Origin of the sequence: Aminobacter sp. P9b (assembly GCF_045345995.1) — a bacterium.
Classification (GTDB): domain Bacteria; phylum Pseudomonadota; class Alphaproteobacteria; order Rhizobiales; family Rhizobiaceae; genus Aminobacter; species Aminobacter niigataensis.
Map to the genome: position 1 here is coordinate 2,271,192 of NZ_CP150082.1, position 56,348 is coordinate 2,327,539.

The following is a 56,348-nucleotide window of genomic DNA, read 5'->3' on the forward strand; positions in this document are numbered from 1 at the left end:
ACTTGAAGAAGTTGTCGTAGATCTGGCCCGGGAAGAAGGCGATGACGATCACCGGAACAAACAATGCGCCGGTCAGCAAGCCCCAGGGCAGGGCTTCGAAGTAGCGTCCGCCTGCCTGCCGCATCGCCAGGCACATGCCGTAGAAGATGCTGACGATGGCGGTGATGTTTGCCAGTCCGACGAACAGCAGCGCGGTCACGCCGACAAAGGCTCCGCCCAGCGGGATCATCCAGGCAGTCGGGTCATGCGATCCCAGGCTCAGGGCGGCAAACAAGCCGACCAGTTCACCGAGAACGGCGGCCGCGAAGATACCGATGAGATTGGGCCACAGCGCGGCGCGCGGCGTGCGGGTGAAGCGCGAAATGTTGCCCAGTACCGGCCACCATCCGAAGCCGGCGGCAAGATTGAACTCGACGGCGATCATGAAATTGAGCCGGCGGTCGTCGAATGGCGCGAGCGGAGCGGCGTTTGCGATGTCGCTCCAGCTCTTATGACTGAAAATGAGGAACAGGATGCCGAAGCAGAGGATGAGCTTGCCCGGCCCGACGAAGCGGTTGAGCCATTTGACGGCAGTTGGCCCTTTCCAGAGCAGAAGCCATGAGATGGTGATCGCCAGGATGGCAAGGAACGTCACGCCGAGATCGTTTTCGCCGATTTGCGTGCCGCCGACCTGGTTCATGACGCCACTGATCGCTCGCCCGAACATGATCGACAGGATTGCCGACCAGCCGACGCCGTAGATGGCAAGGAAAAATCCGACCAGGATCAGGATGCCGACAGGCCCGAAGACGCTGCGCATCAGCGTGAATTGCTCGATACCGAACTTCCCGGTCGAGATGCAGACGCTGACGGCCATGATCGAAACGCCGATGACGTTGCCGATGATGATGGCGTAGATGCCGTCGCGGGCTCCGACGACAAGGGCCGTGCTGCCGCCGAGCAGGAACGCCCATGTGGCGATGGCAAGGCCGATATTGATCCAGGAATGATCTAGGAAGCCGAGTTCCCGCTCTTCCTTGAGCACGGGGAGCGTGCCGAAGGCAGCACTCGCGCCGGTGAATTTTGGTGCGGCGGCCATCAGTTGCCTCCGCTCCACATGGCGAGCGCGACAATCAAGATGGCTGCCGTCGTGGCGAACCAGATTCCGAGATCCCGGCCCGATATATCCGCACGCGCTGGATCCCCGTAACTCGGATCCGCAACGATGTTCAGTCGCCGGTTTAGTTCCCGACGCATTTCATTGTCTGGATTTTCTGAAGCGATAGTCATTTCATCCTCCTCCAAAGATTAAATGAACACCTATCCGGGCGTTGATTGTCCTCCAAAGTCCCGGTTCGGCATCGTCTTGTTGTCCTGGCAGTCCGGAATCGCCGCGGCACCCATGCGAGCGAGGGCGCGCCCGATCGATCTGTTCGTTTGAGGCTGGGTGGCGTGCAAGCGGGGTTCTCCTGTCTGATCGACCCCCAAGGTTCCGTCGGATGCGCGGCGCGCCTCTCACCGTGTTTGAGGCCGCCACCCATCACGCTGTTACGTTGCGGCAGTTTGATTGTTGTGTCAAACAATTTTCCTGACAGGCATGTAAAAACATTAGGGAATTTGCATGTATATGAGCGAAAACAATGTGCCGTCGACCACACTCAGGCGAGCCGACGAAATACAGGAATCAAAATCAACAATGCAATTAAATTAGATATTTCAGTGCGTTAATCGTTGTCGGCAGGTGCTTGTGTTTCTCCCGATGAGGTTGCTGATGACCGCGTATGGCACGAACCAATTTCTCGCGAAGTCGCCAAGGGAGTTCAAAATGCGTGTTGACAGCGGTGTCAAAGCTACGTAGCGTCAAGCTCGAAAGTGCAGTCGAGTACCCAGTGCCCTCGACATCTGAAGCGGCAGCCTGGCCGTACTTCAGGTGCTGAACCGACGCAGTCGCGTCGCGCTTCTCCGGCAATGCTCAAAGTCAGGAAGTCATCGATGGAATCCGCCGCTCTCATTCACCTTGAAGATCGCGTGAAATCGGTCAAACGGGCCAAAAATCGCCTCTACCGCAATCCTGGGGTTCGGGCGGAGTCGTTGTTGGAAGCGGCGCTCGAATGCTTTGCCGAAGAAGATTTTGAGAGTGTAACAATTCCGCTTATTGCCAAGAAGCTTGGCGTCGCTCATTCGCTTATCTATTATTACTTCAAGAACAAAGACTCGCTCTACCAGTCCTCCGTGCTTCACGCGCTTGATCGACTGATGACCAACTATGGCGAGGTGGTCGCGCGGCATGAGAGCCCGACCGCGTTGCTGAGCGCCTATCTGGACCTCAATGTCGAGATGTCGGAGACGCTGCGCAGCCTCGTGCGCATCATGTTCGTCAATGCCGGAGGCGCCAAGGACGCAGGCCCCAAGTTCATCGATAGCTTCGTCGAGGACTTCTACGAGTCCGAAAAGAGGGTTCTCGCCGATTGCATCCGCAAGGGCGTCGAGGTGGGCATGTTTGCCTGCCCGGACCCCGATGAGATGGCGGCATTCATCTCGCGCAACATCGACGGCATCTACTTCGGCAGTTTCATGCCGCATGGCGCGCCGATCCCCGCAGCGATGCGGTACCTCAAGGAGGTGGTCTGGGGACTGCTGCACTATGCCGGCGATCCTTCAGCCAAAAGCCCTTCCACAACCAAGAGCGGGAGATAGCCATGTGCCAGGTATGCGGCTGCGGGCCTGAGAACATTCGTATTGATGGCAAGAGCGGTGGGGATGGCCACGAGCACCTGCATGCCCATCACCATCATGGCGATCATCATCATCACCATGATGGGCACCATCACCACGACCACGATGACGGACATCATCACCGCGGCGCCCACGGTCACGTTCATGGCGACGACGGCATGCATGAGCACCAGCATTCCGTTGCTGGTGGCGCCGGCGGTGATCTGCATTTCGGCAAGGATGCCGCCAAGACCCATGTTCCGGGCATGAGCCAGAAGCGGCTGGTGCAGATCGAGCAGGAGATCCTGGCCAAGAACGGCATGTTTGCCGACGGCGTCCGCGACGAACTGTGCGGGCATGGCGTGCTTGCGCTCAACCTGATCGCCAGCCCCGGGGCGGGCAAGACCACTTTGCTGGTCGAGACCTTGCAGCGGTTGAAGGGCACCTTCCCGACCTGGGTGATCGAGGGCGATCAGGAGACGACCAACGATGCCGATCGCATTCGTGCGACGGACACCCAGGCGGTGCAGATCAATACCGGCAAGGGCTGCCACTTGGACGCAGACATGATCAAGCGTGCGCTTGAATCGCTCTCGCTGCAGCAGGGCGGCGTCCTGTTCATCGAAAACGTCGGCAACCTTGCCTGCCCGGCCGGCTTCGACCTTGGCGAAGCCCACAAGGTGGTCATTCTGTCTGTCACCGAAGGCGACGACAAGCCGGTCAAATATCCCGAGGCGTTCGCCGCGGCCGACCTTCTGGTCATCTCGAAGTCGGACCTGGCACCCTACTGCGATTTCGACATCGAGGCCTGCGTTGCCCGTGCCCGCGAAGTCAACCCGGCGATCGAAAGCATCGTCGTGTCGGCGCGCGATGGCACCGGGATGACGGAATGGCTGAAGTGGATCGTCCGGGCCCGCCAGCAGCAGCTGCAGGACCTCGCGCGAGACCTGCAGGCGCGGGTGGAGTCCATCCGCAACACGCTCCACGCCTGAGGTGGCGCCATGCACGAACTCACCATCGCCTCAAGCCTGATCGACCTCGCCAGCGATCACGCCGCGCGCAACGGCCGCGCCCGGGTCACCGGAATGCATGTGCGTCTCGGCGTCATGTGCGGCATCGCCCGCTCGCTCTATTTCTGCTTCGGCCCGGCAACGCGCGGCACGCTCTGCGAAGGCGCCAAGCTGCACATCGAGGAAGTGCCGCTGACCATATTCTGCGAGCACTGCGCCGAGGCGCGTTCGCCGCTCTCTCTTTCCAATCTTCGCTGCACGGACTGCGGGAGGCCTTCGCGCAAGGTGCTGTCTGGGCGCGAGATGGAACTGACCCACATCGAGCTTGAGGAAGAAGCTCCACATCCGGCGTTGGCCCCGGTTGGGCAAACACTTCAGTAGTTACCTGTTGGGAGGAACAGCATGCTTGATCGAAAAGCAGACATAGCCAAGTGGCAATTCACGCCACATCAACATCGTGGCCCCGCCGAGCAGTTCGGCGAGAATGACCACATCTACTCTCCGAAGCTGCATAACGGCTCGTTCAAATCCAGGGGGCTCGCCACCTTCATGGGCGCGCCCTATTGCCCGCCGGATCGCCACAAGATCCGCGAAATGGGTGCCAAGATCTGCTTCCTGGCCGTTCCATGGGACCAGGGCCAGATCGTGCGCGCCGGCGCCTCGCAAGGCGCTTCGGGGCTGCGCGAAGCGACGACGCAGTATTTTCCCTACATGTTCGAATACGACGTCGACCTGCTGAGTTTTTTCCGTGTCGTCGACTGCGGCGACGTGCCGACGGTGCCGGGCAACAACATCAAGTCGCAGGAATACACCACCGACTACGTCACCGAGTGCCTCGAAGGCGGCGCCAAGGTGATCCTGTTCGGCGGCGATCACTCCCTGCCGATCCCCGGCGCTAAGGCGCTGTCGAAATTTACCGGCAGCGGCAAGATGGGCTACCTGCATGTCGACAGCCACCTCGACGCCGGACCCGACTGGGCCGGCAACCTGATCACCAACTGCTCGGGCACGCCGCGCGCGCTCGACCTGCCCAACTGCAACGCCAGGAACATGGCGCATATGGGCTCGCGCAACGGCCTCAATCCCAAGGACTGGTGGGACTTCTACGTCGACAACGAGATCCGTGTCGTCACCATGCCCGAGATGATCGAGCGCGGACTGGAAGTGTGCGCCAACGAGATCTTCGAACGGGTGAAGAAGGACGCAGATACGCTCTATTTCACCTGGGATACGGACTCGATCGACATGAGCTGCATGCCCGGCTCTACCTCGCCGGAATGCTATGGCCTCAAGGGGCGGGAAGCGATCCAGTTCGCGCGCATCGCCGGCCGCCACGGCTGCGACATTCTCGATGTCGTCGAGCTTTGCCCGTATTTCGACTCCAGCCAGATCAGCGCCAAGATGACGGTCAACATGATCTACCACTATCTCGGCTCGCGTGCCCAAACTCTGCGCCAGCAGGGCAAGCAACCGTAAGAATTCTCAGGGAGGAGATTAAGTCATGAACCCAGCAAAATCCTACGCCCACCTGTTCTCGCCGCTTGGCGGCGATGCCGGAGACAACTACCGCGCGCCAGGCCTGATCACGTTCCTGCGTTCGGCCCACGTGCCGCTGAATGCCGAAGCGCTCAGGGCCTGCGGTGCCAAATACGCCTTTGTCGGCGTGCCTTTCGACGAAGGCAATGTCGGCAAGCCCGGATCGGAAGACGGCCCGCGCGAGTTCCGCCTCGTTTCGCAGGAGTACTTCTCCTACTGGTTCGAATACAATGTCGATCTGCATGGCAAGGCTGTCGATTGCGGCGACGTTTCGATGCCGAAGGTCAGCCCCGAGGTGGCTCATGAGCGCATCTATCGTGCGGTCCGCGAAGTCCTGAAGTCCGGTCTCACGCCAATCATCTGCGGCGGCGACCGCTCGATTTCGATTGCGGCGGCACGCGCTCTTTCCGATCATATCGGTGCCTCCAAGAAGATGGGCTACATGCATTTCAGCGCCCAGCTCGACATGGCCGACAGCTGGGCCGGCGAGCGCAATCTCGCCCCGTGCGCCATGGCTCGCATCACCGAACTGCCCAATCTCGACATCAGGAATGTCGCGCATCTGGGCGCTCGCAATGCCATGAACCCCAAGGACCATGTCGACCTGTCGAAGGAGCGGGGTCTGCAATATGACTCGATGTTCGACCTGTTTGACGGCGGCATCTATCCGCTGGTCGAGCGCTCGATCGAGCGGGTCTGGGGCGATACCGACGCGCAGTATCTCAGCTTCAATTTCAACGTCATGGATTCGTCGGCGGCACCCGGCGTCACCTCGACGGAACCAGGCGGCATCGAGTCGCGTGAGATGATGCGCATCGCTGACATGATCGCAAAGCGCGGCAGTGTCAGCGTCATCGATCTCACCGAGCTATGCCCGATCTTCGACATCAGCGGTACGGCGGCCCGCCTGGCGGCGTGCGTCATCATGCGCCTGATGGCGTCATTGGCGGCGCAAAATGGCGACGTCATCGATGCCAGCTTGCGCCGCACCGATCTGGTCGCCGCAGAGTAAAAGACAACCATTTGGACAGGCCGGCTGCGGCCGGCCACAGGAGTTGATGGTGAACACGACAACGAACACAACAAAGGTCACGCGGTTCGCTGCAGCGGTTGCCGTTGCATATGCCGCGTCGACGATGCCGAGCTACGCGCATTTTCTACCCGAGGCCGGTGGTCTCGGCGCTGGGCTATCTCACCCGCTCTCCGGGCTTGATCACATCCTGGCCATGGCGGGGGTAGGCATCTGGGCCGGGCAGAATGCAGACAATGAGCCGGTGTTTCGCTGGCTGCCGCTCGGCTTCGTCATCGGAATGATCGCCGGCGCGGTCTTTGGCATGACCGGACTGTCGCTTCCCTTTGTCGAACTGGGTATTGCCGGCTCGGTGGTGTTGCTGGGCGCGATCGTTGCGCTGGGCAGCCGCGTGCCATTCGGCGCGGCCTTTGCGATGACGGTTGCCTTCGGCGGCCTGCACGGTTTCGCCCACGGCCAGGAATTGCCGATTGCCAGCAATGCCTTCCTCTATGGGCTGGGGTTTGTCGCTTCGACAGTTGTGCTGCATGCGCTGGGCTTCTCGCTTGCCAGCTTCGTCGCCCGCTTGTCCTGGCGCAACGCGCTCAAGGTGGGCGGTGGCGGCATCGCCGCCGCAGGCGTTGTGCTGGCAGCCGGCCTGGCCGGCTGATCGGGTCGAACCAGGCGATTGGCGGAGTCGGCGCCCAGCCGCCTCCGCCCGGCCTGAGCGTTGGAGGGCGCTCAGGCCCATCGCTTCGGCCACACGGCTGAAACCTCCGTATCCTGATCTGTCGCATTCTCTGCGAAGCGACGAACGAATGAGCTCCCTGGCGCGCGAAGCGACGCCGGCACGAAACCTGTTTGCCAAAATGACCGGAGGAACAAGATGACTTTGAGCTGGCGCTTTACCGCCCTCGGCGACCGCCATCGCGCACTGGGCTCCAATCTCGAGGATTGGAGCGGCATGGGAACTGCCTGGACCTACGACGCCGATCCGTTTGACCAGCACGTCGCGATCCGCACCAAGGCCGGGCTGATGGACGTCTCGGGATTGCGGAAGATGCACCTGATCGGGCCGCACGCAATTGCGATCCTCGAGTACATCACGACGCGCAGCGTGGCCAAGATTCAGCCGGGCCGTTCGGTCTATGCCGCGATCCTCAACGAGCGCGGCCACCTGACCGATGATTGCGTGCTCTATCGCAATGGACCCAATTCCTGGATGCTGGTCAGCGGAACCGGCACCGCGCATGAAGAGATCATCAAGCAGGCGGCCGGGCGCAATTGTGCCGTGCTGTTCGACGATGATCTTCACGATCTATCGCTGCAGGGGCCGGTGGCGGTCGATTTCCTGGCCAAGCATGTGCCCGGAATCCGCGACCTCAATTATTTCCACCACATCCACACGACGCTGTTCGGCGCCCCGGTGACGATCTCACGCACCGGTTACACCGGCGAACGTGGCTACGAGATTTTCGTGCGCGGCCAGGATGCGCGCCTTGTCTGGGATACGATCCTTTCCGAAGGCAAGGATATGGGCATCATCCCATGCTGCTTCAGCACGCTCGACCTGCTGCGCGTCGAGAGCTACCTGCTGTTTTATCCCTACGACAATTCGCAGATGTACCCGATCCCGGGCCAGCCCGTCGGCGACAGCCTGTGGGAACTCGGCCTCGATTTCACTGTTTCGCCTGGCAAGACCGGCTTCCGCGGCGCGGAAGAGCACTACCGCCAGAAGGGCAACGAGCGCTTCAAGATCTTCGGCATGCTGATCGAGGGCGACCAGATGGCCGATCTCGGCGACGAGGTCTGGGCCGACGGCAAGAAGGTCGGCGTCATCACCTGCCCGTCCTATTCGAAGCTGACCAGGCGATCGATGGCGATCGCCCGTCTCGATGTGCCTTATGCCAGGCAAGGCGTGAAGCTGGAAGTCCGCGGCAAGTCGCTGAGGGCCAACGCAGTTGCCCACACGCTGACCTTTGACGATCCGGAAAAGAAAAAGCGGACCGCAAAGGGGTAATATCCGAAGTAGCGGGGGATCGATCAGCCTGATGCCGGCAACGCTGGCAATCTCGGGCGGGTCTCCCCTGCGGACGGAGTGACGGTCCTGATACGTAATGCTGTTCAGGCGCGTTGCCTTTCTTCGGCCGGCAGGATATTTCTATGGCACCGGAAACAGTGGCGTTTCCCAAATCTCCCCAAGCAGAATCTGTCCGGCTCACGCTGATGACCGGAGTACTTTGTTTCGACCTGCTCAATAGGTGGCATAGATCGCATGGCAAATGTCGACTGGCGTATTGGCGTCTTGTTTTCCAGCAGCGGGGTCACTGCTGCGGCCGAGATGGCGGAAGCGAACGCGACACGCCTGGCAACAGAAGAGATCAACGCAGCAGGCGGCGTTCGAGGGCGACTGATCAAGCCTGTTTTTTATGACCCGGAATGTTCTGCCAAGAAGTACCAGGAACTGGCCGTTCGCCTTCTCGCCGAGGATGGCATCAAGATCATTTTCGGATGCTATATGTCATCGGCGAGAAAAGCCGTCCTTCCGGAAATAGAATCCTACCGGGGACTGCTGTTCTACCCAACTTTCTACGAGGGGTTCGAGTACTCGACACGCTGTTTCTATACGGGTTCGTCATCCAACCAGAATGCGGTCCAGCTCGCGCGGTATCTGATAGAGAATTACGGCAAGCGCTTCCTCCTGGTCGGCTCGAATTATGTGTTCCCCTATGAGTACAATCGTGTCGTCATGGATCTCGTGACGAGGGCCAACGGGACCATTCTCGACGAGATCTATGTCCCTGTCGAAGCCAACCGCAAGGATTTCGACCGGGTCATCAAGCAGATCAAGAAGCTGAAGCCGGACATCGTGGTGTCGACGGTCGTCGGCACCGGCGCGGTCATGCTCTACGAGGCCTACAAGGACGCCGGCTTCGACGCCGAAACCATGCCGATCGCCAGCCTGACGACAACCGAAGCCGAAGTTGCCGAGATGGCGCCCGAGGTTGCAGCCGGGCATCTGACTTCGGCGTCGTTCTTCGAAACTCTGGACACGCCACAGGCGCAGCGGTTTGTTTCCGCCTACAAGAAACGTTTTGGCCCCAATGCTCCTGTCACGGCAGGTGCCGAGGCCGCCTATTTCCAGGTACATCTCTACGCCAAGGCTCTGGAACTGGCCGGCACGGATGAGCCGGAGGCTTTGGCCAAACACTTGGCCGGGCTGGAATTCGATGCACCGCAAGGCCGCATACGGATTGACCCCGACAATCATCATACGGAACTCTGGTCGCGGATTGGGCGGGTCAATTCGGAAGGCAAGTTCGACGTCATCTGGCAATCCGAAACGAGAGTCAGGCCGGATCCTTACTTTGTCACCGCGTCATTTGATGATTGGATGAACAAGCCACATCAACTGAAACGCAAAGCATAGCGGATCGTTTTCGGTGCCAACCAGGATACTCCAGGACCTGAAAGGCTTGCGCGTTCAAGTCATCCATCCGCCAGATCCGGAGGGATTGGCGTTGGTCGAGCACCTACGGCGTATTGGCTGCAGCTGTGAAACAACGTGGCCGCTGCCCGATGCGATAAGCCCGACCGCGGTGGTGGTCCTGGTCTCGATCGAGCAGGAGAACCGGGAAAAGATCCTGCGCCTGTTTCGCCCGGTGCAGCCGTCCGACCCCGCCCTGGTGGCGGTGGTCACTTACGAAGACCCAAGTACACTTCAGGTGGTCCTGGAGTGCGGTGCGCTGGCAGTCATCGAGCGGCCGATCCGCCCATTTGGTTTGCTGACCAATCTGACGATCGCGCGCGCTCTTTGGCTCGAACGGCAGAATGCGGGCAAGCGAATCCGCAAGCTCGAGCGAAAGCTGGCCGGAAACAACCGGATCCTGCGGGCCAAGAGTATTCTGATGGAAACACAAGGGCTTACCGAGCATGACGCCTACGAAAACATTCGTCGGCAGGCGATGGCAAAGCGCGTTCCGATGGACGATCTGGCGAGTGCGATCATCAACGCACATGAGCTATTGACCTTCAAAGAGATGCGTGACTAGAATGAAAAATAATTGACGCCGGGTGAAGCCTGAGCGTCGATACGGTGCGGGACAAGGTCGTCAGCACCGACAGGCTGTGTAGCCCGCAAAACTCCTGAACGGAGTTGGCGGGTTTTTTTGTTTTCGGCTGTTCCCGACAGGGCTGTTGGCAGCCGTTGGTCCAGATTGCAGCGATTACCGACGCTCATTGGCTAGCGCGTGCGAACGCGTGCGCGGCATTGCTTTGGCCAAATTTCGGCTGTCCAAAAAGGGGAGGGCATCTGCGTTTTGATCGTAACGTCAAATAATAAAAACGAAGAAGCTAAGTACACTCCTCCAAAGTTTGAGTGAAATTGTTAAATGTATTTTTGCAGAAAAAGGAGAGCGAAAAAGGATACTGAATAAAAGTTTATGATCACATCGTTCTAGTACACGTTCTGCACGGCCGCGAATGGGGCGGCTTCCTAAAAATGAATCGCACATAGAGGCGAACAGGAGGAACAATGAAGAACCAAGATCGACGTACGTTTCTTAAAGCATCGGGTCTTGCGGCTGTCGGACTGGCAGCTCCGGCAATCCTGCGACTCGGGGGCAAAGCCTGGGCGGCAAATGAGATTCCTGTCGGCATCATGTATTCGCTGACGGGCACCACGGCGATCGTCGAGAAATCGATGAACCAGTGCGCCCAGATGGCGATTGCCGAAATCAACGCCAGGGGTGGCGTTCTTGGCCGCCAGCTGCGTGCAATCATCGAAGACCCTGCATCCGAGCCGCGCATATACAGCGAAAAGGCGCGCAAGCTCACGATCGAGGACCAGGTTCCGGTGATCTTCGGCTGTTACACCACAGCCAGCCGCAAGGCTGTGCTGCCGGTGGTGGAGCGGCGCAAGGGACTGCTGGTCTGGCCGACCTGGTACGAGGGCGAGGAGTGTTCCAAAAACGTGCTCTACGCCGGCTCGGCAGTGCCCAACCAGCAGCTGGAAAATTCCCTGCCGTGGCTGAAAAAGAGCCTCGGCAAGAACAAGGTCTTCATCGTCGGCTCCGACTATGCCTTTCCCCGCGGGATGGCAAAGACCTCGAAGACGATCTGCGAAAGAATCGGCATGGAGGTTGTCGGCGACGAGTACCTCCCGCTCGGGCATACCGAATGGGCGTCGATGGTATCAAAGATCGGCTCGAGCGGCGCAGACGTCATCTTCTCCAACGTCGTGGGCGACTCCATCGTTGCCTTCTACCGGGAACTGCGCAACCAGGGCTACGATTTCGACAAGCTCCCCTTGTGTTCTTCGACGACAACCGAAGTCGAGATCAAGGCGATGGGTCCTGAATACGCGCTGGGAAGCTACGTTTCGCTACCCTATTTCCAGACCGTCGACACGCCGCAGAACAAGGTTTTCGTCGAGGCATTCAAGGCCTATGCCGGAGCTGACGCTGTGACCCACGCGGCGATGGAGGCGGTGTATATCGGCGTCAACATGTGGGCAATGGCAGCAGAAAAGGCCGGCGATCTCGCGCCGGAGGCCATTGTTGCCAGTGTTGGTGGCCTGTCCTTCGACGCGCCGCAGGGCAAGGTCACGGTCGATCCCGACAACCTGCACAGCTACCTGACGCCGCGCATCGGCAAGACCCGTGCCGACGGCCTGCTCGACGTTGTCGATCAGTACGCCGAGCCGCTTGTGCCGCTGCCTTACTCGAGCGTCGGCGAGACGGCAGAGAAGCGGGTCTGCGCGACAAGCGGGGCGACGCTCTAGTCCCCGATCAGCCAGCTTTGCCGGCGCGGATGCTCGCGCCGGCACGATCCCTCGACAGACGCGGATGAAAGCGGCATGGAAACATTTGTCATTGGCTTGAGTATCGCATCGATACTTTTCATGGTCGCCCTTGGCCTGGCGATTATCTACGGCACCATGAACGTCATCAATCTGGCCCATGGCGAGATGGTGATGATCGGGGCCTACACCACGGTCCTGGCGACCAAGCACCTTGGCTTCAACATCTATCTCTGCCTGCCGCTGGCGTTTCTGGTGACGGCGACCTTTGGGCTGATCATCGAGCGAACTGTCGTTCGCAGGCTCTACGGGCGGCTGCTCGATACCTTGCTGGCGACATGGGGCATCGCGCTCATACTGCAGCAGCTCATCCGCATTCACTTTGGGCTCGGGCTCTTCGGCATCGAGATCGACGGCCTCGGCTCGGACCTTCAGAACGTCCCGGTTCCCGCGGAACTGCAGCAGGCCATACGTGTTTTCGGCGCCAACATACCGGTCTATCGGGCCTTCGTGTTCGTGGCCGCCCTGGCACTGGGCGCCATCAGTTGGTTGCTGATCTTCAAGACGCGTTTCGGCAGCCAGCTTCGGGCCGTTTCGGTTGCCAGGAATACAGCGGCCGCCTGCGGTATCAACGACAAGCGCGTCAATATGCTGGCGTTTGCCTATGGCTCCGGACTTGCGGGCATTGCGGGCGTGCTGGTGTCGGGTTTCAAGACCGTGTCACCCGACATGGGAACGCCTTATGTCGTCGACGCCTTTCTCGTTGTCGTCGCCGGCGGCGTTGGCCATCTGCTCGGCACCATGGCCTCGGCAGGCATTCTCGGCGAAGTCCAGAGCTTCGTCGCCACCTGGGCAAACGACGTCTACGGGCGAACGGTCCTGTTCACCGTCGTGATCCTTATTCTCCTCTTCAAGCCTCAGGGCCTCTTCGTCACCAAGAGCCGCTGAGCTTGGCTGCAACATGGACGAGCGCATGACATACCGCACCGCTTCCATAGTCGCATACGTAGTGTTCTTCGCCGTTGTGCTTGCGCTTCCGCTCGTGCTCAACAGCTTCTGGACCAACCGCGTCGCGATCTACCTTGTCTATTCGATCTGCGCGATCGGCATCAGCATGTCGTGGGGTTATGCCGGCATCCTCAGCCTCGGCCAGGGACTTTTTTTCGGCATGGGCTCTTACATGCTGGCGATGTCGCTGACCCTGGCCGTGCCGGAAAACAATCCGGTACCGCAACTCATGCTTCTCAACATGGAGCCGGATGCTGTCCGCGATCTGTGTTGCGTCACCACCGGATCGTTCCTGTGGATTCCGTTTCGATCCATCACGGTCGGCATGATTGCTGGGATCGTCGTGCCGTGCATTTTGGCTGCCGCGATCGGCTACGTCATGTTCAAGCGACGGACGACCGGCGTCTACGTCAGCATCATCACGCTGGCCTTCGCCTTGATCGGGCAGTTGCTGATCATCAACAACCAGCCGCTCACCGGCGGCTTCAACGGCCTCGCCAACCTTGCGCTGCTGAATATTGGCGGCTTTGAATTCGACCCTTATGGCCCGAGTGCCTACTACACCGTCGCGCTCACGCTCCTCGCGGTGATCCTCCTGGCACGCTACATGCTGTCAGGGCGGATAGGTCAGATACTCAAGGCCATTCGCGAGGACGAAGCGCGTGCCCGCTACCTCGGCTACGACGTCGAGAACTACAAGCTCTTCATCTTCTGCGTTTCGGCCGGTGTCGCCGGCCTGGCGGGAATGCTGTTCACCCTGACTTCCGAGTTCGCCACGCCGTCACTGATGGCGACGTCATTGAGCATCTCGATGGTGATCTGGGCTGCGACAGGTGGCCGTGCATCGCTGCTCGGTGCTTGTATTGGCGCTCTGATCGTCAATTTCGTCGGCTCCCTGGCCAGCGAAAGCGCGACCTTTCAGCCGGTCTGGCCGATCATATTGGGTCTGCTTTTTGTCTTCGTCGTCCTGTTCATGCCGAACGGGATTGCCGGGATATTCAAGGCTTTGGTCGACCGCTCCGGCAAGGCCGAGCGCTTCGCCGAAGCCGAACTGTCCGCAAGGGAGGCATGATCGATGAATGCCCTTCACAGGCCATCTCAAGCTGCGGCACTGGCATCGGCTGCGCCCATTCTGCGGACGCAGAATCTGACGGTGCGATTCGACGAATTTCCGGCGGTACGCGACGTTGATTTGTCGATCGCCGACGGTGAGCTCAGGGTGATCATCGGCGCCAATGGTGCCGGCAAGTCGACCTTGCTCGACCTCCTGTGCGGCAAGACGCTGCCCTCCGAGGGCGAGATCTGGTTGCATGACCGCAACATCACCGGCATCGGGGAGGCCGCCATTGCCCGCAGCGGCGTTGGCCGCAAGTTCCAGACGCCAACGGTTTTCAAGGACATGACCGTGCTGGAAAACCTGCAGGTTGCCAGCAACCGCAGGGTCGGTGTTTTCCAGAACCTGTTCGACCGGGTGAAGCCCAGGCCAAGCGACAGGGAGATTGCCGTCGCAGAAAGGACCGGCTTGCTCGGTTCGATGAAGCGCAAGGCATCGGAACTGTCGCACGGCCAACTGCAATGGCTCGAACTGGCAATGGTCCTGAGCCAGGACCCCAAGATCATCCTCCTCGACGAGCCCGCTGCAGGGATGACCTCTGCCGAAACCGACAAGACAGCCGAGTTGCTGCTCGACCTTGCAGGCCAACACACCGTGCTGGTCATCGAGCACGACATGGCATTCGTCCGCCGCATCTGCCGGACCATTACCGTGATGCACCAGGGATCAGTGCTTGCCGAGGGAACCGCGGAGGAGATCGAACGCAACCCCGCAGTGATCGAGGCGTATCTTGGATCGGCGACGCTCAGCCATGCTTAAATTCAAAGACCTCAACGTGTTCTACGGAACCAGCCACATCATCCACGATCTCAACCTTGAAATTCGCAAGGGCGAGGTCTTCTGCATCATGGGGCGCAACGGCGTGGGCAAGACGACCCTGTTGCGCAGCCTGCTCGGCATCACCGTGCAGACCAAGGGCGCGATCGAGTTCGAAGGCACCGAGATCAGCCGGGACCTTACTTATGAACGTGCGCGGCGCGGCATCGGTTATGTGCCCCAGGGACGTGAAATCGTGCCAGGGCTCAGCGTGCTCGACAATATCCTGCTTGGCTGCAACGCGCGGACGGATCGCCAGATGTCGGTCCCTCCTTTGGTCTGGACCCTGTTTCCCTTCTTGAAAGATCATCTGAACCGACGTGGCACCAACCTTTCCGGCGGCCAGCAGCAGCAACTGGCGATTGCCCGGGCACTCGCTACGGATCCAAGCATTCTTGTCCTCGATGAACCGACTGAGGGCATCCAGCCGAACATCGTCGAGCACATCGAAAAAGCGATTATTTCGCTCAACCGCGATCATGGGCTGACCATCATCCTCGTGGAGCAGAAGATACGCTTTGCGCGCACTGCTGCGCATCGATTTGCCATCCTCGAAAAGGGACAAGTCGCTGCAGCTGGCGAAACCGCCGACCTCAGCAACGAGCTGATCCACAAGCATATGAGCCTTTAGAGCCGCCGTGGCTTTTTTGGCAGTCGGGATATCCAATGACACCGACGAATGGTCTAGAGCAGAGAGGATTTTGAGATGCTGCGAGTTGAAAGTGTTCTAGGCAGCCGAAGCGATCCGGCCTTGCACGAGGCCATCCACCATCTCGAACATCACCATGCGGTCGAGTTCGTGACGGTCGCGGCCGGCGATCTCGACCGGCGGCGGCTGATGGCGCGGACGGACAAGGGCGAAGAGGTGGCGATCACCCTGCCGCGCGACCAGAAGCTGCACGACGGTGCTGTCCTAGTGCTCGACGATCACCGCGCGGTGATCGTCAGGGCCGGCGAGCAGCGCTGGCTGAGGATCACGCCGCACTCGGCCAGCGATGCGCTGGAACTCGGCTATCACGCCGGCAATCTCCACTGGCGGGTGCGCTTCGACGGCGAGGATCTTCTGGTGGCGCAGGATGGGCCGGCCTCGGCCTATGCCGCGCGCATCGAAGCCCTGGTCTCGGGCGGTCGGGTCAAGCTGACGGAGGAGGCCGAATGAGCCTTTCGGCAACAAATCTGCTCGTCGCCCTGCAGCATGCCGACGGGCAATTCCCGTCAGGCGGCTTTGCCTTTTCGCAAGGGCTCGAGGCATCGTCGTCGCTGGCCGACCGGTTGGGTGCATTCGATTTCGCCGATTTCGTAGACACCCAGATCCGCCACCGCTGGGCCGACGCGGACCGTGTCGCGCTGGTGCGGGCGTTTCGGCTTGCCGGCGATCTCGACGCACTTGCCGAACTGGACCGCGAGGTCGAGGCCTCGACCTTCGTCGAGGGGCTGCGGTCGGGCTCGCGCCGCAACGGCACGGCCCTCCTGACCACCCACGGGCGCCTGGGAACCAAGGGAGCAACTGCCTATCGCGGAATGGTCCGTAATGGCAGCGCCTGCGGCCACCTCGCCGTCGTCCAGGGCCTTGTGTGGCAGGCGCTCGGCCTCGACGAGGCGACGGCCGTTGCGATCGGCGGCTACCAGATGGTCGCCTCGCTGGCGACGGCTGCGGTGCGGCTAGGCCTGATCGGGGCCATCGACGCCCAGGCTTCGATGGCCCGGGCGCTGCCCGCGATCGAAGCCGCGGGCAGCAGGCCGGTCGCCGATGGCGAGGCGTTGCGTTCGTTCACGCCGCTTTGCGAGATCGCGGTCGCCATGCACGGCGTGTCCGGCCAGCGCCTGTTTTCGAATTGATGAGGAGCGCACGCCATGTTGCTGACCCCGACCGAACTTGAACGCCTGACCATCTACACGGCGGCCGAACTTGCGCGCAAACGACGGGCCAAGGGGTTGTTGCTCAACTATCCCGAAGCGGTCGCGCTCATTTCCGACGAGATCCTCGAAGGCGCCAGGGAAGGGCGCTCGGTCGCCGAGATGATGTCGATCGGCTCCGCTATCCTGACCCAGGCTGATGTCATGCCCGGCGTGGCGGCGATGCTGCCGATGCTGCAGATCGAGGCGACGTTCCGCGACGGCACCAAGCTGGTCACCGTGCATGAGCCGCTACGACCGGCCGCCGGTGCCGTTGCCGACGACCTCGAGCCAGGCGCGATCATCACCGAAGAGGGCGAGATCGAGCTGAACGCCGGGCGCCGCAAGCTCACTCTGAAGGTGGTCAACACTGGCGACCGTCCGGTGCAGATCGGCAGCCATTACCATTTGTTCGAGGTCAACAAGGCGCTCGACTTCGACCGCGCGGCTGCCTTCGGCATGCGCCTGGACATTGCCGCCGGCACGGCGGTGCGTTTCGAGCCGGGGCAGGAAAAGGACGTGCCGCTCACCACTTTCGGCGGGCAGCAACAGCTCTCCGGCCTCAACGGGCTGTCGAACGGCTCGGCCGACGATGCGGCGGTGAAGGCCGCTGCCCTTGATAACGCCCGCGCCCGCGGCTTCCGCGGCGCCTGAGGGGAGGAACGACCATGGCGACACTGTCACGCCGCGACTATGCGGCAATGTATGGCCCGACTACCGGCGACGGCTTCCGTCTCGGCGACACCTCGCTCGTCGCTGTCGTCGAGAAGGACTATGCCGTCTATGGCGACGAATGCCTGCATGGCGGCGGCAAGACCTTGCGTGACGGAGCCGGCCTTGCCGCCGGCGTCACCAGTGCCGAGGGCGCGCTCGACTTCCTGTTGTGCAACGTCACCGTGATCGATGCCGTGGTCGGCATCGTCAAGGGCGATCTCGGCATCCGGGACGGCAAGATCGTCGGCATCGGCAAGGCCGGCAATCCGGCAATCATGGACGGTGTCGACCCGCGACTGATCGTGTCGGCGGCAACCACGGTGCGAGACTGCGAGGGCCTGATCGCCACCGCCGGCGCGCTCGACGTACACGTGCATTTCGACAGCGCTCAATTGTGCGATCATGCCATTGCCTCGGGCATCACCACCATGCTCGGCGGTTCGCTCGGGCCGATCACCGTCGGCATCGATTGCGGCGGACCGTTCAATGTCGGCAAGATGCTGCAGGCGGCGGAAGAGTGGCCGATCAATTTTGGCTTCCTCGGCCGCGGCAATTCGCACAAGCCGGCCTCTCTGGTCGAGCAGATCGAGACCGGTTGCCTTGGCCTCAAGCTCCATGAGGACTGGGGCACCATGCCGGCGTCGATCGACACCTGCCTGACAGTGGCCGACCAGCTCGATTTCCCGGTCCAGATCCACACCGATACGCTGAACGAATCCGGCTTCCTCGAAGATACGCTCGCCGCCATCAACGGCCGCACCATCCACATGTACCACACCGAAGGTGCCGGCGGTGGCCACGCGCCGGACATCATCAGTGTCGCCGGCGTGCCGTGGTGCCTGCCGTCCTCGACCAACCCGACCAACCCCTACACCGTCAACACCTTCGACGAACACCTCGACATGACGATGGTGTGCCATCACCTCAACCCGGCGATCCCCGAGGATGTCGCCTTTGCCGAAAGCCGCATCCGCGCCCAGACCATCGCTGCCGAGGATATCCTGCACGATATCGGCGCGATCTCGATGCTCGGCTCCGACAGCCAGGGCATGGGCCGCATCAACGAGGTGATCTGCCGCACTTGGCAACTTGCCGACAAGATGAAGAAGCAGCGTGGCCGCCTGCCTGAGGAGGCGACGCGCTTTGGCGACAACGAACGCATCAAGCGCTACGTCGCCAAATACACCATCAATGCGGCCCGCACCTTCGGCATCGCCGAGCACGTCGGTTCGCTCGAAGACGGCAAGATGGCCGACATCGTGATCTGGCGGCCTGCCTTCTTCGGCATCAAGCCGGAGCTGGTGATCAAGGGCGGTTTCATCGCCTGGGGTGCCATGGGCGACAGCGCCGCGTCGCTGATGACCTGCGAGCCGCTGTTGCTGCGCCCGCAATGGGGCGCCTTCGGACGCGCCAAGCAGGCGCTCTCGGCCTGCTTCGTCAATCCGCTTGCCATCGACCGGGGCCTTGCCGCGACGCTCGACCTGAAGAAGGCGCTGCTGCCGTCGCGCGGCAATCGCGGCCTCACGAAGAAGGACATGCTGCGCAACGATGCCTGTCCCAACATTCGCGTCGATCCGCAGACCTTCGATGTCTTTGTCGACGGCGAACTCGCCACCTGCGAGCCGGCGCATGAGCTGCCGCTGACCCAACGCTATATGCTGAGGTAATATCATGGACGCCAGGACTTCTTCCGCCACATCGTCAGCCTCGCGCGTGGGGGCTGCCCGCATCGGCATCGGCGGGCCCGTAGGTTCGGGCAAGACGGCACTGATCGAACGGCTGATCCCGGCCTTTGCCGCGCGCGGCGTGTCGTTGGCGATCGTCACCAACGATCTGGTGACGGCCGAGGATGCCGAACGCATCCGCCGCTCGGGCCTGATCGACCCGGCTCGCGTCGCAGCCGTCGAGGCGGGCGCCTGCCCGCACACCGTCATCCGCGAGGATCCGACGCTCAACATCGCCGCCGCCGACGATCTGGAAGTGCTGTTTCCCGATGTCGAGCTGATCCTCATCGAGAGCGGCGGCGACAATCTCGCCTCGACCTTCTCGCTCGATCTTGTCGACTGGTGGATGTTCGTCATCGACGTTGCCGGCGGCGACGACATTCCGCGCAAGAAGGGTCCCGGCGTCCTCAAATGCGACCTGCTGGTGGTCAACAAGACCGATCTCGCCCCCTATGTCGGCGTCGATCTCGAGGCGATGGCAGCGCAAGCCGCAACCGCGCGGGCTGGCCGGCCGATGGCGCTCACCAATTGCCGCAGCAATAACGGGATCGACGCGATCGCCGACCGCATCGTTTCGGACGTGTTGTTCAGATGACGAGCCATTGGCCCCAACCGCCTGCTACCTACGCTCTGGTACAGCCGCGCCAGGCCGAGGCACGCTGTGGCCGTTTCGAGCTCGCCTTCTCCCGTCATGGCGCGCGCACCCATCTGGGCCGCCAGTTCGTTTGCTACCCGTTCCACATGACACGGCCGTTCGTGCTCGATAGAGCCATTCCCTCGCTGCTGACGGTCTATCAGCAGTCTTCCTCGGGCGGACTTTATCGTGACGACAGGCTGACGAGCCGCTACGAACTCGGTGCCGGTGCGGCAGCCCATATCACCACCCAGGCGGCAACTGTCGTTCATGACTGCCATGGCCAGCCGGCGCACCAGGTGACCGAGATTGCCCTGGAAGAGAATGCCTTCCTGGCCGTGACGCCCGATCCGCTGGTGCTGTTTCCCGGTGCATCCAGTTCAAGCAGCATCCGGGCCCGGCTCGCGCCCGGCGCCGTGCTGTTATTGTCCGATGCCTTTACCTGCCACGATCCGGAGGGGCGCTTGCGTTCCTTCGACCGGCTTGGCTCCGATGTCTCGATCCGCGACGCGGCAGGCCGGCTGCTCGTGCGCGACAATCTTGAGGTCAGCGGCGCAGATATCGCAGGGTCGGCTTCGCCCATCGGCGGCTGGAAGGTCGTGTCCAACTTCATGCTGTTGGGCGATCCCACCCGGCTTCCGGCAGCCGAAGCACTTGTTGCGCTGAACCATATGGCCTCGGCGATCGTAGGGGTGAGCGCACTTGCCAATGGGGCCGGCTTTGGCCTGCGCTGCCTGGCGGCCGATGCGATCGCTGCCCGCAGCATCGGCGAAAGCCTTTTCGAGCTCGCCGTGGCCGCGGCCTTCGGTATCCAGCCAGTGCCACGACGCAAATGACAACCGCACTCACATCGCAACCGTGAAGGAAAGCCGATCATGAACACCAAGTCTCTCGCCAGGTCCGCCGCGCTGGCCGCCTTCGCCCTGGCGCCAAGCCTCGCCAACGCTCATACCGGTCTCGGTCATGTCGATGGTTTCGCCCACGGCTTTGCCCACCCGCTGGGCGGGCTCGACCACGTCCTTGCCATGGTCATGGTCGGCCTGTTCGCGTCCCAACTTGGCGGCCGGGCCCGCTGGCTGGTGCCGGCGAGTTTCGTTGCGGTGATGGTGCTGGGTGGGGTGCTTGGCCTTGCCGGCATCGCCGTGCCCTTCGTCGAGCTCGGCATCGGCCTGTCCATCGTCGTTCTCGGCGGCGTTGTCGCCTTCAACCTGCGCGCCGGCGTAGCTGCCGCCATGGCGCTGGTCGGTTTCTTTGCGGTCTTCCACGGTTATGCCCACGGCGCCGAGATGCCGGAGAGCGCCAGCGGCCTGGTCTATGGCCTGGGCTTTGTGCTTGCGACCGCAACGCTGCATGCGGCGGGCCTCGGCTTCGGCTTGCTGCTCGATGGCAAGGGCGGGGCGAGGGGCGCGCTGCTTGTCCGTTCGCTCGGCGCAGTGGCGGCTGTCGCTGGTGTCGGCGTGGTGACCGGTCTCGTCTGAGAAGCCATCTGCCGCTGCGCAAGCGCAGCACAACGCGTATGCCCGACAGGAGGTGCCAGGATGAGTATTTCAGTCCCCCTACATCAGGCCCGCCCTGTCGGGTTCCCCCGGGTCGGAGCTGGTGCCGGCAGGAAAGCCGTATCGCTGCCGTTGCAGCAGGACCCGCACGCTGTTCGCGCGCCTGGGGAGAATGAACTGCAGGCGGCGATCGGCCGGGAGGTGCGGGCCTGCCGCAAACGCCACGGCATGACCGCCACCGAGCTCGCCAGCGCCGCAAGCATCTCGGTCGGCATGATGTCGAAGATCGAAAACGGCGTCATCTCGGCGTCGCTGACCACGCTGCAGGCCCTGTCCCAGGCACTCGGCGTGCCGATGACCGCGCTGCTCAGGAGCTTCGAGGAAGAGCGCAGCGCCGTGTTCGTCAAGGCGGGGGCAGGCGTCGGGGTCGAGCGGCGCGGCACGCGGGCGGGCCATCAATACAACCTCCTCGGCTATATCGGGTCCGGCTCCAGCGCAGTGTCGGTCGAGCCCTACCTGATCACCCTGGCCAGCGACACCGACACCTTCCCGCTGTTCCAGCACCCGGGAATGGAGTTCCTCTACCTGCTCGAAGGCGAGATCACCTACCGGCACGGCGCGAACCTCTACCATATGGCTCCCGGCGACAGCCTTTTCTTCGAAGCCGACACCCCGCACGGCCCCGAACAGCTGACCCGGTTGCCGATCCGCTTCCTGTCGATCATTTCTTATCCGCAGGGCGGAGAGGATTGATCGGGGTCTTGGTTGGCGAATACGAGAGCTTGTCAACCGAACTGCAGGCGCCTACCCGCGCTCTGGTAAGGCCCGTCATTCAGCGGCATTGCCTGCGAGGACCACCATCGTAAGGCTGGTAGGAGTTGTCTTCGGATCGATATGAACGATACCTGCTGAAGCAGGACTCTGCATGATCTGCGCTGACGTAATCAGCCTCCTCGTTTACGTAGGCCAGTTCGACTCGCCCTGCCGATGGCCGGTATGTGGTTTCCTCGTAACCGTACCCGTCCGTTGAATCGTTGCCCGCACCGGAATATGGCGAGACGCATTCGCGCCGCCCGCCACTGTAGGCAGTGTAGCTGTTGTCGTCGGCGCGATAAGAACGGTATCGCTCCGAACACCACTCCAAATGGGCTGCAATCGTCTCGGCCTGTAGACCGTCCTGAGATTGGTTGCTGGCCTCGATCGAGGGGGACGCTCCTTCCATATTCGCGACGTCGGCCACAACGCTGGTCGCGTCGACCTGGGTTGGGGCTTTGGCGGGCAATTGTTGCAAGGCAGGCCGGGCTGCCAGGCGATCAAATGCTTGCGCTGCTGGATTCACCTTCACAGGGTGGTCGGTCCAAACGCCGTTTGTGTCCGTGGCCAGGGCGAGTTGTCGTTCCGGCTCGGCCGTGAAGAACGCAGTGGCAGCAATCAGCCCACTCAAGAACATGACCAGCGCCAAACCAAGGCCGCTCACGGCTATCAGCAGGGGTCTCATATCGCGCTCCTGTGGATCTCTCCTGGCACAAATGCGCGACGTCCATGGTGGTTCCGTCGGAATAGATTCGCCGCCAAGACGGAAGGAGGCGGCACCGGTCGCAGTGGAGGGCGGGCAACGGCCCGACCGGGAGCATCTCAACTGGGTCGGGTGCGACGGGGGCGACGTCCTCGGCCCTTGCCGGAGCCGGTCCAGCGACGTCGGAGCTAGTTGTCGATCGAGCCTGCATATCGCGTGGCGCGACCGTTGATTTCGGCGCCTTCAGCAGTGCTGGGCCGCCTCTCAAATAATATCGGCTCCCCGGTGCACTGCGCGATATCCAAGACACAACTCAAGATGTCCTCGAACGCCACGTTCTCGTGCGGGTTCCGGTTTTGGATCTCCTCCGCGATCGCAACGACATTGATAGGTCTCGCGGATCTGGCGGCTGCGACGGCCGCCGATATCTTGTTTCTCAGGTCCTGGGACAGTGCGCGCATCTGGGTGTCTCCTTGATACCGCATCATCGCTCCAGAACGAGGTTTTAGCAACAAAATATTCAAATTAAATAACAAAATCATATAGTTAGTCAAATAATGCAAGTGCTTGGAGAGGCCATAATTAGGCTTGGCCGCCGAATGAAAATGCGACAGCGGTTTAGACCATGACAGTCTTGACTAGGTTTGGGATAAGCTACATATTTTAGCCACTTACTCATTCAGCACATTTATGCCGAAAAAGGTGGTGTCGATGCCTGAGCTTGAGAGAGGCGAACGCCTGCAGATAATGCTCAATGCCGATGAACTGGCGGCTGTCGAGGATTTCCGTTTCCAAAGCAGGATGCCGAGCCGGGCTTCCGCAGTTCGCGAGTTGCTGCGTCGAGGATTGGCAGCGGAAGGTTTCCTGGAAGCGGGCGTGGGGGCGAAGTCGCAAGATTTCGGCGTTCTCAATCCCGATGGAAGCGGCGATCCAGGTTCCGCCTGAAAACGCCCGTAGGTCCTGTCAGGAGGGTCCAACCCAGCGGCAGGGGCGCGCCAGATTGGCGGTGTCGGGTGAAACAGGAAGGCCAAGCTAGACCAGCTGCGAGTTCGTGCAGCAGCTGCCGCATGACACGAGCATTCGGCGAAATCTCATGCGCCCAGGGTCAGTCGTCCGTCGTCCTCGCCGAGAATACTTCTCGGAATCTCGTTTCCACTGCGACAGGGTCTGCCGGCGGGGCAGCCGCAGGCCTTTAAAGCGTCGCTAGCCGGGCATTCGATATGGTCATTCCGTAGGCTCGGCGTAGCGCCAGCTTCTCTTCCAGAACGGCGATGACAGTTGCGGCAAAATCCGCCTTGTACATTGCGGATAGCCTTGTCAGCCCTCCGGGCGTGAAGACATTGATCTCAAGGAGTTTGTCACCGACGATGTCGAGCCCGACGAGGAACATGCCGTCGCTCACCAGCTTCGGGCGCACAATCTCGGCGAGTGCCAGCATCTTGTCCGTTACCTTGACCTTGCGCGCGGTTCCGGCGGCATGGATGTTGGACCGAACGTCACCCTTGGCTGGCACCCGGCGAAAGGCGGCGTAACTACCATCCCGCTCAAGCGGCCGGCCGTTCAGCAGGAATAAGCGCACGTCACCCGCTTTGGCCTCGGGAATGTAGGCCTGCGCGATCAGATAGCCGTCACCGCTCGCCGCCTCGAAGATCTGGTTCAGGTTGGAATCGTCGGGGGTCGCGATATGGAAGACATTCTTGCCGCCCGATCCCTGGAGCGGCTTGACGATACAGCCCTTTGGCTGATTGTCGATGAAGGCGCGGATCTCGGCAATGCTGCGCGATATCAACGTCGCCGGCCTGACCACCTCGGGGAAGGCCTGGAGGTAGAGCTTGTTTTGTGCCTGGGCTAGCCCATCCGGATCGTTGACCACCATCACCCCGCGTTCCGCGGCAAGCCTCCCGAACATGATGCCCGCATTGGCGGCCCATGGTCGGTCGGTCGCGTCGAGCGACGGGTCGTTGCGCAGGAACAATATGTCGATGTCGCTTATCGAAAAGGTCTTTTTCTCATTCTTCGCGTCCTGCAAGGCAATGTGCAGCTTTTCGGCGGTCTTGTAGGGAGTGGCCGGCAGGACCACGCCATTGACAGCCAGGCTGTCATCCGGCCGTAGAATGAAGTCGCCTGGCTCTAGATAGACAACCGAATGTCCGCGCTGAACTGCTGTCAGCGCAAGCGTGGTCGTCGTGTAGCCGGCAGTTTCTTTCTCGACGGAATTGACGAAGAGGGCAATGCGCATCGGGGCTCCAGTCATGTTGCAATCATGTCGATCGGATCCATCCCGGCCATCGCCTTCTTGAGGCGCGGCTTTGCCACCTCGGATGACAGGAACGCAGGTTCGAGCCGCGGCGCCCGCAGCAGACCGCGCGCGCTCAACTCCTCGATGACGCCGAAATGGGCGGCGGAGATCTTGCCGATCCAGAACGGCGTCAGGCTGCCGCCGTTCCTCAGATGATCGAGCACCTGCATCACGCCGCGCAAATAGATGGCGTCTTTGGCAAAACCACCACCCCGGAAGACACGCAACACCACGTTAAAGGCGCTGCGGCGGTCGAGCCCGAGATCCTCGTGGAGGAACCGGAAGGTTTCTTCGAACGCCGCGCCACCGAGCATCGCCTGGCACGCAAGAACCCTTGCCGCGATCAGCCTCAACCGTGCCGGTGTCATGCCGCCGACGAGATATTCCGCCAATACAGCCAACCCCTCTTGCATGCCCTCATAACCGGCGAGGCCGCTGCGCAGGATGGCAAGCCCCTGCATGTCACCGTTGAAGTAGGTCAGCAGGTGAACGCCGATCTCGTGACTGAGCAGCGCCATCAGGCGCTCCGGTGCGAGCTTGGTATCGCGCGACACGAGCAGCCGGTTCCGAGAGACCAGGAGACCGGCTGGCAGGTCCGCGCGGATTTCCACCGACGCTTCGAAGTCGGGATAGGCAGTGCGGTATCGGGAGATCATGTCTCGCGCTGCTGTGGCAACGGTGTCGGCGCCGAGGCATTTCTGCCTGATCGACGGCTTGGGGGCAGGCGCCTTTTCGAGAATGCGTCGCGCCCTTGCGGCCAAGTCCGGCTCGACGCTTCCGTAGAGTGCACGCCCAAGCTCAGCGAAGCGAGGGGTTTCGCGCGCCGCCAGCATCGACAGTTGGAGGTCGAGTTCCTGCTGTTTTTCGGAGAGCAGCCCGGCAAGAAGCGGATCTTCGAGATGATCGAGCGAGACCGAGTAGAGTTTCCGCTTCTCTGCGGTGACCTCGAACTCAAGTGGCCTGTACAGCAGCGTTGGCGCCCGCTTGAATCCACCTGCCTCGAATTCCAGCCAGGCCTGCTCGGCATTGATCGGTGTGACCGCGAGCAGGAAATCGAAAGCCGAAGCAACCTTGTCTATGTCCCGGTCGGCGCGGGCGACCGCGTCAATGAAGACACGCCGCCCCAGTGAACGATGTGTTATCGGCGGATCCAACTTCGACGCCTTGAGGAAAGCGCTGACCGCCTGCAGCGCGGAATCGACCATGTTGGCCACCACAAGATCGCGCAAGGCGGGGTAGATACGCTTGCCGCCAGGCATCCGATAGATCGGCGCAAAGCGCACGGTCAGGCATGCAATGTCGCCGAGAACATCCGAAAGCCGCGGTTCTTCGCATGCGACGGGATTGAGGTCGCCGACGCGTGGGGTCCGATATTTTGCCTCTCGTTCGGAGGCAGCCGCAGTGAAGCGCTTGAGTGCAGCCTTTTCCGCCACGGTGTCGCCGCTGGCCAGCGCAATTTCGAAAGGCGGCAGGAACGGTGCATCGTGGGTGAGGTATCGGTCTTCGGCCAACTCTCCCATGTCGATGACCAGGAACGCGCCGCAGCGGCCACGCATCCTTGTCGCCACCAGCCGGGCTACTTCGCCGGCAAGGCTTGAATCGCCTGTGACCAAGTAGGAGGCGTTGGCGGAGGCGGCATCGAATGCTGCGGTGTGATCGGGTCCTATGTAGACGCAGAGAAAGGGTAGCGGCCGGTCTATGTGCAAACGGCTGCCATCGGCGAAATCATGGCGTATGGGTTTTCCCGCATTCAGCAGCGCGTCCAGGTCAGCTTCGATGTGCGCTAGCACAGATGCCGGTTCGACGAGCTTAGGCTTCATCCCATGCCTCGCAGCACCGCCTCTAGGACCGGCACTGTCGACGCAAGCATGGCGCGCAACTGGTCGATCGCGGCCTGGTCGGGCTCACCGCTCCATTCGTCCATGAAAACCTTCTTGAACTCGACCGCGATGGCGCATCCGGTGTTGGGAAAGTTGGCATGGACGAAGCGCGTTTGTTCACCCTTGCCCTGGAAAGACACATTTTCACGCACGTCGATAGGCTTGCCATTGAAGGGGTGGCTGCGCAGGGTCTCGATGAAGGCGTCGACGACCGGCGCCCAGCGCTCCCGGTCCATGGAAAACGTGCCGATGTTGATATCGGGTGCCTCTCTTTGCGATGCGGCCATTGCCTCCGGACCATCGCGCCGGTGATTGTAGCTGTGGACGTCGACAAGCACGAACCTGCCGTAGCGCTTCTCTATTTCCCCGAGCACACGCTTCAACTCGCCGTAGTAGGCATCGTGGAAGGCGCGGGCCTCCGTCACGATCTCCTCGGACGGCTGCTCTCGCCAGACTCTCAGACCCCAGGATTGTTCCGGCGCCAGATAGACCGCAGCCTCACGCGCACGGTTCAAGTCGACTTGAAAGCGCGATCGATGAACGATGATCTGGGTTGCGAAATCAGCGATGAAGCGCTCGGTAAACGGATCTTCCTCTCGCCGCCGGTCGGCGTCGGCAAGACATATGAGCGGCTGGCAAGCCCGACCCAAATCATTGCCACTATGGATAGCTGTCCCGACAACGGGAGATTCTCCCGGCTTGATGGTCCAGCCTGTCGGCGATCCGTCCGAATCTGTCGTAAGCGTGTCCATGCGATCAAAATGCGCGGAGACGGTGGACGGTTCCGGTTCCTCGCGAGCCAAAAAATGTCAGGGCCGGACCTGGCCTCACCTGATGCGCTGTTTCCCATGTCCCAGCGGTCTTCCAGAGGCGTTTTCGAGTGTCGTTGCGGCAATGTGCGGCGGCCCGGCGCTCGGAGGGTCGCTCGAGGCTGTTTGCTGGCTGCGACCACTCCGGGTAACGGCCAAACTGCTTGGCCAATTGAGGCTCAACTACTCAACGATTTTCCAGTAGGAGTCCTTGCGGAACACCTTGCCGTTGCGAAACGTGTAGAAGTCACAGCCTTGGACCTCTATTCCCGTTCCCCCGCGGGTGGTGCCGGTGAGGGTCCATTTTGAGATGCCGGTATCGGCCGCCGCATCTACAAAATGCTCTACGTTGCCGTAGTGGACATCAGGCAAGCCTTCGAAGCGTGTTGCCAGCGCGTTTCGTACATTCGGCTTGCCCTCGAAACGGGAGCCCCAACGCTTGCTTCCCCTCGGCATCTCCAAGATGCAGTCGTCGGAAAAGAACTCCATGATGCGGTCAAGATCGTGCGCGTTGAAGGCCTCAGATAGCCCCGTCAGTGTCGACCGAATGTCCATCGCCCGTCTCCGTCCAGTGAGAAAAGCCCGAGGATTTGCTCGCGTGGGTTCTGTGCCCAGGCTTTGAGCCTGTGGGTGCTGTCGGGATGCTATCCTACAACTGTCAGGGCACAATGCGAACAGCATGCCTGCTTCGGCTTCGGGGATCCCGATGCGCGCCATGTTTGGCGGGTTGACCGCTATTGGGATTGTGCAGGCCGGAGGCGATTGTCGTGGGGTTCGCTATCAAACGTGCATCGCCCGGCGCCTCAGTTTCGTGCACCTTCTCAAACGAACGTCGGAGTAAGGATTCGCAAGTATCTGATCTGCGGTTGATTCAATGGCTTGTGGATAGGATGGCTGGGGCGCCAGGATTCGAACCTGGGAATGTCGGTACCAAAAACCGATGCCTTACCGCTTGGCGACGCCCCAACAGGCCGCAGGCTTGCAATTATCGAGCCGCAGGCGAGTCAATCGACCGCCGCCTTATATTCAGTGCGCGGCAAAAGCACAATCGCGCCTTTGCCGCTTTTCCTCTGCCAAAAGTGCCTGTTATTCGCCCCACACGGCGAGCTCGTTGCCTGCCGGATCGACGAAGTGGAAGCGCCGGCCGCCCGGGAACGAGAAGATCGGCTTGATAACGGTGCCGCCGGCGTCTTCGACCGCGGCGAGCGTTTGTTCCAGCGACTCGGAATAGAGGATCGGCAGCGGCTTGGCCGCCACTTCGGCCTGGAACCCCCCGTCGAGGCCTTCGGCAAAGGCCGAATAGCCTGGGCCGTAGTCGGTGAAGGTCCAGCCGAAGGCCGCGCTGTAGAAGGATTTGACATGGTCGAGCGTGCCGCCGACCGCTGCCATTTCGATGTAGTCGAGCTTGCCGGTTTTTCTCATTGTCGTCTCCAGAGTATGTTCTTGATATGTTCTATACGAGGTGAATGGCTGCCGCAAGCTTCTGGCTACGCCGGTTCATTAATCGATTGTAGGACATCAGGTGGCGGAACTGCGCCTTGCCTTTCGCAGCGCAGCATCATATCGCTCGGCCCAGAAGCGGGCGGCGGCCACCGCCCTGTTCCACACTCAGTCGGCGAGGAGAAGGCATGACCAAGTGGGTTTACAGGTTTGGCGACGGTGCGGCGGAGGGGCGTTCGAGCGATCGCGACCTGCTCGGCGGAAAAGGGGCGAATCTCGCCGAGATGTGCAGTCTCGGCCTGCCGGTTCCGCCCGGCTTCACCATCACCACTGCCGCCTGCAATTGGTTTTATGCCAATGGCCGCAGCTATCCCGAGACACTGGAAGCAGATGTCCGCACGGCACTCGACCATGTCGGTGCGATCACCGGCCGTCGTTTCGGCGATCCCGAAAGCCTGCTGCTCGTCTCGGTGCGCTCGGGCGCCCGCGCCTCGATGCCGGGCATGATGGACACCGTGCTCAATCTTGGCCTCAACGACGTCACCGTCGAGGCGCTGGCTGTCGATGCCGGCGACGCGCGCTTTGCCTATGACAGCTATCGCCGCTTCATCACCATGTATTCCGACGTGGTGCTGGGCCTCGACCACGAGGTTTTCGAGGAGTTGCTCGAAGAGGAAAAGGCGCGTCTCGGCTACGAGCTCGACACCGAGTTCACAGCGGTCCAGTGGCAGGACGTCATTGTCCTCTACAAGGCCAAGGTCGAGGAAGAACTCGGCCGCTCCTTCCCGCAGGATCCGCATGAGCAGCTATGGGGTGCCATCGGTGCGGTGTTCCAGAGCTGGATGAACCATCGCGCCATCACCTATCGCCGCCTGCACGACATCCCCGAGAGCTGGGGCACGGCGGTCAACGTCCAGGCCATGGTGTTCGGCAACATGGGCGACACCTCGGCGACGGGCGTTGCCTTCACGCGCAACCCCTCGACCGGCGAGAAGATGCTCTATGGCGAGTTCCTGGTGAACGCGCAGGGCGAGGACGTCGTGGCCGGCATCCGCACGCCGCAGAACATCACCGAAGCCGCACGCATCGCCGCTGGTTCCGACAAGCCGTCGCTGCAGAAGCTGATGCCGGAAGCGTTCAACACTTTCGTGGCGATCTCCAATCGCCTCGAACAGCACTACCGCGACATGCAGGACCTCGAGTTCACTATCGAGCGCGGCAAGCTGTGGATGCTGCAGACCCGTTCGGGCAAGCGCACCGCCAAGGCAGCGCTCAAGATCGCCGCCGAGATGGCTGGCGAGGGGCTGATCACCAAGGATGAGGCGATCTGCAGGATCGACCCGTCGTCGCTCGACCAGTTGCTGCACCCGACCATCGACCCCAAGGCGCAGCGCGAGGTCATCGCGGTCGGCTTGCCGGCGTCGCCTGGTGCCGCCACCGGCGAGATCGTGTTCTCGTCCGACGAGGCCGAGGAACTGAAGTCGGCCGGGCGCAAGGTCATCCTCGTGCGCATCGAGACCAGCCCCGAGGACATCCACGGCATGCATGCCTCCGAAGGCATCCTGACGACGCGCGGCGGCATGACCAGCCACGCGGCGGTGGTTGCCCGCGGCATGGGCAAGCCTTGCGTCTCCGGTGCCGGTTCGCTGCGCGTCGACTATCGCGCCGGCACGCTGATGGCCATGGGCCACACCTTCCGCAAGGGCGACATCATCACCATCGACGGCTCCAGCGGCCAGGTGCTGAAGGGCTCGGTGCCGATGCTGCAGCCGGAACTGTCCGGCGACTTTGCCGCGATCATGGAATGGGCGGATGTGGCACGCCGCATGAAGGTGCGCACCAATGCCGAGACGCCGGCGGATGCGCGCATGGCGCGCTCCTTCGGCGCAGAGGGCATCGGCCTTTGCCGCACCGAGCACATGTTCTTTGACGGCGACCGCATCGTTGCCATGCGCGAGATGATCCTCGCCGACACCGAAAAGGACAGGCGCACGGCCCTTGCCAAGCTGTTGCCGATGCAGCGCTCGGACTTCATCGAGCTGTTCGAGATCATGGCCGGCCTGCCGGTGACGATCCGTCTGCTCGATCCGCCGCTGCACGAGTTCCTGCCCAAGACCGAGGAAGAAATCGCCGAAGTCGCCGGAGCGATGAACGTCTCGGCCGACAAGCTGCGCCAGCGCACCGAGGCACTGCACGAGTTCAACCCGATGCTTGGCCATCGCGGCTGCCGTCTCGCCGTTTCCTATCCCGAGATCGCCGAGATGCAGGCGCGCGCCATCTTTGAGGCGGCTGTCGAGGCCGGCAAGAAGACCGGCAGCCCTGTGGTTCCCGAGGTCATGGTGCCACTGGTCGGCCTGATGAAGGAACTCGACTACGTCAAGGCGCGCATCGATGCGGTTGCCAAGAGCGTCATGCAGGAAACTGGCGTCAACATCGATTATCTCGTCGGCACGATGATTGAGCTGCCGCGCGCCGCCATCCGCGCCCATGTCATTGCCGAGGCGGCCGAATTCTTCTCCTTCGGCACCAACGATCTGACGCAGACGACCTTCGGCATCTCGCGCGACGATGCGGCCTCGTTCCTCGAGACCTACCGCCAGAAGGGCATCATCGAGCAGGACCCGTTCGTTTCGCTGGACATCGAGGGCGTCGGCGAACTGGTGAAGATCGCAGCCGAGAAGGGCAGGGCGACCCGTCCCGAGATCAAGCTCGGCATCTGCGGCGAGCATGGCGGCGACCCGGCGTCGATCCGCTTCTGCGAAAGCGTCGGGCTGGACTATGTATCGTGCTCGCCATTCCGCGTGCCGATCGCACGGCTGGCGGCAGCGCAGGCCGCGGTGAAGGCGAAGCGCTAGGAACCGCCAACTGATTGAATCAATTCGGCTATACCCAATCGGCAAATTGGGTATAGCCGGCTGGATCAGGTGATCTCGGCAGCTCGCTGTGCGATGCGGCCTTAGGCTGCGGCGCGGAATGCCTCGACCACGCCGACATAGGCTTCAGCGAGCTTTGCCAGCGGGCTAGTGCTGCGCGATGCCGACTCGACCTTCAGCCTGCCGCCACTGACGGGAAGCGAAAGCAGCAGGAACTGGCGGCGCGCACCGTCGCCGATCGAGGCGGCCGCGACATGCCTGTCTTCGCCGTCGTCGTCGATGCGCATCTTGAAGAGCAGGATACCCCCAACAGCCTCGAGCGCGTCGTCCACGAGCTGCGTGAATTCTTCCTCCGTCACGCTGGTGGCAGCGATTTCCAGGCCTTCGGCAGGTGTTGGTTCGATCGCCTCGTCGTCCGCGTTGCCGGGTTCGGGCGCGAGGTCTTCGGGCGACAGCGCGACAGTTTCAGGTTCAGTGGAACCCTCTGCTATCGGCTCCTCCACCTCGGTCGCTGTCGTCTCCGGCGATTGCTCGGTTTCGAATACCTCGGTTTCGAATACCTCGGCTTCGAACATCTCGGGTTCGATCATGCCAGGCGTTTCTTCTGCCGACAGTTCGAGAGGCTGCGTCGCTTCCATGACCGGTTCGCTGACTTCCGGCTGGGAATCAGCTTCGACCTCTGCCTCTTCGACCGGGGCAACCGTCTCGCTGGCGGCCACTTGCACACTGGCATCCGCCTGTTCAGGCGCTACTGTCTGTTCAGATTGCGTGTCGGTCTGCGGCAGGACTTCGTCCTCCGCGCGCGGCTGCGTATCCATGTGATCCCTCACATTACTCTACCCACCACACCAGCCGGTAATAAAGGTTAACCGGGACCGTGGCCGCAATGTGGCCGCCGGCATTTTGCCGGCTCGGATTGGCGGTGCCCAGGCTGGACAATCGCGCCATTGCGACCAGAATGGCCGCATACGATCTGGGAGGATCCGCATGCTTGGACTGATGCAGGAATGGCCGCTGCTGTGCCACAAGATCATTGACCATGCCGCACGGCAGCACCCGCACCGGGAGATCGTGTCGCGGTCGATCGAGGGGCCTATTGTCCGCACCAACTATGCCGAACTGCGCACGCGGTCCCTGAAGGTTGCGCAACGGCTGGAGCGCGATGGCTACAAGACAGGCGACCGCATCGCTACGCTGGCCTGGAATTCAGCTCGGCACATGGAGGCCTGGTACGGCATCATGGGCATGGGCGCGGTCTACCACACGCTCAACCCGCGCCTTTTTCCCGAGCAACTGGTCTGGATCATGAACCATGCCCAGGACCAGGCGCTGTTCGTCGACCTGACCTTCGTGCCACTGGTCGAAAAGATCGCGTCACAGGTGCCTTCGCTCAAACGCATCATCGTCCTGACCGACGCCGCCCACCTGCCGCAGACGACGTTGCCGAATGTCACGGCCTACGAGGAGTGGCTGGCAGAGGCCGATGGAGACTATGCCTGGAAGGCGCTCGACGAGCATGCCGCAGCCGGCATGTGCTACACCTCGGGCACGACCGGCGATCCCAAGGGCGTCGTCTACAGCCACCGTTCCAACGTGCTCCACGCAATGATCGCGGTGATGCCGGACGCGATGGGCATTTCGGTGCGCGACGTGGTCATGCCTGTCGTGCCGATGTTCCATGCCAATGCCTGGGGCCTTGCCCAGAGCACGCCGATGGTCGGCGCGAAATTCGTCATGCCCGGTGGCAAGATGGACGGCGCCTCGATCTACGAAATGCTCGACACCGAACGTGTGACTTTCACCGCTGCCGTGCCGACGGTGTGGCTGATGCTGCTGCAGCATCTCGAAGAGACCGGCAAGAAACTGCCGCATCTCAACAAGGTGGTGATTGGCGGCTCGGCCTGCCCACGCACGGTCACCGAGAAATTCGAGCGCAACTACGGCGTCGAGGTCATCCACGCCTGGGGCATGACCGAGATGTCGCCGCTGGGCACCTTGTGCACGATCAAGCCGGAATATGACGATCTTGAAGGCAATGACAGGCTGAACCTCCAGCAGAAGCAGGGCTATACGCCTTTCGGCGTCGAGATGAAGATCACCGACGACGACAACAATGAACTGCCCTGGGACGGCAAGACGTTCGGCAGGCTCAAGGTGCGCGGTCCGGCGATCTCCGGCTCTTATTTCGGTGGCGCCAGCGCCGAGCAGTTCGATGCCGACGATTGGTTCGACACCGGCGATGTCGCCCATATCGACATCAACGGCTACATGCAGATCACCGATCGCTCCAAGGATGTGATCAAGTCCGGTGGCGAGTGGATTTCCTCGATCGAACTCGAAAATCTCGCCCTCGGGCATCCCGATGTCCAGGAAGCGGCGGTGATCGGGGTCAAGCATTCGCGCTGGGACGAGCGTCCGCTGATGGTTGTCGTGCGCAAGCCGGGCAGGGAGCCTGAGAAGGCCGACATATTGGCTTTCCTCAACGGCAAGGTCGCCAGATGGTGGATGCCGGACGATGTCGCTTTCGTCGACGAGATCCCGCACACGGCAACCGGCAAGATCCAGAAGATGGCGTTACGCGAGAGGTTCAAGGACTATCGGCTGCCATCCGACACCGCCGGATGAGCAGGTTCATGTGCGGGACGGCGGCAAGCATCGCCTTTCCGCTTCAACCGGGGCATGAAACCCTCTAGTTTGCAGCAGCAGCAATTTTCGCCGTGGGGACGGCAATGCTGTGACATTGCAGGTGGGTACGGGGTTCCATGGTCGAGTTCCAGTCGAGATATCATGAGCAGCGCACCACGCGTTCGGCCGGGCTTTCGCGCGGCATGGCGTCCTTCGCCGCGGTGCTGCTGATCACAGCCGTGCTTGGCCATCGCCGCGGCCTGGTGGAAACCACGGCGTTCTTCTGGGTGCTTGGCATCGTTGCACTGCTCGCGGCCTTCGCGCTGCTGCTATCCGGCTTTGCCTTTTCGCGGCTGTGGAAATTTGGCGATCGCGGCGGCCACGACCTGACTGCCGGCGCCTTGCTGGGCCTCGCCGTTCTCGCGCCTTTTGGCTTCGTCGCCTATCAGATCGCCACCTTGCCGATGTTGCGCGACATCTCGACAGATGCCGAGGTTCCGCCGGCGCTGACTGCGGCTGTGTCGTTGCGAACGCCTGTGATGAACAGTCTGGAATTGCCTTCGGCGGGCGAGCGCGCCTTGCAGGCCCAGGCCTATCCGCTGGTCGCAGGGCGGCGTTACGACCTGTCGCTCGACCGGGTCCTGGAGAGCGTCGCGGTCATCCTGGGTCGACAGGGCTGGGAGGTCGTCGTGCCGCCGCCGGCTACCGAGCAGGCCAGCGGCGAGGTCGATATCGAGGCCGTGGCGCGGACCTTCGTTCTGGCCCTGCCGTCGGACGTGGCGATTCGGCTGGTGGATGACGGCGATTCGACCTTCGTCGACATGCGCTCCGCCTCGCGCTACGGCCGTCACGATCTCGGTGACAATGCCGAGCGCATAACGGCGTTCCTGGCCGAGCTCGACCAGGAGATTGCCGCCCAGGCAGGCACGGCTACCACCGCAATCCCCGCAAACCCCACGCAATAACCTATCTGGCCGGCGAATAGATGCTGTCGATTGCCGGGGCCTCGTTGCTGACGGCCTTGCCGCGCCCGACCAGATCTTCGAGATGGGCGAGGACCGAAAGCCCCGCTGCGCCGTAGAGCCGGGGATCGGTGTCGCGATAGATCGCGCGCACGATGTCTGGAATCGAGCTGTCGCCCTTGTCGAGCCGTTCGAGGATGGCCCGCTCGCGCATCATGCGGTGGGTCATGAGCTCGCGCACGAATTGCTGTGGCGACACCACCGGGCCGCCATGGCCGGGTAGGTAGGTGCGGTCGTCGCGCGCGATCAGCTTGTCGAGCGACGCCATGTAGTCGGACATTGCGCCATCTGGCGGGGCGACGATCGAGGTCGACCAGGCCATGACGTGGTCGGCCGAAAACAAGATGCCGGTGCCTTCGAGCGCAAAGGCGGCGTGATTTGCAGCATGACCCGGCGTCAGCACCGTTTGCATGCGCCAGCCGTCGCCAGCGACAAGCTGGCCGTCTGCCACGACGAGGTCGGGAACGAAGTCGGTATCGCTGCTGGCATCGAGAGGGGCGACTTCGCCGATCCGCAGCGGCCGCGCCGACCGGTGCGGCCCTTCGGCAACGGTGATTGCGCCAGTCAGGGCCTTGAGGCGCGCTGCGAGCGGCGAGTGGTCGCGATGCGTGTGGCTGACGAAGATATGGCTGACGGGCCGCCCGGCGATGGCACGGATCAACGCCTCCAGATGGGCGTCGTCGGCCGGCCCTGGATCAAGGACCGCCAACGTGTCGTGACCGATGATGTATGTGTTGGTGCCGTGGAAAGTGAATGCGCCAGGATTGTTGGCGGTTATCCGTACGACGCCCTCGGCGATCGGGACTGGCTCGCCGTAGGCAGGGTCGAAGCGTGTATCGAGGTCGAGGGACATGGCCGGCCGATATCTGTGAGTTAGAGGAGCCAGTGGCAAATTCGTTTGCCGCTTAGCACGGAAGACAATATAGGGAAAACCACGACTGACGTGTCCAGGCACGCGCATTACAAGGGGATTTACATGTCCGTATCCAGCAGTTCCACCGCGCTTATCTCTGCGGCATTGCCCGAAAAGGGCGCGACGCGCCTGGCGACTCAGCTTCTTCTGGCCGTTGCCGGTTCGCTGCTGCTCATCGCCTCGGCCAAGACCAAGGTCATGCTCGGACCCGTCGACATGTCGCTGCAGACGCTCGCCGTCCTCGGCATAGCCGCAGCCTATGGCCTGCGACTCGGCCTTGCAACGATCCTGCTCTACATGGCCCAGGGCGCCATGGGCTATCCGGTGTTCCAGAGCACGCCCGAGAAGGGCCTCGGCATTGCCTACATGCTCGGCTCGACCGGTGGCTATCTCGCCGGTTTCGTCGCCATGGTGGCGATCGTCGGCTGGGCCGTGGACCGCGGCTGGGGCCGCAGCATCGTCAAGATGCTCGGCGCCATGCTCGTCGCCGAAGTCGTGATGATGGCGATGGGCTTCTCGTGGCTGTCGCTGCTGATCGGCGCCGAGAAGTCGTGGCAGTTCGGCGTCGTGCCGTTCATCGTGCCGGACCTGATCAAGGTGGCGCTCGCTGCCGCAGCCGTTCCGGCGATCTGGGCGCTGCTTCCCAAGAAGGGCTGATCGGCCGACAACCGCATGCTGGTTTTAGCAACGCCCCGGCTCTAGAAAGGCCGGGGCGTTTTGCATTTGAAGAGCATTGGGATCATGACTGTTCTTGTTACGGGCACGGCCGGGTTCATCGGTTTCCACGTCGCCAGGCGGCTTCTGGCGGAAGGATACGACGTTGTCGGCTTCGACAGCGTCACCGACTACTACGACACCTCGCTCAAGCGCTCGCGGCTGGATATCCTGTCGGAAATCAGCGATTTCCGCTTCATCCAGGCCGATCTCGCCGATGCGGCAGCGGTAAAAGCGGCCTTCGAATGCCGCCCGGAGATCGTCATCAATCTCGCCGCGCAGGCCGGCGTGCGTTATTCGCTCGACAATCCGCAGGCCTATGTAGATGCCAACGTCACCGGCTTTCTGAACATCCTGGAAAATTGCCGCTCAACGCAGCCGAAGCACCTGATCTACGCCTCGTCGAGTTCGGTCTATGGCGGCAACAAGAAGCAGCCCTATTCGCCGCGCGACGGCGTCGATCACCCGGTCAGCCTTTACGCGGCGACGAAGAAGGCCAACGAATTGATGGCGCATACCTACAGCCATCTGTTTGGCGTGCCGGCCACCGGCTTGCGCTTCTTCACCGTCTACGGCCCATGGGGGCGGCCCGACATGGCCTACTACAAGTTCACCCGCGCCATCTTCGCCGGCGAGCCCATCGACATCTACAACAATGGCGATATGTACCGCGACTTCACCTATGTCGACGACATAGTCGAAGGCGTCGTGCGCCTCATCGACCTGCCGCCTAAGGCCGATCCCGGCTATGACATCGCCACTGGCGGCGCCTCCGGGAGTTGGGCGCCGCATCGCGTCATGAACATCGGCAACCGCCGCAAGGAGCATCTGATGGAGATGATCCGCATCCTCGAGCGTGCGACCGGTCGCGAGGCGGTGAAGAACTTCATGCCGCTGCAGCCGGGCGACGTGCTCAGCACGTGGGCCGATGTGAGCGACCTCGAGGCATTGATCGGCGAGCTTCCGCACACGCCGATCGAAGAGGGATTGGTTCGCTTCGTCGATTGGTACGGCAGGTACTACCGCGTCCAATAACCGAGGCATTCAGGCATACTGGCCTCCGGTCGCAGTACTGCCGGCCACACTTCCAGGAAGATAGCTTGCGCCGCCGCCAGCGGTGTTGATGACCCCATTGAGTGTCGTGCTGTAGCGCGTGCCAGTCGCGGCACCCCCGAATGTCATGCCGGCGCATGCGATGTCGCCATGCCGGCTGGAGGCAAAGGCGGTCGAGAAAGCGGGCGTACCTACCAGCGTGACCGTTCGGCCTTCGGTGTTGATGAACCCGCCAGTCTGCGCCGACCAATGCATCGGGGATGCGCCTGAAATGGCGTAGTTGCCGGTAGCGGCCGCCGCGCCGTTGTTCTGGCACAGGATGTGTGCCTGGGCGCAGGCGCCGAAACGGACGTTCTGGAACTGGAGCGTGCCGCCGTCGGCGTTGAGGCCGAAGCCGCTGGCTGTCGTCCTGATCTCCATGTCCTTGACCAAACAACCCGCGCCGGAAGGTGCGCTGATGGCGTTCGCATTGTTGGTCGAGACGATCACATTGGCCGGCGTTCCGCCGTTGCCGGCAATGACAAGCGCCGATGGGTCAGCCTGGCCGGTCATCGCCGGAACGATGATCGTGCCGCCATAGGTGCCGTCGGCGACCTGGATGGTGACCGTGAAGCCTGCCATGTCGAGGCTCGCGGCGACATCGAGCGCCTTCTGAATGGTCAGAAAGGCTCCGCCGCTGGTGTCCCCCAGCCCGTTATTGGTATCCGAACCGTCCGTTCGGACGAAATAGCTCCGGTTGGCGGCGAGCAATTCGCGGATATGGCGCTTGGCCGCCGCCTGGTTCGGGTCGGTCAATGCCAGGCTCGCCGGCAAAAGCACGCGGCCGTCTGAACGGCTGACCTTCAGCGCTTCCGTCCAGGCGCCGCCATCTGCTGAAACCTTGAGGTGCCAGTCGTCGTCGCCGGCAAGGCCGAACTCGGCGCGACCGGAATAGCCGGTCTGAAACAGCAGCGAGGCGTTGTCGCCGGCGGCAGCCTTGTTGATCTTGACCTGCTGGCCGGCGCCGAGATTGTCGAACAGCACCGCCTGGCTCTTTACCGACAGTCGGTTGGTGGTATCGGCTGTCGTGTTGACGCCGACCATGGCCGCCGGGTTGATGCCGAGCGCGATGGTGTCGACCCAGCCGCTGCCGTCATGGGCAAGGATGCGCTGCTCGTCGGCGACCCAGGTGAGCCAACCCTTGACCGGGACGTGGAAGGCCCAGTCGCCGTCCTGCCAGGCGGCGACCTGGCCGACCTTGCCGACCCAGCCGCCCGTTGCAGCAGCGGCGACGATGTAGCGATCACCCTCGGCAGGTACAGCAGGGGGCGCCGCCAGATGCCGGTCGAGCACCGAGAGCTGCACGACGATATCGAGCGCCTGCAGCGCTTCGTTGTGGGTGACGTGCTTCTGTGCCTGCGACGGCATGATGAAGGGCATTTTCAGGTTGGTCGTCTGTTCCAAGGCGGGCTCCTGTCGTTGGCTCTTGCGCCATGATAGGGCCGGCCGGAAGGGGGTGGAAAAGCGGGCGCGTCTATCCACGTCTCGAGCCCCTTCAGGCATGCGGTGGAATTGCATTCCTGAAGATGTGACGCGTGGGGCAAATCTGACTTGGCAGGCCGCGAAATTTGGTCTTGCACTGCTTGAGGCGCCTCCTGCTTGCAGGGACAATGCGCGCATCAGGTCGTTTCGGCTCCAAAGCCGCGGCCAAGGAACGTTTTCCGAAGGCTTTTCAATGCTTGCCAGACTGACTCACCTGGACCGTCTCGAGGCGGAGGCGATCCACATCTTCCGTGAGGTCGCAGCCACTTTTTCCAAGCCGGTAATGCTCTATTCCGTTGGGAAGGATTCCTCGGTCCTGCTGCATCTGGCGATGAAAGCCTTCTACCCGGCCAAGCCGCCATTCCCGTTCCTCCATGTCGACACCACATGGAAGTTCCGCGAGATGATCGAGTTCCGCGACACCATGGCGCGCGAGCTCGGCTTCGATCTTCTGGTCCACGTCAACCCGGACGGCGTCCGCGACAACATCAATCCGTTCGACCATGGCTCGAACACCCATACGCATGTGATGAAGACGGTCGGCCTGCGCCAGGCGCTCGACAAATACGGCTTCGATGCGGCCTTCGGTGGTGCTCGTCGCGACGAGGAGAAGTCGCGCGCCAAGGAGCGCATCTTCTCGTTCCGCAACGCCCAGCATGCCTGGGACCCGAAGAACCAGCGCCCGGAGATGTGGAAGATCTTCAACACCCGCGTGGCCGCTGGTGAATCGATCCGCGTCTTCCCGCTGTCCAATTGGACCGAGCTCGATATCTGGCAGTACATCCTGCAGGAAGACATCCCGATCGTGCCGCTCTATTTCGCCAAGCATCGCCCGGTGGTCGAGCGCGACGGCATGCTGATCCTGCGCGACGACGATCGCATGAAGCTCCATCCGGGCGAGGTGGTGGAGAACCGGCTGGTGCGCTTCCGCACGCTGGGCTGCTACCCGCTCACCGGTGCCATCGAATCCGATGCCGACAGCCTCGAAGGCATCGTCAGCGAAATGCTGACCGCTCGCACCTCCGAGCGGCAGGGACGCCTCATCGACCGCGACGAAGCCGGCTCGATGGAAAAGAAGAAGCGCGAAGGGTATTTCTGAGCATGCGCCACGCACTGGCAAACAAGGTCGAGGCTGCAGAAAGCGTCCGCGAATATCTCGCCGGCCAGGAGCAGAAGTCGCTCCTGCGCTTCTTGACCTGCGGTTCGGTCGATGACGGCAAGTCGACGCTGATCGGCCGCCTGTTGTCCGACACCAAGCAGATCTTCGAGGATCAGCTTGCCGCGCTGGAGCGCGATTCCCGCAAGCACGGCACCACGGGCGAGGACGTCGACTTCGCGCTGCTGGTCGACGGCTTGGAAGCCGAGCGCGAGCAAGGCATCACCATCGACGTCGCCTACCGCTTCTTCGCCACGCCGAAGCGCAAGTTCATCGTCGCCGACACCCCCGGCCATGAGCAATACACGCGCAACATGGCGACCGGTGCCTCGACGGCTGATCTTGCCATCGTGCTGGTCGACGCGCGCCAGGGCGTCCTGCGCCAGACGCGGCGCCATTCGATCATCGCTTCGCTGCTCGGCATCAGGAACATCGTCGTCGCGGTCAACAAGATCGACCTTGTCGGCTTCGACCAGAAGGTGTTTGACCGCATCACCGCTGAATACGCCGCCTTCGCCGAGAGCCTGGGTTTCAAGTCTGTCGTGCCGATCCCCATGTCGGCGCGCTTTGGCGACAACGTGACCCGGCGTTCGGAAAAGATGGACTGGTATTCGGGCCCGACCCTGATCGAGCACCTCGAATCCGTGGTCGTCGAGGAAGAGGCGGTCGAGCGCCCGTTCCGCTTCCCGGTGCAATATGTGAACCGGCCCAATCTCGATTTCCGCGGCTTCGCCGGCACCATCGCCTCAGGCTCGATCTCGCAGGGCGACGAGATCGTCGTCGCCAAATCGGGTAAGCCATCCACGGTCAAGCGTATCGTCGCCCAGGGCGGAGACCTGCGCACGGCGGTCGCCGGCCAGGCGATCACCATCGTGCTCGAAGACGAGGTCGAAGTTTCCCGCGGCAACCTGCTGGTGGCGCCTGCCGCACGGCCGCATGTCGCCGACCAGTTCGTTGCTAACGTCGTTTGGTTCGACGAGCAGGCGCTGCTTCCCGGGCGTTCCTATATCCTGCGCACCGAGACCGACCAGGCCAGCGCCACCGTCACCGACCTCAAGTATCGGATCAACGTCAATGACTTCGCCCATGAGGCGGCGAAGTCGCTGGAGATGAACGAGGTCGGCGTCTGCAACATTTCGGCGCAGTCGCCGGTCGCCTTCGACAGCTTCGCCGACAACCGCACCACCGGGGCCTTCATCCTGATCGACCGGATCAGCAACGCCACCGTTGGCGCCGGCATGATCCTGCATCCGCTGCGCCGGTCGGAGAACATCCACTGGCAGTCGCTCGACGTGACCCGTCACGCCCGTGCCGACCTCAAGAACCAGCGCCCGGCGGTACTGTGGTTCACCGGCCTGTCGGGCTCCGGCAAGTCGACGGTTGCCAACCTGCTGGAAAAGAAGCTGCACGCCACCGGGCGCCATACCTACGTGCTGGACGGCGACAACGTTCGCCACGGGCTCAACCGCGATCTCGGCTTCACCGATGAGGACCGCGTCGAGAACATCCGCCGCGTCGCCGAGGTTGCCAAGTTGATGGCCGACGCCGGCCTGATCGTCATCGTCTCGTTCATCTCTCCCTTCCGTGCCGAGCGCCGCATGGCGCGCGAACTGATGGGGCAGGGCGAGTTCGTCGAGGTGTTTGTCGACACGCCGTTCGAGGAATGCGCCAAGCGCGACCCGAAGGGTCTCTATGCGCGGGCTCTTGCCGGTGCGATCAAGAATTTCACCGGTGTCGATTCGCCCTATGAAACGCCGGAGAATCCTGAGATTCATCTCCAGACCCTCGGCAAGACCCCTGAAGAGATGGTCGAGGCGGTCGAGGCCTGGCTGAATGAGCGAGACATTGCAGAACACCAATACGACGACGGCGGCGGCATCTGACGAGGCCATCCTCGAAGTGATCGAGCGCCTGGCCCTGGATGCCGGGCGGGCGGTCATGGAGGTTTTTCATTCGGAAATCAAAGTGACGGACAAGGCAGATGCCTCGCCCGTCACGCAAGCCGATCGTGCCGCGGAACGCGTGATCCTCGAAGGCTTGCGCTCGGCGTTTCCCGATGTGCCGTGCGTTGCCGAGGAAGAGGTTGCCGAGGGCATCGTTCCGCCCGAGCTCGGCCAGATTTTCTTCCTGGTCGATCCGCTCGACGGCACCAAGGAATTCGTCAGGCGTCATACCGATTTCACCGTCAACATCGCGCTGATCAGGGGCGGCGCGCCGGAAATCGGCGTGGTTTATGCGCCGTGCACGGGGCGCTTCTTCTCAGGCCGGCCGGGCAAGGCGGAAGCCTTCGAGGCCCGAGACGGCCTTGCCGTCTCGGAGCGCCGTCGCGTTCATGTGCGCGAGGGCCGCCAGCCGCTGACCATCGTTGCCAGCCGTTCTCACCGGACGCCCGAAACCGATGCCTTCATCAAGAAGGTCGCGGCAGCCGAGATCGTGTCTGTCGGTTCGTCGTTGAAGTTTTGTTTGGTGGCTGCCGGCGAGGCGGACATCTATCCGCGCTTCGGCCGGACGATGGAATGGGATACCGCGGCAGGCGATGCCGTGCTGCGCGCGGCCGGCGGGATCACCCACACCCTGGACGGCGCGCCGCTCGTTTATGGCAAGCGCAACCAGGCCGACGACGAGGATTTCGCCAACCCGCACTTCGTCTCGACAGGCCGGATCCTCGACCCGGCCTTCATGTTCTGATCGGAAGTGGCGTCTTACTCGGCCGCGATCTTGGCCGAGTTCGAGCCGACATAATTGCGGATCGTGGTGATGATCCGGTCCTGGTCGGCTTCGCTGAGATAGGGATGCATTGGCAGGCACAGGATGGTGCCCGGGACTGCGTCGGAGACCGGCAGGCCGCCCGGCACACGCGGGTAGTGGCTATAGGCCACCTGCACATGCAGCGGCTTCACGTAGTAGATGACCGACGGGATGCCCTGCGCCTGCAGATGCGCCTTCAGCCCGTCACGGTCGGCGGTCTCGATGGCATACTGCGCCCAAGCGGAGCGGCCAGCGGTTGGCGCGCGCGAGGCTTTCACCACATCGCCGAGGCCGTCGGCGTAGCGCTTGGCGATGGTGGCGCGGGCCTGCATCTCGTCTTCGAGGATCGCCAGCTTCTCGATCAGGATCGCCGCTTGCAGCGTGTCGAGGCGCGAGTTCAGGCCGACATGGATGTTGTCGTACTGCGTCTCGCCCTTGCCGTGGAAGGCGAAGGAGCGCAGCCGCGCGGCAAACTCGTCGTCGTTGGTGAACATCGCACCACCGTCGCCGTAGCAGCCGAGCGGCTTGGCCGGATAGAAGCTGGTGGCGGCGACATGACCGTAGGCGCCGCACATCTTGCCGTCCTGCGAGCCGCCGATCGACTGGGCGGCGTCCTCGATGACGAGGAGATTTTCGCGCTTGGCGATGGCGTCGATCGCCGCATAGTCGGCGGCGATGCCGAACAGGTCCACCGGGATGATCGCCCTGGGCTTGAGGCGGCCTTCCGCCTTGACCATGGCAATCGCCGCTTCGAGGCTCTCGATCGAGATATTGTAGGTGTCGGGTTCGATGTCGACGAAGACCGGCTCGGCCTTGGCAAGAGCCACGACCTCGGCGGTCGCGGCAAAGGTGAAGCTCGGCACGAACACCGCATCGCCCGGGCCGATGCCGGAGGCCAGCAGCGGCAACAGAAGCGCGTCGGTACCGTTGGCGCAGGCGATGACGTGCTTGACGCCGACATACTTGGCGAGCTTGTTCTCGAATTCGGTGACTTCAGGCCCGAGAATGTAGCGGCCCTCGTCGACGACCTTGTCGATAGCCGCCTTCAGACGGTCGCGGATTCGTTCGCGCTGCGCGCCGAGATCGATGAACTGCATGATGGCCCCAAAACCCAATCGTTTTCTTCGGGCCGCTGATAGCAGAGTTGATGAGTCCGAAAAAGCCGAGCCCCCTGCGGCATCCATGGCGCGGCTGCGGTTCTTGTTACTTTCGGTTGCAGCAATTTCGCGCTCAAATTGGCGGAAAACATGGGATTTCCCGCGCTGCCCGTTGAGCCGGCTTGGCGATGCGAAACATAAAGTGATCGGCGAAATCGCCGGAAAACGCCTGTTTCAGGCCAGTTCGCGCCGCCACGGCGGGTTTGCGCCGGCTCTCGACACGGTCACGGCCGCTGCCCGCGCACCGAGCGAAAGTGCTGCTTCGATGGCTGATTCCGAAAGCTCGGCGAGAGCGCCCTTGGTCAGGGCATCCTGCTCGTGCAAGGCAGCAAGCACGCCGGCGTTGAAGGTGTCTCCGGCACCGACCGTGTCGACCACGGTTACCTTGTCGGGTGTCACCGAGACGGTGTGCCGGGCGCTGTAGGCGGTGGCGCCCTTGCTGCCCTTGGTGACGATCACCAGCTTGGGTCCCTTGCGCAGCCAGTCAGCCGCGATCTCTTCATGGCTGCCGGTCTCGCCGAACCAGGCCAGGTCTTCGTCGGAAAGCTTGACGATATCGGCCATGGCGAGCATCCGCTGCATCCGTTGGAGGTGCGCCTGCTTGTCTTGGATGAAGCCCGGCCGGATGTTCGGGTCGAGCATCGTCACCCGGTGCCCGTGCTCGCGCTTCATCAGCGCTTCATAGGCCGAACCGCAGGGTTCCGGGATCAGGCTGATCGCCCCGAACAGCAGGGCGTCGATGTCGTCGCCCAGCGCGGGCAGGTCGGCCTCGGTCAGCATCCGCCCGGCGGTGTTTTCGTCATAAAAGGTGTAGGTGGCATGGCCGTTGTCGAGCCGGACGAAGGCCAGCGTCGTCGGGCGGCCAGACAGATTGGCATAGCGCGAGCCGACGTCGCTTGCGGCAAGCACCTCGCGGATCTGCTGGCCGAACAGATCGGACGACAGGCCGGAGAAGAATTCGGTGGGCACGCCGAGGCGGCCGAGCGCTATCGCCGAGTTGAAGATCGCGCCGCCGGCATAGGGAGCGAAGGATGGTTCGCCGGCCGAACTCTGCCGGGGCAGCATGTCGATGAGCGCTTCGCCGCAGCACAGGATCATGGCTTGCCGGTTCCCTTTGGATAGATGACGCCCTTGCGCACGATAACGTTGGCGTAGAGCCTTGGTTCGCTGGTGGCAATGATGGTGTGGGCCGCCTTGACGCGGCTGTAGAAGGCGTCGCCGGCGAGCGGCACGACAGTGAAGCCGGGCGCTCGACCGGCGCAGACCGCTTCGATCTCGTCATGCACCTGGTCGGACAGTTCAGGGTCGCCCTTGACCGAAGAGCGGAAAATCGCCTGCGGCACGAAATCGTCGACGGGCAGCACCTGGAGTACGGCGTCGAGCACCGGGATCAGGTCAAGCCCATCGGCGCGAATGACGCGGCGGCCATGCTCGAGCGCGGGGTAATTGCCGTCGACGATGGCGATCTCATCGCCGTGGCCCATGGCGCGCAGCGTGAACAGCAGATCCGGACCGAGCAGGGAAGGAATGCCGATGAGCACGATCAGACCCCTCGCGACGGTGCCGTCGAACCGATGAGGAAGCGCTCCGACAGCGGCAGGCTGGCACCACCCATGGCACGTGCGTGGATGCCCACCGTGCCTTCGCGCACACTTGGGATACGCAAGCCCTCGACGTCGATCTTGCCGATGGCCGACTGTACGGCCTGCACCATGCGGGCGCGGATGGCAGGTGGCATCCAGCCGTCGATGACGGCGCTTTCGAAGTCGATGACCGATGCCGATGCGACGATGGCGTAGGCCAGCGCGTCCGACGCGGTCGCTATCCAGCTGTCGAGTTCAGGGCCCAGATCGCTCCATTCCTCGGGCGAGGTCCAGAGATATGACGCCTCGATCCCTTTCGCGTTCAGCGACTTCTCGAGTACCGCGATCGAGGCGACGTCGATGAGCTGCGTCGGCCTGCCGCCCGGGCCGGGCACCGGCATCGAGCCAAGCGCACCGGCATTGCCGGTCGGGCCGCTGTAGAGCCTGCCGTTCAGCACGACGCCGCCGCCGGCAAAGGCGCCGATGTAGAAATAGACGAAGTCGCGCAACGTGCCGATGTCGCCGAACACCAGTTCGGCGCCGCAGGCCGAGGTGGCATCGTTCTGCACGTAGACCGGGAAGGAAAACAAAGCCTGCAGATCGGCGCGTATGTCGCGGTTGCGCCATTCGTCCATGATCTCGCGCGGCGCGCCCGCCGTATCGACCCAGTTCCAGAGTTCGAACGGCATGGCGACGCCGAGTCCGGCGATGCGCTTGTCCTGCTCTCGTGTCAGGCTGGCGCGCATCTCGGCAATGCCCGACTTGACGAAGTCGATCGTGTCGCGCGGGGTCGGGTAGCCATACGAGTTCTGCAGCATTGCGCGCGAGTTGCCGAGGAAGTCGATGAGCACGAGCTCGGCGCTGCGCCGGCCGATCTTGAGGCCGATGAAGAAGGCGCCCTCAGGATTGAGCGCCATCGGGATCGAGGGCTGGCCGATCTTGCCGCGGACAGGCTCCTGGCGCAGCAAAAGCCCTTCGACCTCCAACTCGCGCATGATCACCGAGACAGTCTGTGCCGACAGGCCGGTCATGCGCGCAATGTCGGACTTGGCCAGCGCACCGCTCTGCCGCACCAGCGACAGCACCAGCCGTTCGTTGTGATCGCGCATGCCGCTCTGGTTGGTGCCACGCAGCTGCTGGCTTTCAGCTGCTTCCGGCGAACCGTACCTCGAACTTCCGGCCTCCACCGGCTTCCTCCCGTAATTTGCGCGGTTTTCTCTCAAGATCCGCAATTTTCTTTTGGGACAGAATGCGGGTCGACTGCAATCCTGTCAATAATAAATAAGAGTGATTTAATTATTGACAGCCGATCCTGATTGGTGTTTCGTCAGGGCCGGATACTCGACTGGGAAGAGTGCACGAGTATCCGGGGCGATGCCCGCTGATCGGGCTCGCATGGTTTGGTTTTGGGAGGAGTTCCTGATGAAATTTTCAGTTCTGAAGACGACTGTCTTTGGTGCGGCCGTTGCCGCGCTCGCAAGCATTGCTGCACCTGCATCGGCTGCCGAAGTCGGCGCATGCCTGATCACGAAGACCGACACCAATCCCTTCTTCGTCAAGATGAAGGAGGGTGCCACCGCCAAGGCGACAGAACTCGGCATGACGCTGAAGAGCTATGCCGGCAAGATCGACGGCGACAGCGAAAGCCAGGTCGCGGCGATCGAGACCTGCATCGCCGATGGTGCCAAGGGCATCCTGATCACTGCATCCGACACCAAGGGAATCGTGCCCACGATCAAGAAGGCGCGCGACGCCGGCATTCTGGTCATCGCGCTCGACACGCCGCTTGAGCCGGCCGACTCTGCGGACGCCACCTTCGCTACCGATAACCTGCTCGCCGGCAAGCTGATCGGCCAGTGGGCTGCAGCGACTCTCGGCGACAAGGCCAAGGATGCCAAGATTGCCTTCCTCGACCTGACGCCGTCGCAGCCGACCGTCGACGTCTTGCGCGACCAGGGCTTCATGATGGGCTTCGGCATCGACGTGAAGGACGCCAACAAGATCGGCGACGAGGACGATGCCCGCATCGTCGGTCACGACGTCACCAACGGCAACGAAGAGGGTGGCCGCAAGGCGATGGAGAACCTGCTCCAGAAGGATCCCGGCATCACCGTCGTGCACACGATCAACGAGCCCGCCGCCGCCGGTGCCTATGAGGCGCTCAAAGCCGTCGGCATGGAAAAGAACGTGCTGATCGTCTCGGTCGATGGCGGCTGCCCGGGTGTGAAGAACGTCCAGGATGGTGTCATCGGTGCGACTTCGCAGCAATATCCGCTGATGATGGCAGCCCTTGGCATGGAAGCGATCAAGAAATTCGCCGACAGCGGCGAGAAGCCCAAGCCGACCGAAGGCAAGGATTTCTTCGACACCGGCGTTTCGCTGGTGACCGACAAGCCGGCAACCGGTGTGGAATCCATCGACGTCAAGACCGGCCTCGAGAAGTGCTGGGGTTGATCTGACCGCCTGACGGCGTGACACTCTCTTGCAGACGAAGGGCGGCCCCTTGGTCGCCCTTCCCGCAAGGGGGATAAAAATCCCTCATGGGAGGAAATCGACATGACCGACGCTTCGGCAGATGCCAGGCGGCCGCAGGAATTCGAGAAGGTTCTCTCGGCCAGCGACACGTCAGTGGCCAGCTTCGACACACATACACGTTCGCCGATCGAAAAGATCCAGCATTTCCTGCATTCCAATCCGGCCGCGGTACCGCTGATCGTGCTGGTTGCCTCAATCGCGCTTTTCGGCGTGATCATCGGCGGCAAGTTCTTCTCGGCCTTCTCGATGACGCTGATCCTGCAGCAGGTGGCGATCACCGGCATCATCGGCGCCGCCCAGACGCTGGTCATCCTGACCGCCGGCATTGACCTGTCCGTCGGCGCCATCATGGTGCTGTCGTCGGTGGTGATGGGGCAATTCACCTTCCGCTACGGCCTGCCGCCGTCGCTCGCGGTCCTGTGCGGGTTCGCCGTCGGCGCTTTCTGCGGCTGGATCAATGGTGTGCTCGTCTCCTACATGAAGCTGCCGCCGTTCATCGTCACGCTCGGCACGTGGCAGATCGTGCTGGCAACGAACTTCCTCTACTCGGCCAATGAGACGATCCGTGCCCAGGATATCGAGACGCAGGCACCGATCCTCCAGTTCTTCGGTGCCAATTTCCGCCTCGGCAACGCCGTGTTCACCTATGGCGTCGTCGCCATGGTGCTGCTGGTGGCGGTACTCTGGTATATCTTGAACCACACCGCCTGGGGCAGGCACGTCTATGCCATCGGCGATGATCCCGAGGCGGCCCAGCTTTCCGGCGTGCGCGTCAACAGGGTTCTCATCTCGGTCTATGTCATCTCCGGGCTGATATGTGCTCTCGGTGGCTGGATGCTCATCGGCCGCATCGGTTCGGTCTCGCCGACCGCCGGCCAGTTCGCCAATATCGAATCCATCACCGCGGTGGTGATCGGCGGCATCTCGCTGTTCGGCGGGCGTGGCTCGATCCTTGGCATGCTGTTCGGCGCGCTGATCGTCGGCGTGTTCCAGCTCGGCCTTCGGCTCATCGGCACCGACCCGCAGTGGACCTATCTGCTGATCGGCACCCTCATCATCATCGCGGTCGCAATCGACCAGTGGATCAGAAAGGTTGCAGGCTGATGGCTACCGAACCTCTTCTCACCGCACGCGGCCTGGTCAAGCGATATGGCCGCGTCACCGCCCTCGATCAGGCCGATTTCGACCTCTATCCCGGCGAAATCCTGGCTGTGATCGGCGACAACGGCGCCGGCAAATCGTCGCTCATCAAGGCGATCTCGGGAGCCATCACCCCTGACGAAGGCGAAATCCGCCTCGAAGGCAAGGTGGTGAACTTCAAGGCGCCGATGGAGGCCCGCGACGCTGGCATCGAGACGGTCTACCAGAACCTCGCTCTGTCGCCGGCGCTGTCGATCGCCGACAACATGTTCCTCGGCCGCGAAATCCGGAAGCCCGGCATCATGGGCAACTGGTTCCGTATGCTCGACCGGGGCGCGATGGAAAAGCGGGCCCGCGAAAAGCTGACCGAGCTTGGCCTGATGACCATCCAGAACATCAGCCAGGCTGTCGAAACACTGTCCGGCGGCCAGCGCCAGGGCGTGGCGGTGGCACGGGCCGCGGCTTTTGGCTCGAAGGTCGTCATCATGGACGAGCCGACGGCCGCCCTTGGCGTCAAGGAAAGCCGGCGCGTGCTCGAACTGATCCTCGACGTCAAGCGGCGTGGCCTGCCGATCGTGCTCATTTCGCACAACATGCCGCATGTCTTCGAAGTCGCCGACCGGATCCATATCCACCGCCTCGGCCGCAGGCTGACGGTCATCGACCCGAAGGAATACACAATGTCGGATGCGGTGGCGTTCATGACCGGAGCCAAGGCACCTCCGGAGGCTGCAATCGCTGCCTGACCGGCCGGCCACAACCTTAGGTCTCCGCGTCGCGAGATATTGACGCGGAGATTTAAATCGATTGAGATCGCATTCGGGATGGCTAAAATGAATGCGGGAGGACAGGTGTCGGCAAGGGAGGCAAGTGAACGGTGGCCGAACAGGATGCGAGAGGCGAGATGACCCGCGCAGTGACCCCGAATATCCCCCAGCCGCCGCTTGGCGACACCAGCCCCGAGGCATTGGCTGCCGAAATCCTGAGCGCGCTGAAATATCGGCTCGGCAAGGACGCGACCGTTGCCACCGACTATGACTGGCTGACTGCGTCGATCAAGGTCGTGCGCGACCGCATCGTCGACGAGTGGATTTCTTCCACCAAGGAAGCCTACGACCAGAGCGCCAAGCGGGTCTATTACCTCTCGCTGGAGTTCCTGATCGGTCGCCTGATGCGCGACGCCTTCTCCAATCTCGGCCTGATGGATGCGATGCGCCAGGCGCTCGCCTCGCTCGGCGTCGAGTTCGACGTGATTGCCAAGCTGGAGCCCGATGCGGCGCTCGGCAATGGCGGCCTTGGCCGTCTCGCCGCATGCTTCATGGAGAGCATGGCGACAGTCGACATTCCCGCTCACGGTTACGGCATTCGCTACGCCAACGGCATGTTCCGCCAGGAAATCCATGACGGCTGGCAGGTCGAGCTTCCCGAAACCTGGCTCGAACATGGCAATCCCTGGGAATTCGAGCGTCGCGAGCGTGCCTTCGAGGTTGGCTTCGGCGGATCGGTCGAATCGATCACCGCGGCGGATGGCCGGCTCGAACGCCACGTCTGGAAGCCTACCGACCGCGTCCTGGCCGTTGCCTATGATACCCCCGTGGTCGGCTGGCGCGGCACTCGCGTCAACACGCTGCGGCTCTGGTCGGGCATGCCGCTCGACCCAATCCTGCTCGACAAATTCAACGCCGGCGACCACATCGGCGCGCTCGCCGAGAGCAACAAGGCTGACGCGCTGTCGCGCGTGCTCTATCCCGCAGATTCCCATAAGGCCGGCCAGGAGCTTCGGCTGCGTCAGGAGTACTTCTTCTCGACTGCCTCGCTGCAGGACATCCTGCAGCGCCACATCAGCAAGTATGGCGATCTGCCGTCATTGCCCGACAAGGCGGCGATCCACCTCAACGACACCCATCCCGCTGTCGCCGTCCCTGAACTGATGCGCCTCCTGATGGACGTGCATGGCATGGACTTCGACACGTCCTGGGGCATCACCAAGCGGACCTTTGCCTACACCAACCATACGCTGTTGCCCGAGGCGCTGGAAAGCTGGCCGGTGCCGCTGTTCGAGCGGCTCCTGCCGCGCCACATGCAGATCGTCTACGCGATCAATGCCGAGGTGTTGCTGGAGGCCCGGGCGACAGGCCGCTTCAGCGGCGAGCAGATCAGCCGCATCTCGCTGATCCAGGAGAACGGCGAGCGCCGCGTCCGCATGGGCAACCTGGCTTTTGTCGGCTCCCACAGCGTCAACGGTGTGTCGGCGCTGCACACCGAACTGATGAAGGAAACGGTGTTTGCCGACCTGCACAGCCTCTATCCCGACCGCATCAACAACAAGACCAACGGCATCACGCCGCGCCGATGGCTGATCCAGTGCAATCCCGGCCTGACCGGCCTGGCGCGCGAGGCGATCGGCGACCGATTCCTCGACGATATCGAGGCGATCCGCGAGCTCGACGGCTTTGCCGGGGACGCCGCATTCCGTGAGAAGTTTGCCCGCGTCAAACGCGTCAACAAGGAGCGGCTGTCCAACCTTGTCGGCGAACGGCTCGGCATCAGGGTCGATCCGTCGGCGCTGTTCGACATCCAGATCAAGCGCATCCACGAATACAAGCGCCAGCTCCTGAACATCATCGAGGCGGTGGCGCTGTACGACCAGATCCGCTCGCATCCGGAACGCGAATGGATGCCGCGGGTCAAGTTCTTCGGCGGCAAGGCGGCGCCGAGCTACCACAACGCCAAGCTGATCATCAAACTGGCCAACGATGTCGCCAGGGTGATCAACAGCGACCCATCGGTGCGCGGGCTGCTCAAGGTCGTTTTTGTACCCAACTACAATGTCAGTGCGGCCGAAATCCTGATGCCGGCCGCCGACCTGTCGGAGCAGATCTCGACGGCGGGCATGGAAGCCTCGGGCACCGGCAACATGAAGTTCGCGCTCAACGGGGCGCTGACCATCGGCACGCTCGACGGCGCCAATGTCGAGCTCAAGGAGCATGTCGGCGACGACAATATCTTCATTTTCGGCCTGACCACCGAGGAGGTCGCCCAGCGCCGCAGCAGCGGCTACGAGCCGGGTTCTGTGATCGACGGTTCGCCCGAGCTCAAGCAGGCGGTTGCCGCCATCTCTTCCGGCGTATTCTCGCCTGACGATCCGGCCCGCTACCGCGAATTGATGGACGGGCTCTATCAGCACGACTGGTTCATGGTCGCAGCCGATTTCGACTCCTATGCCGCAGTGCAACGGCAGGTCGATGCCGTGTGGCGCGACAGCCCGGGCTGGTATGCCCGCGCCATTCGCAACGTGGCGCGTGTCGGCTGGTTCTCCTCAGACCGCACCATCCGCCAATATGCCAAAGAAATCTGGAACGTACCGGCCTGATGTGATTGCATGAACTGACCTCGCCGAAGAAACCCTGGGAGGGGACACCGAAACATGCTGAAGCCCGGCGCGGCCGCCGAAACGAAACCGGAGCTCGACAGAGCCACGGATGGCGATATCGAGGCGATCGTGAACGGCACCCATGGCGACCCGTTCGCGGTTCTCGGGCTCCAGCAGTCGGGCAAAGGCTTCCTGGCCCGTTGCTTCGTCCCGCATGCCGAAACGGTCACCGCCCACACGCTCGAGGGCAAGGCGTGCGGTGAGCTCTTGCGGCGCAATGATACCGGCTTCTTCGAAGGCAAGCTGACCATCCGCAAGCGCCAGCCGATCAGGCTGCACGCAAGCAATGCCGGCGGCGAGTGGTGGCTCACCGACCCCTACAGTTTCGGCCCTGTGCTCGGGCCGATGGACGACTACTTCATATCGGAGGGTTCGCATCTCAGGCTGTTCGACAAGCTGGGCGCGCATCTGATTTCGCATGAAGGCGTCGATGGTGTGCATTTTGCGGTTTGGGCGCCAAACGCGCATCGCGTCTCTGTGGTCGGCGATTTCAATGACTGGGACGGTCGCAGGCATCCGATGCGCCTGCGCCAGGACACCGGCATCTGGGAAATCTTCATCCCCGACATCGGTCCAGGCCACCCCTACAAGTTCGAGCTGATCGGAGCTCGCGGCGTCAGGTTGCCGCTCAAGGCCGATCCTTACGCCATCCGCTCGGAATTAAGACCCGCCACCGCGTCGGTCACCGACCGTCCGCAGGCGCATGAATGGGCCGACGACAAGCACCGCGCCCATTGGAAAGCAGCCGACCATCGGCGCGAGCCGATCAGCATCTATGAGGTGCATGCCGGCTCGTGGCAGCTTCGCGACGATGGCACCTTTCTGTCGTGGGACGAGATGGCCGACCGGCTTATCCCTTACACGGCGGAGATGGGCTTCACCCATATCGAGTTCCTGCCGATCTCGGAGCATCCCTACGATCCGTCCTGGGGTTATCAGACGACAGGGCTTTACGCGCCTTCGGCCCGCTTCGGCGACCCGGATGGCTTTGCCCGCTTCGTCGACGGCGCCCACCGCGCTGGCATCGGAGTCATTCTCGACTGGGTGCCGGCGCATTTTCCGGTGGACGAGCATGGGCTTGCCCATTTCGACGGGACCGCACTTTACGAGCATGCCGACCCGCGCCAGGGCTTCCATCCCGACTGGAACACCGCGATCTATAATTTCGGCAGGCGCGAGGTCGTCTCGTTCCTCGTCAACAACGCCCTGTTCTGGGCCGAGAAATACCATGTCGATGGCCTGCGCGTGGATGCGGTGGCCTCGATGCTGTACCTCGACTACTCGCGCAAGGAAGGCGAGTGGATCCCCAACGAATTCGGCGGCCGCGAAAACCTGGAGTCGGTGCGTTTTCTGCAGAAGATGAATGTCGCCGTCTATGGCGCCCATCCCGGCGTGATGACCATTGCCGAGGAATCGACCTCCTGGCCCAAGGTGTCGCAGCCGGTGCATGAAGGCGGGCTCGGCTTCGGCTTCAAGTGGAACATGGGCTTCATGCACGACACGCTGGAGTATCTCTCCAAGGAGCCGGTCCACCGCAAGCATCATCACAACGAAATCACCTTCGGCCTGCTCTACGCCTTCAGCGAGAATTTCGTGCTGCCCCTGTCGCACGACGAGGTGGTGCACGGCAAAGGTACGCTGCTCAGCAAGATGGCGGGCGACGACTGGCAGAAATTCGCGACGCTGCGCGCTTACTACGCCTTCATGTGGGGCTACCCCGGCAAGAAGCTGTTGTTCATGGGCCAGGAGTTCGCCCAGCGTGCGGAGTGGAGCAGATCCAGGGCGCTCGACTGGAACCTGCTCGACTTTGCCCCGCATCGCGGCGTCAAGCAGCTGGTGCGCGACCTCAACTACCTCTATCGCTCGCGCCCGGCGCTGCATGCGCGCGATTGCGAGCCGGAAGGTTTCGAATGGCTGATCGCCGACGATGCCGCCAACTCGGTCTTCGCCTGGTTGCGCAAGGCGCCGGGCGGCGCGCCGATCGCCGTCATTTCGAGCTTCACCCCGGTTCTGCGCGACAACTACCGCGTGCCGCTGCCACAGCCGGGCAAGTGGCGGGAAATATTCAATTCCGACGCGCTGGAATATGGCGGGTCGGGCAAGGGTAACAGCGGCATGGTTACGGCCAGGCAGGTGGACGGAGGAGGGGCGGCGGCAGCGCTGCTTCTGCCGCCACTGGCGACGATCATGCTTGAGTTTGTGGCGGACTGAGCAGGGAGGATGGCATGGAACTGAAGAGAAACCAGCCGCTGGCGCGCGATGCCATGGCCTATGTGCTTGCCGGCGGCCGGGGCAGCCGCCTGAAGGAGCTGACCGACCGGCGCGCCAAGCCCGCCGTCTATTTCGGCGGCAAGACGCGTATCATAGACTTTGCGCTGTCCAATGCCTTGAACTCAGGCATCCGTCGTCTGGGCGTCGCCACGCAATACAAGGCGCATTCGCTGATCCGCCACCTGCAGCGGGGCTGGAACTTCCTCAGG

54 protein-coding genes and 1 tRNA gene (2 of these 55 cut by a window edge) are annotated in these 56,348 nt (G+C 62.4%); 37 read left to right on the plus strand and 18 right to left on the minus strand.

The genetic code is table 11. From position 1 onward, the window contains the following. Nucleotides 1–1,078: the 5' portion of a purine-cytosine permease family protein gene (locus WHT83_RS11200; RefSeq protein WP_406873811.1), read on the minus strand. It extends 335 nt beyond the left edge of the window; 1,078 of the gene's 1,413 nt are visible here — the first part of the coding sequence; it begins with the start codon at nt 1,076–1,078; its stop codon lies off the left edge, out of view. Then, complete coding sequence (locus WHT83_RS11205) at nt 1,078–1,269, minus strand: hypothetical protein (protein ID WP_108679465.1); 192 nt, start codon at nt 1,267–1,269, stop codon at nt 1,078–1,080. The genes WHT83_RS11200 and WHT83_RS11205 overlap by 1 nt, the downstream gene beginning before the upstream one ends. Nucleotides 1,270–1,971: 702 nt before the next feature. Between WHT83_RS11205 and WHT83_RS11210 the strand changes: the two genes are divergently transcribed. Next, nucleotides 1,972–2,676 (plus strand): TetR/AcrR family transcriptional regulator, encoded by a 705-nt coding sequence (locus WHT83_RS11210; protein ID WP_406873812.1) that lies wholly within the window; start codon nt 1,972–1,974, stop codon nt 2,674–2,676. On the opposite strand, the gene WHT83_RS11215 is transcribed toward WHT83_RS11210, so the two are convergent. Further along, the gene (locus WHT83_RS11215; RefSeq protein WP_246389647.1) at nt 2,622–2,879 is read right to left on the minus strand and encodes a hypothetical protein; all 258 of its coding nucleotides are present in this window, start codon (nt 2,877–2,879) and stop codon (nt 2,622–2,624) included. The two genes, WHT83_RS11210 and WHT83_RS11215, sit on opposite strands and share 55 nt — an antisense overlap. Here WHT83_RS11215 and hypB point away from each other — a divergent pair. The 21 genes from hypB to WHT83_RS11320 all read left to right on the plus strand — a co-directional run bounded on the left by hypB (nt 2,874) and on the right by WHT83_RS11320 (nt 22,204). Continuing rightward, nucleotides 2,874–3,686 carry a hydrogenase nickel incorporation protein HypB gene (hypB, locus tag WHT83_RS11220; protein WP_406873813.1) on the plus strand — a complete coding sequence of 271 codons (813 nt, stop codon included), beginning with the start codon at nt 2,874–2,876 and terminating at the stop codon, nt 3,684–3,686. The two genes, WHT83_RS11215 and hypB, sit on opposite strands and share 6 nt — an antisense overlap. A 9-nt stretch (nt 3,687–3,695) precedes the next feature. Beyond that, a complete protein-coding gene (locus WHT83_RS11225) occupies nt 3,696–4,085 on the plus strand; it encodes a hydrogenase maturation nickel metallochaperone HypA (RefSeq protein WP_183263615.1) in 390 nt (129 codons plus the stop codon). Between the two features lie 21 nt (nt 4,086–4,106). Further along, nucleotides 4,107–5,180 carry an agmatinase family protein gene (locus WHT83_RS11230; RefSeq protein ID WP_108608919.1) on the plus strand — a complete coding sequence of 358 codons (1,074 nt, stop codon included), beginning with the start codon at nt 4,107–4,109 and terminating at the stop codon, nt 5,178–5,180. 25 nt (nt 5,181–5,205) lie between these two features. Then, nucleotides 5,206–6,252, plus strand: a complete 1,047-nt coding sequence (locus tag WHT83_RS11235) for an arginase family protein (RefSeq protein WP_406873814.1) — start codon at nt 5,206–5,208, stop codon at nt 6,250–6,252. A gap of 49 nt (nt 6,253–6,301) precedes the next feature. After that, nucleotides 6,302–6,919 (plus strand): HupE/UreJ family protein, encoded by a 618-nt coding sequence (locus tag WHT83_RS11240; RefSeq protein WP_406873815.1) that lies wholly within the window; start codon nt 6,302–6,304, stop codon nt 6,917–6,919. A gap of 216 nt (nt 6,920–7,135) precedes the next feature. After that, the gene (locus WHT83_RS11245; RefSeq protein WP_406873816.1) at nt 7,136–8,269 is read left to right on the plus strand and encodes an aminomethyltransferase family protein; all 1,134 of its coding nucleotides are present in this window, start codon (nt 7,136–7,138) and stop codon (nt 8,267–8,269) included. Between the two features lie 255 nt (nt 8,270–8,524). After that, nucleotides 8,525–9,679: a transporter substrate-binding domain-containing protein gene (locus WHT83_RS11250; protein ID WP_406873817.1), complete on the plus strand. Its 1,155-nt coding sequence runs from the start codon at nt 8,525–8,527 to the stop codon at nt 9,677–9,679. A gap of 13 nt (nt 9,680–9,692) precedes the next feature. Next, nucleotides 9,693–10,301, plus strand: a complete 609-nt coding sequence (locus WHT83_RS11255) for an ANTAR domain-containing response regulator (protein ID WP_108608914.1) — start codon at nt 9,693–9,695, stop codon at nt 10,299–10,301. Nucleotides 10,302–10,783: 482 nt separating this feature from the next. Then, nucleotides 10,784–12,031, plus strand: a complete 1,248-nt coding sequence (locus WHT83_RS11260) for a transporter substrate-binding domain-containing protein (protein ID WP_108608913.1) — start codon at nt 10,784–10,786, stop codon at nt 12,029–12,031. 75 nt (nt 12,032–12,106) lie between these two features. Continuing rightward, entirely contained in the window at nt 12,107–12,997 is an 891-nt protein-coding gene (urtB, locus tag WHT83_RS11265) for an urea ABC transporter permease subunit UrtB (protein WP_108608912.1), read from the plus strand. A 25-nt stretch (nt 12,998–13,022) separates the two neighbouring features. Continuing rightward, complete coding sequence (gene urtC / locus WHT83_RS11270) at nt 13,023–14,129, plus strand: urea ABC transporter permease subunit UrtC (RefSeq protein WP_406873818.1); 1,107 nt, start codon at nt 13,023–13,025, stop codon at nt 14,127–14,129. Between the two features lie 3 nt (nt 14,130–14,132). After that, nucleotides 14,133–14,930 carry an urea ABC transporter ATP-binding protein UrtD gene (gene urtD / locus WHT83_RS11275; protein WP_406873819.1) on the plus strand — a complete coding sequence of 266 codons (798 nt, stop codon included), beginning with the start codon at nt 14,133–14,135 and terminating at the stop codon, nt 14,928–14,930. Continuing rightward, entirely contained in the window at nt 14,923–15,618 is a 696-nt protein-coding gene (urtE, locus tag WHT83_RS11280) for an urea ABC transporter ATP-binding subunit UrtE (protein WP_183263611.1), read from the plus strand. Before urtD ends, urtE begins: the two co-directional genes overlap by 8 nt. Before the next feature lie 75 nt (nt 15,619–15,693). Further along, nucleotides 15,694–16,146 (plus strand): urease accessory protein UreE, encoded by a 453-nt coding sequence (ureE, locus tag WHT83_RS11285; protein ID WP_108608909.1) that lies wholly within the window; start codon nt 15,694–15,696, stop codon nt 16,144–16,146. Continuing rightward, nucleotides 16,143–16,826 carry an urease accessory protein UreF gene (locus WHT83_RS11290; RefSeq protein ID WP_406873820.1) on the plus strand — a complete coding sequence of 228 codons (684 nt, stop codon included), beginning with the start codon at nt 16,143–16,145 and terminating at the stop codon, nt 16,824–16,826. The genes ureE and WHT83_RS11290 overlap by 4 nt, the downstream gene beginning before the upstream one ends. 15 nt (nt 16,827–16,841) lie before the next feature. Continuing rightward, complete coding sequence (locus WHT83_RS11295; protein WP_406873821.1) at nt 16,842–17,537, plus strand: urease subunit beta; 696 nt, start codon at nt 16,842–16,844, stop codon at nt 17,535–17,537. A 14-nt stretch (nt 17,538–17,551) separates the two neighbouring features. Continuing rightward, a complete protein-coding gene (gene ureC, locus WHT83_RS11300; RefSeq protein ID WP_108608906.1) occupies nt 17,552–19,264 on the plus strand; it encodes an urease subunit alpha in 1,713 nt (570 codons plus the stop codon). Nucleotides 19,265–19,268: 4 nt separating this feature from the next. Continuing rightward, complete coding sequence (ureG, locus tag WHT83_RS11305; RefSeq protein WP_108608905.1) at nt 19,269–19,916, plus strand: urease accessory protein UreG; 648 nt, start codon at nt 19,269–19,271, stop codon at nt 19,914–19,916. Beyond that, nucleotides 19,913–20,791, plus strand: a complete 879-nt coding sequence (locus WHT83_RS11310) for an urease accessory protein UreD (RefSeq protein WP_406873822.1) — start codon at nt 19,913–19,915, stop codon at nt 20,789–20,791. The genes ureG and WHT83_RS11310 overlap by 4 nt, the downstream gene beginning before the upstream one ends. Nucleotides 20,792–20,830: 39 nt before the next feature. After that, nucleotides 20,831–21,433, plus strand: coding sequence for a HupE/UreJ family protein (locus tag WHT83_RS11315; RefSeq protein ID WP_108608903.1), 603 nt, complete (start codon nt 20,831–20,833; stop codon nt 21,431–21,433). Nucleotides 21,434–21,493: 60 nt separating this feature from the next. Further along, complete coding sequence (locus WHT83_RS11320) at nt 21,494–22,204, plus strand: XRE family transcriptional regulator (protein ID WP_183263607.1); 711 nt, start codon at nt 21,494–21,496, stop codon at nt 22,202–22,204. A 79-nt stretch (nt 22,205–22,283) separates the two neighbouring features. Here the strand turns inward: WHT83_RS11320 and WHT83_RS11325 are convergent, their stop codons facing one another. Together WHT83_RS11325 and WHT83_RS11330 are read right to left on the minus strand one after the other, a co-directional pair. Next, nucleotides 22,284–22,949, minus strand: coding sequence for a BA14K family protein (locus tag WHT83_RS11325; RefSeq protein WP_406873823.1), 666 nt, complete (start codon nt 22,947–22,949; stop codon nt 22,284–22,286). A 206-nt stretch (nt 22,950–23,155) separates the two neighbouring features. Next, a complete protein-coding gene (locus tag WHT83_RS11330) occupies nt 23,156–23,428 on the minus strand; it encodes a hypothetical protein (protein WP_183263606.1) in 273 nt (90 codons plus the stop codon). Between the two features lie 250 nt (nt 23,429–23,678). Between WHT83_RS11330 and WHT83_RS11335 the strand changes: the two genes are divergently transcribed. Beyond that, the gene (locus WHT83_RS11335; protein WP_183263605.1) at nt 23,679–23,912 is read left to right on the plus strand and encodes a hypothetical protein; all 234 of its coding nucleotides are present in this window, start codon (nt 23,679–23,681) and stop codon (nt 23,910–23,912) included. A 247-nt stretch (nt 23,913–24,159) separates the two neighbouring features. On the opposite strand, the gene WHT83_RS11340 is transcribed toward WHT83_RS11335, so the two are convergent. The 6 genes from WHT83_RS11340 to WHT83_RS11365 form a co-directional block, all read right to left on the minus strand. Beyond that, a complete protein-coding gene (locus tag WHT83_RS11340) occupies nt 24,160–25,206 on the minus strand; it encodes a glutathione synthetase (RefSeq protein ID WP_108608899.1) in 1,047 nt (348 codons plus the stop codon). Nucleotides 25,207–25,217: 11 nt separating this feature from the next. Further along, nucleotides 25,218–27,086: a flavohemoglobin expression-modulating QEGLA motif protein gene (locus tag WHT83_RS11345; protein ID WP_406873824.1), complete on the minus strand. Its 1,869-nt coding sequence runs from the start codon at nt 27,084–27,086 to the stop codon at nt 25,218–25,220. Further along, nucleotides 27,083–27,898, minus strand: a complete 816-nt coding sequence (locus tag WHT83_RS11350; protein ID WP_406873825.1) for an N-formylglutamate amidohydrolase — start codon at nt 27,896–27,898, stop codon at nt 27,083–27,085. The genes WHT83_RS11345 and WHT83_RS11350 overlap by 4 nt, the downstream gene beginning before the upstream one ends. A 240-nt stretch (nt 27,899–28,138) precedes the next feature. Continuing rightward, nucleotides 28,139–28,510, minus strand: coding sequence for a nuclear transport factor 2 family protein (locus tag WHT83_RS11355; protein WP_406873826.1), 372 nt, complete (start codon nt 28,508–28,510; stop codon nt 28,139–28,141). Nucleotides 28,511–28,846: 336 nt separating this feature from the next. Beyond that, nucleotides 28,847–28,921: transfer RNA gene (locus tag WHT83_RS11360), tRNA-Gln, on the minus strand. A 120-nt stretch (nt 28,922–29,041) separates the two neighbouring features. Continuing rightward, complete coding sequence (locus WHT83_RS11365) at nt 29,042–29,377, minus strand: VOC family protein (RefSeq protein ID WP_406873827.1); 336 nt, start codon at nt 29,375–29,377, stop codon at nt 29,042–29,044. 206 nt (nt 29,378–29,583) lie between these two features. On the opposite strand from WHT83_RS11365, the gene ppdK reads away from it, so the two are divergent. After that, the gene (ppdK, locus tag WHT83_RS11370; protein ID WP_108608894.1) at nt 29,584–32,250 is read left to right on the plus strand and encodes a pyruvate, phosphate dikinase; all 2,667 of its coding nucleotides are present in this window, start codon (nt 29,584–29,586) and stop codon (nt 32,248–32,250) included. Nucleotides 32,251–32,351: 101 nt separating this feature from the next. On the opposite strand, the gene WHT83_RS11375 is transcribed toward ppdK, so the two are convergent. Continuing rightward, complete coding sequence (locus WHT83_RS11375) at nt 32,352–33,086, minus strand: hypothetical protein (protein ID WP_406873828.1); 735 nt, start codon at nt 33,084–33,086, stop codon at nt 32,352–32,354. A gap of 169 nt (nt 33,087–33,255) precedes the next feature. Between WHT83_RS11375 and WHT83_RS11380 the strand changes: the two genes are divergently transcribed. Both WHT83_RS11380 and WHT83_RS11385 read left to right on the plus strand, forming a co-directional pair. Next, nucleotides 33,256–34,893: a fatty-acid--CoA ligase gene (locus WHT83_RS11380; RefSeq protein ID WP_406873829.1), complete on the plus strand. Its 1,638-nt coding sequence runs from the start codon at nt 33,256–33,258 to the stop codon at nt 34,891–34,893. A 137-nt stretch (nt 34,894–35,030) separates the two neighbouring features. Continuing rightward, a complete protein-coding gene (locus WHT83_RS11385) occupies nt 35,031–35,858 on the plus strand; it encodes a DUF1499 domain-containing protein (RefSeq protein ID WP_246389643.1) in 828 nt (275 codons plus the stop codon). 1 nt (nt 35,859) lies between these two features. Here the strand turns inward: WHT83_RS11385 and WHT83_RS11390 are convergent, their stop codons facing one another. Further along, entirely contained in the window at nt 35,860–36,768 is a 909-nt protein-coding gene (locus tag WHT83_RS11390) for an MBL fold metallo-hydrolase (RefSeq protein WP_406873830.1), read from the minus strand. 123 nt (nt 36,769–36,891) lie between these two features. Between WHT83_RS11390 and WHT83_RS11395 the strand changes: the two genes are divergently transcribed. Both WHT83_RS11395 and WHT83_RS11400 read left to right on the plus strand, forming a co-directional pair. Next, nucleotides 36,892–37,485 (plus strand): biotin transporter BioY, encoded by a 594-nt coding sequence (locus tag WHT83_RS11395; RefSeq protein ID WP_183263597.1) that lies wholly within the window; start codon nt 36,892–36,894, stop codon nt 37,483–37,485. Nucleotides 37,486–37,569: 84 nt separating this feature from the next. Further along, on the plus strand, nt 37,570–38,577 hold the full coding sequence (locus WHT83_RS11400) for an NAD-dependent epimerase (RefSeq protein WP_406873831.1): 1,008 nt from the start codon (nt 37,570–37,572) through the stop codon (nt 38,575–38,577). A 9-nt stretch (nt 38,578–38,586) separates the two neighbouring features. Here the strand turns inward: WHT83_RS11400 and WHT83_RS11405 are convergent, their stop codons facing one another. Beyond that, nucleotides 38,587–40,038, minus strand: a complete 1,452-nt coding sequence (locus WHT83_RS11405; protein ID WP_406873832.1) for a DUF2793 domain-containing protein — start codon at nt 40,036–40,038, stop codon at nt 38,587–38,589. A 271-nt stretch (nt 40,039–40,309) separates the two neighbouring features. On the opposite strand from WHT83_RS11405, the gene cysD reads away from it, so the two are divergent. From cysD to cysQ, 3 genes are read left to right on the plus strand one after another with little or no spacing between them, the layout of a single operon-like run. Beyond that, nucleotides 40,310–41,215, plus strand: a complete 906-nt coding sequence (gene cysD, locus WHT83_RS11410) for a sulfate adenylyltransferase subunit CysD (protein ID WP_108608888.1) — start codon at nt 40,310–40,312, stop codon at nt 41,213–41,215. A gap of 2 nt (nt 41,216–41,217) precedes the next feature. Then, entirely contained in the window at nt 41,218–43,155 is a 1,938-nt protein-coding gene (gene cysN, locus WHT83_RS11415; RefSeq protein ID WP_406873833.1) for a sulfate adenylyltransferase subunit CysN, read from the plus strand. Then, nucleotides 43,106–43,960 carry a 3'(2'),5'-bisphosphate nucleotidase CysQ gene (gene cysQ, locus WHT83_RS11420; RefSeq protein WP_406873834.1) on the plus strand — a complete coding sequence of 285 codons (855 nt, stop codon included), beginning with the start codon at nt 43,106–43,108 and terminating at the stop codon, nt 43,958–43,960. The genes cysN and cysQ overlap by 50 nt, the downstream gene beginning before the upstream one ends. 14 nt (nt 43,961–43,974) lie before the next feature. Here the strand turns inward: cysQ and WHT83_RS11425 are convergent, their stop codons facing one another. The 4 genes from WHT83_RS11425 to WHT83_RS11440 form a co-directional block, all read right to left on the minus strand. Further along, complete coding sequence (locus WHT83_RS11425; protein WP_406873835.1) at nt 43,975–45,117, minus strand: DegT/DnrJ/EryC1/StrS family aminotransferase; 1,143 nt, start codon at nt 45,115–45,117, stop codon at nt 43,975–43,977. Nucleotides 45,118–45,351: 234 nt separating this feature from the next. Continuing rightward, complete coding sequence (locus tag WHT83_RS11430) at nt 45,352–46,275, minus strand: carbohydrate kinase family protein (RefSeq protein ID WP_406873836.1); 924 nt, start codon at nt 46,273–46,275, stop codon at nt 45,352–45,354. Then, the gene (locus WHT83_RS11435) at nt 46,272–46,718 is read right to left on the minus strand and encodes an RbsD/FucU domain-containing protein (RefSeq protein ID WP_183263590.1); all 447 of its coding nucleotides are present in this window, start codon (nt 46,716–46,718) and stop codon (nt 46,272–46,274) included. Before WHT83_RS11435 ends, WHT83_RS11430 begins: the two co-directional genes overlap by 4 nt. Nucleotides 46,719–46,720: 2 nt before the next feature. After that, nucleotides 46,721–47,947, minus strand: a complete 1,227-nt coding sequence (locus tag WHT83_RS11440; protein ID WP_183263589.1) for an ROK family transcriptional regulator — start codon at nt 47,945–47,947, stop codon at nt 46,721–46,723. Between the two features lie 235 nt (nt 47,948–48,182). On the opposite strand from WHT83_RS11440, the gene WHT83_RS11445 reads away from it, so the two are divergent. From WHT83_RS11445 to glgC, 6 genes are all read left to right on the plus strand, one after another. Further along, nucleotides 48,183–49,214 (plus strand): sugar ABC transporter substrate-binding protein, encoded by a 1,032-nt coding sequence (locus tag WHT83_RS11445; protein ID WP_406873837.1) that lies wholly within the window; start codon nt 48,183–48,185, stop codon nt 49,212–49,214. Nucleotides 49,215–49,316: 102 nt separating this feature from the next. Then, nucleotides 49,317–50,399, plus strand: a complete 1,083-nt coding sequence (locus WHT83_RS11450) for an ABC transporter permease (protein WP_108608882.1) — start codon at nt 49,317–49,319, stop codon at nt 50,397–50,399. Next, nucleotides 50,399–51,181 carry an ATP-binding cassette domain-containing protein gene (locus tag WHT83_RS11455; RefSeq protein WP_108608881.1) on the plus strand — a complete coding sequence of 261 codons (783 nt, stop codon included), beginning with the start codon at nt 50,399–50,401 and terminating at the stop codon, nt 51,179–51,181. The genes WHT83_RS11450 and WHT83_RS11455 overlap by 1 nt, the downstream gene beginning before the upstream one ends. Before the next feature lie 158 nt (nt 51,182–51,339). Then, nucleotides 51,340–53,808, plus strand: a complete 2,469-nt coding sequence (locus tag WHT83_RS11460; protein ID WP_406873838.1) for a glycogen/starch/alpha-glucan phosphorylase — start codon at nt 51,340–51,342, stop codon at nt 53,806–53,808. A 54-nt stretch (nt 53,809–53,862) separates the two neighbouring features. After that, entirely contained in the window at nt 53,863–56,079 is a 2,217-nt protein-coding gene (gene glgB / locus WHT83_RS11465) for a 1,4-alpha-glucan branching protein GlgB (protein WP_406873839.1), read from the plus strand. 14 nt (nt 56,080–56,093) lie between these two features. Beyond that, on the plus strand, nt 56,094–56,348 hold the 5' end (the start) of the coding sequence (glgC, locus tag WHT83_RS11470) for a glucose-1-phosphate adenylyltransferase (RefSeq protein WP_108608878.1). Its footprint extends 1,008 nt past the window's final position; the window shows 255 of its 1,263 coding nt (coding positions 1–255); it begins with the start codon at nt 56,094–56,096; its stop codon lies off the right edge, out of view.

What these genes read in the sequence shown, in the direction of transcription:
- WHT83_RS11205 (WP_108679465.1), bottom strand. Translation starts at nt 1,269, where the DNA reads ATGACTATCGCTTCAGAAAATCCAGACAATGAAATGCGTCGGGAACTA.
- WHT83_RS11210 (WP_406873812.1), top strand. Translation starts at nt 1,972, where the DNA reads ATGGAATCCGCCGCTCTCATTCACCTTGAAGATCGCGTGAAATCGGTC.
- hypB (WP_406873813.1), top strand. Translation starts at nt 2,874, where the DNA reads ATGCATGAGCACCAGCATTCCGTTGCTGGTGGCGCCGGCGGTGATCTG.
- WHT83_RS11215 (WP_246389647.1), bottom strand. Translation starts at nt 2,879, where the DNA reads ATGCATGCCGTCGTCGCCATGAACGTGACCGTGGGCGCCGCGGTGATG.
- WHT83_RS11225 (WP_183263615.1), top strand. Translation starts at nt 3,696, where the DNA reads ATGCACGAACTCACCATCGCCTCAAGCCTGATCGACCTCGCCAGCGAT.
- WHT83_RS11230 (WP_108608919.1), top strand. Translation starts at nt 4,107, where the DNA reads ATGCTTGATCGAAAAGCAGACATAGCCAAGTGGCAATTCACGCCACAT.
- WHT83_RS11235 (WP_406873814.1), top strand. Translation starts at nt 5,206, where the DNA reads ATGAACCCAGCAAAATCCTACGCCCACCTGTTCTCGCCGCTTGGCGGC.
- WHT83_RS11245 (WP_406873816.1), top strand. Translation starts at nt 7,136, where the DNA reads ATGACTTTGAGCTGGCGCTTTACCGCCCTCGGCGACCGCCATCGCGCA.
- WHT83_RS11250 (WP_406873817.1), top strand. Translation starts at nt 8,525, where the DNA reads ATGGCAAATGTCGACTGGCGTATTGGCGTCTTGTTTTCCAGCAGCGGG.
- WHT83_RS11260 (WP_108608913.1), top strand. Translation starts at nt 10,784, where the DNA reads ATGAAGAACCAAGATCGACGTACGTTTCTTAAAGCATCGGGTCTTGCG.
- urtB (WP_108608912.1), top strand. Translation starts at nt 12,107, where the DNA reads ATGGAAACATTTGTCATTGGCTTGAGTATCGCATCGATACTTTTCATG.
- urtC (WP_406873818.1), top strand. Translation starts at nt 13,023, where the DNA reads ATGACATACCGCACCGCTTCCATAGTCGCATACGTAGTGTTCTTCGCC.
- urtD (WP_406873819.1), top strand. Translation starts at nt 14,133, where the DNA reads ATGAATGCCCTTCACAGGCCATCTCAAGCTGCGGCACTGGCATCGGCT.
- urtE (WP_183263611.1), top strand. Translation starts at nt 14,923, where the DNA reads ATGCTTAAATTCAAAGACCTCAACGTGTTCTACGGAACCAGCCACATC.
- ureE (WP_108608909.1), top strand. Translation starts at nt 15,694, where the DNA reads ATGCTGCGAGTTGAAAGTGTTCTAGGCAGCCGAAGCGATCCGGCCTTG.
- WHT83_RS11290 (WP_406873820.1), top strand. Translation starts at nt 16,143, where the DNA reads ATGAGCCTTTCGGCAACAAATCTGCTCGTCGCCCTGCAGCATGCCGAC.
- WHT83_RS11295 (WP_406873821.1), top strand. Translation starts at nt 16,842, where the DNA reads ATGTTGCTGACCCCGACCGAACTTGAACGCCTGACCATCTACACGGCG.
- ureC (WP_108608906.1), top strand. Translation starts at nt 17,552, where the DNA reads ATGGCGACACTGTCACGCCGCGACTATGCGGCAATGTATGGCCCGACT.
- ureG (WP_108608905.1), top strand. Translation starts at nt 19,269, where the DNA reads ATGGACGCCAGGACTTCTTCCGCCACATCGTCAGCCTCGCGCGTGGGG.
- WHT83_RS11310 (WP_406873822.1), top strand. Translation starts at nt 19,913, where the DNA reads ATGACGAGCCATTGGCCCCAACCGCCTGCTACCTACGCTCTGGTACAG.
- WHT83_RS11315 (WP_108608903.1), top strand. Translation starts at nt 20,831, where the DNA reads ATGAACACCAAGTCTCTCGCCAGGTCCGCCGCGCTGGCCGCCTTCGCC.
- WHT83_RS11320 (WP_183263607.1), top strand. Translation starts at nt 21,494, where the DNA reads ATGAGTATTTCAGTCCCCCTACATCAGGCCCGCCCTGTCGGGTTCCCC.
- WHT83_RS11325 (WP_406873823.1), bottom strand. Translation starts at nt 22,949, where the DNA reads ATGAGACCCCTGCTGATAGCCGTGAGCGGCCTTGGTTTGGCGCTGGTC.
- WHT83_RS11330 (WP_183263606.1), bottom strand. Translation starts at nt 23,428, where the DNA reads ATGCGCGCACTGTCCCAGGACCTGAGAAACAAGATATCGGCGGCCGTC.
- WHT83_RS11335 (WP_183263605.1), top strand. Translation starts at nt 23,679, where the DNA reads ATGCCTGAGCTTGAGAGAGGCGAACGCCTGCAGATAATGCTCAATGCC.
- WHT83_RS11340 (WP_108608899.1), bottom strand. Translation starts at nt 25,206, where the DNA reads ATGCGCATTGCCCTCTTCGTCAATTCCGTCGAGAAAGAAACTGCCGGC.
- WHT83_RS11345 (WP_406873824.1), bottom strand. Translation starts at nt 27,086, where the DNA reads ATGAAGCCTAAGCTCGTCGAACCGGCATCTGTGCTAGCGCACATCGAA.
- WHT83_RS11350 (WP_406873825.1), bottom strand. Translation starts at nt 27,898, where the DNA reads ATGGACACGCTTACGACAGATTCGGACGGATCGCCGACAGGCTGGACC.
- WHT83_RS11355 (WP_406873826.1), bottom strand. Translation starts at nt 28,510, where the DNA reads ATGGACATTCGGTCGACACTGACGGGGCTATCTGAGGCCTTCAACGCG.
- WHT83_RS11365 (WP_406873827.1), bottom strand. Translation starts at nt 29,377, where the DNA reads ATGAGAAAAACCGGCAAGCTCGACTACATCGAAATGGCAGCGGTCGGC.
- ppdK (WP_108608894.1), top strand. Translation starts at nt 29,584, where the DNA reads ATGACCAAGTGGGTTTACAGGTTTGGCGACGGTGCGGCGGAGGGGCGT.
- WHT83_RS11375 (WP_406873828.1), bottom strand. Translation starts at nt 33,086, where the DNA reads ATGGATACGCAGCCGCGCGCGGAGGACGAAGTCCTGCCGCAGACCGAC.
- WHT83_RS11380 (WP_406873829.1), top strand. Translation starts at nt 33,256, where the DNA reads ATGCTTGGACTGATGCAGGAATGGCCGCTGCTGTGCCACAAGATCATT.
- WHT83_RS11385 (WP_246389643.1), top strand. Translation starts at nt 35,031, where the DNA reads ATGGTCGAGTTCCAGTCGAGATATCATGAGCAGCGCACCACGCGTTCG.
- WHT83_RS11390 (WP_406873830.1), bottom strand. Translation starts at nt 36,768, where the DNA reads ATGTCCCTCGACCTCGATACACGCTTCGACCCTGCCTACGGCGAGCCA.
- WHT83_RS11395 (WP_183263597.1), top strand. Translation starts at nt 36,892, where the DNA reads ATGTCCGTATCCAGCAGTTCCACCGCGCTTATCTCTGCGGCATTGCCC.
- WHT83_RS11400 (WP_406873831.1), top strand. Translation starts at nt 37,570, where the DNA reads ATGACTGTTCTTGTTACGGGCACGGCCGGGTTCATCGGTTTCCACGTC.
- cysD (WP_108608888.1), top strand. Translation starts at nt 40,310, where the DNA reads ATGCTTGCCAGACTGACTCACCTGGACCGTCTCGAGGCGGAGGCGATC.
- cysN (WP_406873833.1), top strand. Translation starts at nt 41,218, where the DNA reads ATGCGCCACGCACTGGCAAACAAGGTCGAGGCTGCAGAAAGCGTCCGC.
- cysQ (WP_406873834.1), top strand. Translation starts at nt 43,106, where the DNA reads ATGAGCGAGACATTGCAGAACACCAATACGACGACGGCGGCGGCATCT.
- WHT83_RS11425 (WP_406873835.1), bottom strand. Translation starts at nt 45,117, where the DNA reads ATGCAGTTCATCGATCTCGGCGCGCAGCGCGAACGAATCCGCGACCGT.
- WHT83_RS11430 (WP_406873836.1), bottom strand. Translation starts at nt 46,275, where the DNA reads ATGATCCTGTGCTGCGGCGAAGCGCTCATCGACATGCTGCCCCGGCAG.
- WHT83_RS11445 (WP_406873837.1), top strand. Translation starts at nt 48,183, where the DNA reads ATGAAATTTTCAGTTCTGAAGACGACTGTCTTTGGTGCGGCCGTTGCC.
- WHT83_RS11450 (WP_108608882.1), top strand. Translation starts at nt 49,317, where the DNA reads ATGACCGACGCTTCGGCAGATGCCAGGCGGCCGCAGGAATTCGAGAAG.
- WHT83_RS11455 (WP_108608881.1), top strand. Translation starts at nt 50,399, where the DNA reads ATGGCTACCGAACCTCTTCTCACCGCACGCGGCCTGGTCAAGCGATAT.
- WHT83_RS11460 (WP_406873838.1), top strand. Translation starts at nt 51,340, where the DNA reads ATGACCCGCGCAGTGACCCCGAATATCCCCCAGCCGCCGCTTGGCGAC.
- glgB (WP_406873839.1), top strand. Translation starts at nt 53,863, where the DNA reads ATGCTGAAGCCCGGCGCGGCCGCCGAAACGAAACCGGAGCTCGACAGA.